Source organism: Pseudomonas sp. 1912-s (assembly GCF_029269205.1).
Classification (GTDB): Bacteria; Pseudomonadota; Gammaproteobacteria; order Pseudomonadales; family Pseudomonadaceae; genus Aquipseudomonas.
Genome location: NZ_JARIXR010000031.1, coordinates 1 through 57,671 on the forward strand (window position 1 = coordinate 1; position 57,671 = coordinate 57,671).

50 protein-coding genes are annotated in these 57,671 nt (G+C 61.9%); 22 read left to right on the plus strand and 28 right to left on the minus strand.

The genetic code is table 11. The features are described from left to right. Positions 1-313: 313 nt before the first annotated feature. Entirely contained in the window at positions 314-856 is a 543-nt protein-coding gene (locus tag P3C29_RS27395) for an XRE family transcriptional regulator (protein ID WP_010176635.1), read from the minus strand. A 104-nt stretch (positions 857-960) separates the two neighbouring features. Between P3C29_RS27395 and P3C29_RS27400 the strand changes: the two genes are divergently transcribed. The 5 genes from P3C29_RS27400 to P3C29_RS27420 all read left to right on the plus strand — a co-directional run bounded on the left by P3C29_RS27400 (position 961) and on the right by P3C29_RS27420 (position 7,034). Then, positions 961-1,743 carry an aldolase gene (locus P3C29_RS27400; protein ID WP_275965917.1) on the plus strand — a complete coding sequence of 261 codons (783 nt, stop codon included), beginning with the start codon at positions 961-963 and terminating at the stop codon, positions 1,741-1,743. 27 nt (positions 1,744-1,770) lie between these two features. After that, positions 1,771-2,658: a dihydrodipicolinate synthase family protein gene (locus P3C29_RS27405; protein WP_275965918.1), complete on the plus strand. Its 888-nt coding sequence runs from the start codon at positions 1,771-1,773 to the stop codon at positions 2,656-2,658. A 184-nt stretch (positions 2,659-2,842) separates the two neighbouring features. After that, a complete protein-coding gene (locus tag P3C29_RS27410; RefSeq protein WP_275965919.1) occupies positions 2,843-3,382 on the plus strand; it encodes an RNA polymerase sigma factor in 540 nt (179 codons plus the stop codon). After that, positions 3,379-4,347 carry a FecR domain-containing protein gene (locus P3C29_RS27415; RefSeq protein WP_275965920.1) on the plus strand — a complete coding sequence of 323 codons (969 nt, stop codon included), beginning with the start codon at positions 3,379-3,381 and terminating at the stop codon, positions 4,345-4,347. Before P3C29_RS27410 ends, P3C29_RS27415 begins: the two co-directional genes overlap by 4 nt. 128 nt (positions 4,348-4,475) lie before the next feature. Then, positions 4,476-7,034 carry a TonB-dependent receptor gene (locus P3C29_RS27420; protein ID WP_201121506.1) on the plus strand — a complete coding sequence of 853 codons (2,559 nt, stop codon included), beginning with the start codon at positions 4,476-4,478 and terminating at the stop codon, positions 7,032-7,034. 159 nt (positions 7,035-7,193) lie between these two features. Here P3C29_RS27420 and P3C29_RS27425 read toward each other — a convergent pair whose 3' ends face one another. Both P3C29_RS27425 and P3C29_RS27430 read right to left on the minus strand, forming a co-directional pair. After that, positions 7,194-7,511 carry a ribbon-helix-helix domain-containing protein gene (locus P3C29_RS27425; RefSeq protein WP_169387283.1) on the minus strand — a complete coding sequence of 106 codons (318 nt, stop codon included), beginning with the start codon at positions 7,509-7,511 and terminating at the stop codon, positions 7,194-7,196. 16 nt (positions 7,512-7,527) lie between these two features. Next, positions 7,528-8,109, minus strand: a complete 582-nt coding sequence (locus P3C29_RS27430; RefSeq protein ID WP_201121507.1) for a DJ-1/PfpI family protein — start codon at positions 8,107-8,109, stop codon at positions 7,528-7,530. A gap of 188 nt (positions 8,110-8,297) precedes the next feature. Here P3C29_RS27430 and P3C29_RS27435 point away from each other — a divergent pair, with 188 nt between their 5' ends. Further along, positions 8,298-9,197: a DMT family transporter gene (locus P3C29_RS27435; protein WP_010176643.1), complete on the plus strand. Its 900-nt coding sequence runs from the start codon at positions 8,298-8,300 to the stop codon at positions 9,195-9,197. Positions 9,198-9,303: 106 nt separating this feature from the next. Here the strand turns inward: P3C29_RS27435 and P3C29_RS27440 are convergent, their stop codons facing one another. From P3C29_RS27440 to P3C29_RS27455, 4 genes are read right to left on the minus strand one after another with little or no spacing between them, the layout of a single operon-like run. Next, positions 9,304-10,521, minus strand: coding sequence for an SAM-dependent methyltransferase (locus P3C29_RS27440; RefSeq protein WP_201121508.1), 1,218 nt, complete (start codon positions 10,519-10,521; stop codon positions 9,304-9,306). 41 nt (positions 10,522-10,562) lie between these two features. Then, a complete protein-coding gene (locus tag P3C29_RS27445; RefSeq protein ID WP_010176645.1) occupies positions 10,563-11,180 on the minus strand; it encodes a TPM domain-containing protein in 618 nt (205 codons plus the stop codon). Between the two features lie 28 nt (positions 11,181-11,208). Then, positions 11,209-11,940, minus strand: coding sequence for a TPM domain-containing protein (locus P3C29_RS27450; protein WP_201121509.1), 732 nt, complete (start codon positions 11,938-11,940; stop codon positions 11,209-11,211). Beyond that, complete coding sequence (locus P3C29_RS27455; RefSeq protein ID WP_010176647.1) at positions 11,940-12,548, minus strand: LemA family protein; 609 nt, start codon at positions 12,546-12,548, stop codon at positions 11,940-11,942. Before P3C29_RS27455 ends, P3C29_RS27450 begins: the two co-directional genes overlap by 1 nt. Before the next feature lie 214 nt (positions 12,549-12,762). On the opposite strand from P3C29_RS27455, the gene bglX reads away from it, so the two are divergent. Continuing rightward, a complete protein-coding gene (bglX, locus tag P3C29_RS27460; RefSeq protein WP_275965921.1) occupies positions 12,763-15,054 on the plus strand; it encodes a beta-glucosidase BglX in 2,292 nt (763 codons plus the stop codon). 162 nt (positions 15,055-15,216) lie between these two features. On the opposite strand, the gene P3C29_RS27465 is transcribed toward bglX, so the two are convergent. The 8 genes from P3C29_RS27465 to P3C29_RS27500 form a co-directional block, all read right to left on the minus strand. Then, positions 15,217-16,374, minus strand: coding sequence for a phosphatidylserine/phosphatidylglycerophosphate/cardiolipin synthase family protein (locus tag P3C29_RS27465; protein ID WP_275965922.1), 1,158 nt, complete (start codon positions 16,372-16,374; stop codon positions 15,217-15,219). 1 nt (position 16,375) lies between these two features. Then, a complete protein-coding gene (locus P3C29_RS27470) occupies positions 16,376-16,957 on the minus strand; it encodes a YceI family protein (RefSeq protein WP_010176650.1) in 582 nt (193 codons plus the stop codon). A gap of 97 nt (positions 16,958-17,054) precedes the next feature. Then, positions 17,055-17,825 carry a helix-turn-helix domain-containing protein gene (locus tag P3C29_RS27475; protein ID WP_275965923.1) on the minus strand — a complete coding sequence of 257 codons (771 nt, stop codon included), beginning with the start codon at positions 17,823-17,825 and terminating at the stop codon, positions 17,055-17,057. Between the two features lie 64 nt (positions 17,826-17,889). Next, a complete protein-coding gene (locus P3C29_RS27480) occupies positions 17,890-19,332 on the minus strand; it encodes an amidase (RefSeq protein ID WP_275965924.1) in 1,443 nt (480 codons plus the stop codon). Beyond that, the gene (locus tag P3C29_RS27485) at positions 19,329-20,639 is read right to left on the minus strand and encodes a citrate-proton symporter (protein WP_169387278.1); all 1,311 of its coding nucleotides are present in this window, start codon (positions 20,637-20,639) and stop codon (positions 19,329-19,331) included. Before P3C29_RS27485 ends, P3C29_RS27480 begins: the two co-directional genes overlap by 4 nt. 56 nt (positions 20,640-20,695) lie before the next feature. Then, positions 20,696-21,871 carry a M20 aminoacylase family protein gene (locus P3C29_RS27490; RefSeq protein ID WP_201121514.1) on the minus strand — a complete coding sequence of 392 codons (1,176 nt, stop codon included), beginning with the start codon at positions 21,869-21,871 and terminating at the stop codon, positions 20,696-20,698. A 108-nt stretch (positions 21,872-21,979) separates the two neighbouring features. Beyond that, a complete protein-coding gene (locus P3C29_RS27495; RefSeq protein WP_275965925.1) occupies positions 21,980-22,294 on the minus strand; it encodes an amidase in 315 nt (104 codons plus the stop codon). After that, the gene (locus tag P3C29_RS27500) at positions 22,291-23,370 is read right to left on the minus strand and encodes a serine hydrolase (RefSeq protein WP_275965926.1); all 1,080 of its coding nucleotides are present in this window, start codon (positions 23,368-23,370) and stop codon (positions 22,291-22,293) included. The genes P3C29_RS27495 and P3C29_RS27500 overlap by 4 nt, the downstream gene beginning before the upstream one ends. A 1,055-nt stretch (positions 23,371-24,425) precedes the next feature. Between P3C29_RS27500 and olsB the strand changes: the two genes are divergently transcribed. Then, positions 24,426-25,181 carry an L-ornithine N(alpha)-acyltransferase gene (olsB, locus tag P3C29_RS27505; protein WP_010176659.1) on the plus strand — a complete coding sequence of 252 codons (756 nt, stop codon included), beginning with the start codon at positions 24,426-24,428 and terminating at the stop codon, positions 25,179-25,181. Beyond that, positions 25,181-25,975, plus strand: a complete 795-nt coding sequence (locus P3C29_RS27510) for a lysophospholipid acyltransferase family protein (RefSeq protein WP_275965927.1) — start codon at positions 25,181-25,183, stop codon at positions 25,973-25,975. Before olsB ends, P3C29_RS27510 begins: the two co-directional genes overlap by 1 nt. On the opposite strand, the gene P3C29_RS27515 is transcribed toward P3C29_RS27510, so the two are convergent. Next, positions 25,972-26,544 carry an ACP phosphodiesterase gene (locus P3C29_RS27515; protein ID WP_010176661.1) on the minus strand — a complete coding sequence of 191 codons (573 nt, stop codon included), beginning with the start codon at positions 26,542-26,544 and terminating at the stop codon, positions 25,972-25,974. The two genes, P3C29_RS27510 and P3C29_RS27515, sit on opposite strands and share 4 nt — an antisense overlap. Positions 26,545-26,700: 156 nt before the next feature. Here P3C29_RS27515 and P3C29_RS27520 point away from each other — a divergent pair, with 156 nt between their 5' ends. The 3 genes from P3C29_RS27520 to P3C29_RS27530 are packed head-to-tail and all read left to right on the plus strand — an operon-like array spanning position 26,701 to position 29,277. Further along, complete coding sequence (locus tag P3C29_RS27520) at positions 26,701-27,015, plus strand: helix-turn-helix transcriptional regulator (protein ID WP_010176662.1); 315 nt, start codon at positions 26,701-26,703, stop codon at positions 27,013-27,015. 13 nt (positions 27,016-27,028) lie between these two features. Next, the gene (locus P3C29_RS27525; protein WP_010176663.1) at positions 27,029-28,195 is read left to right on the plus strand and encodes an MFS transporter; all 1,167 of its coding nucleotides are present in this window, start codon (positions 27,029-27,031) and stop codon (positions 28,193-28,195) included. 26 nt (positions 28,196-28,221) lie between these two features. Further along, the gene (locus tag P3C29_RS27530; protein ID WP_010176664.1) at positions 28,222-29,277 is read left to right on the plus strand and encodes an alkene reductase; all 1,056 of its coding nucleotides are present in this window, start codon (positions 28,222-28,224) and stop codon (positions 29,275-29,277) included. A 231-nt stretch (positions 29,278-29,508) separates the two neighbouring features. On the opposite strand, the gene P3C29_RS27535 is transcribed toward P3C29_RS27530, so the two are convergent. Then, the gene (locus P3C29_RS27535; RefSeq protein ID WP_003219798.1) at positions 29,509-30,141 is read right to left on the minus strand and encodes a TetR family transcriptional regulator; all 633 of its coding nucleotides are present in this window, start codon (positions 30,139-30,141) and stop codon (positions 29,509-29,511) included. 265 nt (positions 30,142-30,406) lie between these two features. On the opposite strand from P3C29_RS27535, the gene P3C29_RS27540 reads away from it, so the two are divergent. The 8 genes from P3C29_RS27540 to P3C29_RS27575 all read left to right on the plus strand — a co-directional run bounded on the left by P3C29_RS27540 (position 30,407) and on the right by P3C29_RS27575 (position 43,533). Further along, complete coding sequence (locus P3C29_RS27540) at positions 30,407-31,555, plus strand: efflux RND transporter periplasmic adaptor subunit (protein WP_010176665.1); 1,149 nt, start codon at positions 30,407-30,409, stop codon at positions 31,553-31,555. A gap of 3 nt (positions 31,556-31,558) precedes the next feature. After that, the gene (locus P3C29_RS27545; protein ID WP_010176666.1) at positions 31,559-34,720 is read left to right on the plus strand and encodes an efflux RND transporter permease subunit; all 3,162 of its coding nucleotides are present in this window, start codon (positions 31,559-31,561) and stop codon (positions 34,718-34,720) included. Then, the gene (gene adeC, locus P3C29_RS27550; RefSeq protein ID WP_275965928.1) at positions 34,717-36,174 is read left to right on the plus strand and encodes an AdeC/AdeK/OprM family multidrug efflux complex outer membrane factor; all 1,458 of its coding nucleotides are present in this window, start codon (positions 34,717-34,719) and stop codon (positions 36,172-36,174) included. The genes P3C29_RS27545 and adeC overlap by 4 nt, the downstream gene beginning before the upstream one ends. A gap of 284 nt (positions 36,175-36,458) precedes the next feature. Continuing rightward, a complete protein-coding gene (locus P3C29_RS27555; protein ID WP_275965929.1) occupies positions 36,459-38,156 on the plus strand; it encodes a molecular chaperone HscC in 1,698 nt (565 codons plus the stop codon). Positions 38,157-38,168: 12 nt separating this feature from the next. After that, positions 38,169-39,788: a J domain-containing protein gene (locus P3C29_RS27560; RefSeq protein ID WP_275965930.1), complete on the plus strand. Its 1,620-nt coding sequence runs from the start codon at positions 38,169-38,171 to the stop codon at positions 39,786-39,788. A gap of 156 nt (positions 39,789-39,944) precedes the next feature. Then, on the plus strand, positions 39,945-41,195 hold the full coding sequence (locus tag P3C29_RS27565) for an OprD family porin (protein ID WP_275965931.1): 1,251 nt from the start codon (positions 39,945-39,947) through the stop codon (positions 41,193-41,195). Between the two features lie 176 nt (positions 41,196-41,371). Then, positions 41,372-42,502 (plus strand): hypothetical protein, encoded by a 1,131-nt coding sequence (locus P3C29_RS27570; protein WP_201121531.1) that lies wholly within the window; start codon positions 41,372-41,374, stop codon positions 42,500-42,502. Positions 42,503-42,633: 131 nt separating this feature from the next. Continuing rightward, positions 42,634-43,533, plus strand: a complete 900-nt coding sequence (locus tag P3C29_RS27575; protein ID WP_201121948.1) for a polysaccharide deacetylase family protein — start codon at positions 42,634-42,636, stop codon at positions 43,531-43,533. Here the strand turns inward: P3C29_RS27575 and pcaC are convergent. The 11 genes from pcaC to pcaR all read right to left on the minus strand — a co-directional run bounded on the left by pcaC (position 43,530) and on the right by pcaR (position 54,426). Beyond that, positions 43,530-43,922: a 4-carboxymuconolactone decarboxylase gene (pcaC, locus tag P3C29_RS27580; protein ID WP_275965932.1), complete on the minus strand. Its 393-nt coding sequence runs from the start codon at positions 43,920-43,922 to the stop codon at positions 43,530-43,532. The genes P3C29_RS27575 and pcaC overlap by 4 nt on opposite strands. A 187-nt stretch (positions 43,923-44,109) precedes the next feature. Then, entirely contained in the window at positions 44,110-44,901 is a 792-nt protein-coding gene (pcaD, locus tag P3C29_RS27585; RefSeq protein WP_201121532.1) for a 3-oxoadipate enol-lactonase, read from the minus strand. Between the two features lie 10 nt (positions 44,902-44,911). Further along, the gene (locus P3C29_RS27590) at positions 44,912-46,276 is read right to left on the minus strand and encodes a 3-carboxy-cis,cis-muconate cycloisomerase (RefSeq protein WP_275965933.1); all 1,365 of its coding nucleotides are present in this window, start codon (positions 46,274-46,276) and stop codon (positions 44,912-44,914) included. 49 nt (positions 46,277-46,325) lie between these two features. Continuing rightward, positions 46,326-47,621, minus strand: coding sequence for an MFS family transporter (locus P3C29_RS27595; RefSeq protein ID WP_010176673.1), 1,296 nt, complete (start codon positions 47,619-47,621; stop codon positions 46,326-46,328). A 180-nt stretch (positions 47,622-47,801) separates the two neighbouring features. Then, positions 47,802-48,368, minus strand: coding sequence for a protocatechuate 3,4-dioxygenase subunit alpha (gene pcaG, locus P3C29_RS27600; protein WP_010176674.1), 567 nt, complete (start codon positions 48,366-48,368; stop codon positions 47,802-47,804). A gap of 1 nt (position 48,369) precedes the next feature. Then, a complete protein-coding gene (gene pcaH / locus P3C29_RS27605) occupies positions 48,370-49,074 on the minus strand; it encodes a protocatechuate 3,4-dioxygenase subunit beta (protein ID WP_201121536.1) in 705 nt (234 codons plus the stop codon). Positions 49,075-49,102: 28 nt separating this feature from the next. Further along, positions 49,103-50,308, minus strand: a complete 1,206-nt coding sequence (pcaF, locus tag P3C29_RS27610; RefSeq protein WP_275965938.1) for a 3-oxoadipyl-CoA thiolase — start codon at positions 50,306-50,308, stop codon at positions 49,103-49,105. Then, positions 50,305-51,087, minus strand: coding sequence for a CoA-transferase subunit beta (locus P3C29_RS27615; RefSeq protein WP_201121953.1), 783 nt, complete (start codon positions 51,085-51,087; stop codon positions 50,305-50,307). The genes pcaF and P3C29_RS27615 overlap by 4 nt, the downstream gene beginning before the upstream one ends. Then, the gene (locus P3C29_RS27620; protein WP_003219830.1) at positions 51,084-51,941 is read right to left on the minus strand and encodes a CoA transferase subunit A; all 858 of its coding nucleotides are present in this window, start codon (positions 51,939-51,941) and stop codon (positions 51,084-51,086) included. The genes P3C29_RS27615 and P3C29_RS27620 overlap by 4 nt, the downstream gene beginning before the upstream one ends. A gap of 147 nt (positions 51,942-52,088) precedes the next feature. Continuing rightward, a complete protein-coding gene (locus P3C29_RS27625; protein ID WP_010176678.1) occupies positions 52,089-53,435 on the minus strand; it encodes an MFS transporter in 1,347 nt (448 codons plus the stop codon). A 148-nt stretch (positions 53,436-53,583) separates the two neighbouring features. Further along, the gene (pcaR, locus tag P3C29_RS27630; protein ID WP_003219833.1) at positions 53,584-54,426 is read right to left on the minus strand and encodes a pca regulon transcriptional regulator PcaR; all 843 of its coding nucleotides are present in this window, start codon (positions 54,424-54,426) and stop codon (positions 53,584-53,586) included. Between the two features lie 622 nt (positions 54,427-55,048). On the opposite strand from pcaR, the gene P3C29_RS27635 reads away from it, so the two are divergent. Beyond that, the gene (locus tag P3C29_RS27635; RefSeq protein WP_201121955.1) at positions 55,049-55,249 is read left to right on the plus strand and encodes a hypothetical protein; all 201 of its coding nucleotides are present in this window, start codon (positions 55,049-55,051) and stop codon (positions 55,247-55,249) included. A 311-nt stretch (positions 55,250-55,560) separates the two neighbouring features. After that, on the plus strand, positions 55,561-57,036 hold the full coding sequence (locus tag P3C29_RS27640) for an inorganic phosphate transporter (protein ID WP_003219836.1): 1,476 nt from the start codon (positions 55,561-55,563) through the stop codon (positions 57,034-57,036). The last annotated feature ends 635 nt before the right edge of the window (positions 57,037-57,671 follow it).

The window sequence follows — 57,671 nt, forward strand, 5'->3', positions numbered from 1 at the left end:
GATCTGCTTTTGATCTTGATCTTAGGCGCCCCGTTAAACCACGCTGGCCGAACGCAGGTAGTACGGAGCGGGTAAACCGGCAGGACGCCGGTTTAGCCGCGACGGGGCAGGGACGCCCCGTCGCGGCGGCCCGCGGAGTAATGCCGGAGTGAGGGCACACCGAGCCTAGGCGAGGTGCCGAGTGGTGGGGCAAGAGCCTTTTGGTTACTTTTGGCTGGGCCGGCATTCCGGCTCCTTTCAAAAGTGACCCGCTGTAAGAGCGGAACCCATCGAAGCCATCACCCAAATAACGGATATGTACCCAAACCCAAAATCACTCGTCGCTGCTGTGCACCACCACCAAAAGCTGCGCCTGAACCTCCCCCACCGACCGAATCCGGTGAGGTTTCTGCGCATTGAAATGCAGCGCATCCCCACGGTTCAACACCACCCGCTCGCTCATGAAATCCACCTCCACCTGGCCTTCATGCACAAACAAAAACTCTTCCCCCAAATGCTCCTTGAAGGTCTTGTCAGTGAACTCCGCCGGCGGATAAATGATGAACGGCAGCAGGCTGCGCTCACTGACCTGATGGGCCAGCACCGCATACCCCGGTGACGCATCGGTGCCCGACAAGGCCTGCCGCTCATGGCTGCGCACCAGGCTGTAGCTGTCCAGGCTGACGTTGTCTTCGCTGAACAGCTCTTCGACCTTCACGTTCAACGCCTTGGCCAGTTTCAGCGCCGCCGCAATCGACGGCGTATTCAGCCCGCGCTCGACTTTCGACAGGTAACTCTTGGTCATCCCGGATTTTTCCGCGAGCGACTCCAGGGTCACGCCAAGTTTTTTTCTCAGTATTTTCAAACGGATAGACATGTGCAGCGGTTAATCCATTAAAGAGGCGATGATGAATGCTTGCCAATGACACTTTGTGTCATATAGTCTCTTTCGTGTCATTTGCGACGAACAAGGACACTGATATGGCCAAGACATTAGCACTCCCGAAAGACCAACTGGTCAAGCAAGCACTGACCCAGATGCAAAGCACCCTGGCGGATAATACGTGGACCGACCGGCAAAAGCTGGCGCTCACCTGCCGGATCCTGTTCGAAAACGGCCACGACTCCGGCCTCGCCGGGCAGATCACCGCACGCGGCCCGACACCGGGCACTTATTACACCCAGCAACTGGGCCTGGGTTTCGATGAAATCACCGCCAGCAACCTGTTGCTGGTCAACGAAGACCTGGAGGTGTTGGAAGGCCATGGCATGCCCAACCCGGCGAACCGTTTTCACAGCTGGGTGTACCGCGGTCGCCCGGACGTGAACTGCATCATCCACACTCACCCGACTCACATCGCGGCGTTGTCGATGCTCGAAGTGCCGCTGCAGGTGTCCCACATGGACCTGTGCCCGCTGTACGAAGACTGCGCCTTCCTGGAAGCCTGGCCCGGTGTGCCAGTGGGCAACGAAGAAGGCGAAATCATCACCGCCGCCCTGGACGACAAGCGCGCCATCCTGCTGTCCCACCACGGTCAATTGTCCACCGGGGCGAGCATCGAGGAAGCCTGTGTCATCGCGCAGTTGATTGAGCGCGCGGCGAAATTGCAGCTGCTGGCGATGGCCGCCGGCACGATCAAGCCGATCCTGCCGGAGCTGGGACGCGAAGCCCATGACTGGATTTCCAAGCCAAAGCGCCATGGCGCCGCGTTCAACTACTACGCTCGGCAGAACCTGCGTCAACACGCCGATTGCCTGAACTGAACCCCTTTTTCGACCGGAGACTTTTCCATGTCCAGCCCTTCTATTCACGGCATTATCGGCTACACCATCACCCCGTTCAGTGCAGACGGCCAGCACCTTGACCTGGACGCCCTCGGGCGCTCCATCGACCGCTTGATCGACAGCGGCGTGCACGCCATCGCACCGTTGGGCAGCACCGGCGAAGGCGCCTACCTCAGCGATGCGGAGTGGGACGACGTCGCCGTCTACAGCCTCCAGAAGGTCGGCAAGCGCGTGCCGACCATCGTCAGCGTCTCCGACCTGACCACCGCCAAGGCCGTGCGCCGCGCGCGGTTTGCCGAAAGCCACGGTGCGGACGTGGTGATGGTATTGCCAGCCTCGTACTGGAAACTCAGCGAGGCGGAAATCCTCGCCCACTATGCGGCCATCGGTGACAGCATCAGCGTGCCGATCATGCTCTACAACAACCCGGCCACCAGCGGTACAGACCTGTCGGTGGACTTGATCCTGCGCATCGTCGAAAGCGTCGACAACGTGACCATGGTCAAGGAAAGCACCGGGGATATTCAGCGCATGCACCAGCTGTATCGGCGCAGCGAGGGCCAGTTGCCGTTCTACAACGGTTGCAATCCGCTGGCACTGGAAGCGTTTGCGGCGGGCGCGAAGGGTTGGTGCACGGCAGCGCCAAACCTGATTCCACAGCTCAATCTGGATCTGTATGGAGCCGTTTTGGCCAATGACCTGGAGAAAGCGCGGGAGCTGTTTTATCGCCAGTTGCCGTTGCTGGACTTCATCCTCAAAGGCGGCTTGCCGGCGACGATCAAGGCCGGTTTGCGGCTCACTGGGCTGGAGTGCGGGGACCCACGCTTGCCGGTGTTCCCGCTGGGTGAGGCTGGCCGGGTTCAGCTTCAAGAGCTACTGACCACATTGCGGTGAACCCCCTGTAGGAGCTGGCTTGCCTGCGATGGCATCACCTCGGTATTTCTGACAAACCGAGGTGCCTGCATCGCAGGCAAGCCTGCTCCCACACTGATGCGTGTATTTCGATAGAGACAAATGACAATAATTCTCGATATCATTCGCGACTTTTCTACGTCGTGCTTCGTCAAGAAGGATATCCATGTCTCGTCCCAAGCCCGACCCGTTGTCGGCCGATGCCTTTCGCGGGTTTTATGCAGATATCCTGCATTTCCTGCGCAAACGCACGGACAACGCCAGCGACGCGGCAGACATGACCCAGGATGTCTTCACCCAATGGCTGGACTACCGCGACCGGGCTGAGGTCGAGCAGCCACGGGCGTTTCTGTTCCAGATGGCGCGCAACCTGCTGCGCGATCACTGGCGCAAACAGAAGGTGCGGCACACCGTCCACCAGCAACAGGCCGAACTGGATGCCGAGTCTGTCAGCGACCCGCGAGACGATCCCATGGCCGCCGCGCAACGCCTGCAACGCCTGGAACAGTTGAAAGAAGTCCTCGCTGAACTCTCGCCCAGAAGGCGAGAAGCCCTTATGCTGCACCGCTTCGAAGGCCTGAGCCAGGCCCAGATCGCCGAGCGCATGGGAGTTTCGGTCAGCATGGTGGAAAAGCACATCGCCTTTGCCCTGCTGCATTGCAAGCAGCGACTTCAACAAGAACACGGCAAGGAGCAGCCAGAATGAACCGCCTGAGCGACATCGACACCTGTGACATCGAGGCCAGCGACTCGATCGATGCCCAGGCCGCCAGCTGGTTTGCGCGCAACCGCAATGACACGGCGCGCGCCGACCGCAAGGCGTTTGCCGCCTGGCAGTCCGAGCCGGCCCATGCCCGCGCCTATGCCGAGTTCGAACAGCTGTGGGCTGACCTTGCCCAGTTGCAGCAACTGAACAAACCGACACCGCCGCCCGTACGCAAGACACCCGTGTGGCGCCCCGCCCTGGCGGTGGCTGCCGCGTTGGTGTGTGCCGTACTGGCAAGCAACATCGGCGCCCCGCGTGAGCTGTTCCACACCCAGGTCGCGGCCCATGCCAAAGGCATGCGCACCCTGCATCTGCCCGACGGCAGCACGCTGTACGTCAACGCCAACACGCGCTTGCGGGTCGACTTCAACAGTCACCAGCGCATCGTGCACCTGGATCAGGGCCAGTTGTATATCGAGGTGGCCGCCGACAAGGAACGGCCGCTGTTCGTGCAGGCCGGCGAAGCCAATGTGCGGGTGGTAGGCACCGGCTTCGACGTGCGGCGCAGCAAGCAGCAGCTGGTGGTCAGTGTGGCCCACGGCCAAGTGGCGTTCGACGCCGATGCCAAGGTGCCCGCCCTGTTGCTCGGCGCCCAGCAGCGCGCCACGTTCAGCTATGCCAAGGGCACCTTGCAGCAGCAAACCCTCACCGCCGGCGAGGTCGCCGATTGGCGCGGCGGGCATGTGTCGTTTCGTAATCGCGAGCTGGCCAGTTTGATGGACGAGTTGAGCCTGTACCGGCCCCAGGCGCCGTTGCTGGTGGACAGCGCGGTGGCGCAGTTGAAGGTCTCGGGCAACCTGGATGTGAATGATCCAGACGCTCTGCTCAACGCGCTGCCGGCCCTGTTGCCGGTGAAAACCGTGGCGTTGGCAGACGGCAATATCCGGATCGAACCGCGCAAATAACCTCGCGAAATTCTTGTTTGAGAATATTTTGCATTCGCATGTGAGGATTATTTTTCCTGCCGCGTCTTCCTCGGGTCTGCGTTTGATACGCACACCTTTTTGGCCATTTGGCTACTCCGGGGGATTTCATGTTTCGCGCGCCTTGCCACGTTCAGCACCTGTTTATTCGACCCACCGCCATTGCCGCCTGCCTGGCCTTCAGCCTGAGTGCCCAGGCCGAGTCGTTCAAGCTGCAACTGCCGGCCCAGTCCCTGGCCACGTCCCTGAGCCAGGTGGCGCAGCAAGCGAAAATCCAGCTGCTGTTCGATGAAACGCTGCTGAAAAATGTCCAGGCGCCGGCCCTCAACGGCGACTTCACACCGGAAGTGGCGATTCGCACCCTGCTCAAGGACGGCGAGTTCGTGTTGCTCAAGGTCGGCAGCACCTACGTGGTACGGCCCGAAGAAGGCAAGACCACCAACAGCAGCGCGATTCAGCTGGAAGCCCTGAGCGTGATCGGCACCGGCAACGAGGTCGACTCCACCACCGTCGGCCGCTCCACCCTGAGCCAGGCCGACATCGACCGTTACCAGTCCAATAACATCCCCAGCCTGCTGCAAACCTTGCCCGGCATCAGCCAGGGCGGCTCGCTGAAGCCCGGCGGCCAGACCATCAATATCCGCGGTTTCGGCGATGCCGAAGACGTGCCGCTGACCGTCGATGGCGCCACCAAAAGCGGGTTTGAGCGTTACCAGCAAGGCACCGTGTTTATCGAGCCCGAACTGATCAAGAGCATCGAAGTGGAGAAAGGCCCCAACTCGCCCTTCAGCGGCAACGGCGGCTTTGGCGGTACGGTCAACATGACCACCAAGGATGCCCCGGACCTGCTCAAGGACGGGCGCAACAGCGGCGCCATGCTCAAGTACGGCTACTCCAGCAACGACCATGAGCAGGTCTACAGCAGCGCAGTTTACGGGCGTACCGACGACGGGCGCTTCGACGCCCTCGCCTACCTGACCCAGCGCGACGGCGGCGACATGAAGCTGGCCGCCACCCTGCCCAACGACAACAACCAGTACCCGATCAACCCCAAGCGCCTGCCCAACAGCGCGCAGAATGTGGACGGCAAACTGTTCAAGGTGAACGCCCACTTCACCGACGAGCACAGCCTGGGCCTGTCGTATTCACGCTCCAACAGCCAGCGCTGGACGCCCTTCTCCGCCGCCAGCTACCCGACGCCGCCCACCCAGGCCAACATCGACCGCTATGGCTACGAAGCCGCGCTGAAGCGCTTCCTGGCCAACCGCAACACCGTCGACACCACCTGGAGCAGCAAGTACGAATACCAGCCGATGAATAACCCGCTGGTGGACTTGACCATCAAGTATTCCGAGTCCAACACCGACCAGACCGACGAGCGTGACGCCACAGCGTTTTTCCAACTGGCCACCGGCGGGCGCAAGATGGACACCTCCTACAACGACAAGAACCTCGACGTACGCAACGTCAGCCTGTTTTCAACCGGCCAGTTGCAGCACGCGGTGACCACCGGGGTGCAGATCCGCAAGCACACCCGGGAAACCGAAATGTGGATGCCCGGCGCCACCTACAACACCCCCAAATACAACTACGGGCACTTCCAGCCGGGCTTCATGCCCCATGGCAAGGTCGACACCAACAGTTTCTTTATCCAGGACGCGGTGACGCTGGGCGATGTCACCATTACCCCGTCGATGCGCTATGACCATGTGCGCAACCGCGGCGAAGCCAACGACGCGCCGTACTACAGCAGTCCGGACCCGGCCATCGGCCACGACTACAGCGACCGTACCTACACCGGTTGGTCGCCCCGCCTCGCGGCGTACTGGACCATCACCCCGAACGTGGCGATGTTTGCCAACTGGAGCCGCACCTGGCGCGCCCCGGTAATCGACGAGCAGTATGAAGTGCAGGGCCTGGGCAGCCGCACCGCCACCAGCCTCGACCTGGACCCGGAGCGCATCACCTCGATCACCCTGGGCAACGTCACGAGCTTCGCCGACGTGTTCACCCACGGCGACAACCTGCAACTGCGTACCACGTTGTTCCACAACAAGGTCGAGGACGAGATCTTCAAGAACACGGGTGTGGGCTGCCAGAATCAGGCGGTCAACGGCGGGACGATTTCCAGCGCCTGCCCGCCGGGGGCGATGTCCAACTACCGCAACATCGGCGGCATGACCATCAAGGGTTTCGAGGCCGAGAGTTTCTATGACTCCACCTACGTGTTCGGCTCTGTGTCCTTCGCCTACACCACCGGCAAACACGAAGGTGCCTACACCAACCCATGGGGGCCGGACGTCTGGGCGCGGGATATTCCGCCGACCAAATGGGTGATCGTGCTCGGCACCAAGATCCCGAGCCTGGATGCGCAGGTGGGCTGGCAAGGGCAGTTCATCGGCGCCACCAGCCGTTTGCCGAGCGACAAGTACTCCGGCGGCCCGGGCACCAGCATCGGCGACCTGTTCTACGATCAGTACGGCAACAAGCGCTACAACACCCAGGGCCTGTTCGCCAGCTGGAAGCCGCAACAGGCTTATCTGAAGGGCACCGAGGTGAACTTCACCGTAGACAACCTGTTCAACAACAACTTCCGCCCGGCCCTGAGCGGCGACCGCGCCTATACCAAGGGCCGCGATGCCAAGATCAGCGTGACGCGGTTCTTCTGACCCTTCACCAGCATTCGGCTTGGAAACCCGATCAGTGTGGGAGCTGGCTTGCTGTGGCGAGCGGGCTTGCCCCGCGTTGGGCTGCGAAGCAGCCCCATCAATCTGTGGTGAACCCGACGGGGGACAAGCCCCCTCACCACAGCAAGCCCGCTCCCACATTTAGATCTTCTGCGCGCCACCTCGTGTATTAACAAGGCTGAGCTCTGGCGCATGAACCCGCTGCCGGCTCAAATACCGCGTGCAACTCACCCGCAAGAACGAAGCGAAATTCACCACTTCGCCGCGATAATCCATCACCTCCTCATACAACTTGGCGATCAGTTGATTGGTGGTCATGCCATCCACCTCGGCGATTTCACTGAGGATGTCCCAGAACTGGTTTTCCAGGCGCACGGTGGTCACCACGCCACAGATGCGCAGGGAGCGCGAGCGGGACTCGTACAGAATCGGGTCGGCCTTGACGTACAGCTCGCACATGGCGATGACCTCCGGGTTACAGGGTAATTCTGGTGCCCAGCAGGCCGAGGAAACCCGCCAGCCAGCTTGGGTGCGCCGGCCACGCCGGGGCAGTTACCAGATTGCCTTGAACGTGGCTGTCGGTCACCGGGATATCGATGAACGTACCACCCGCCAATCGCACTTCAGGCCCGCACGCAGGATAGGCACTGCACTCACGGCCTTCCAGGATGCCGGCGGCCGCCAGCAGTTGCGCGCCGTGGCACACCGCAGCGATGGGCTTGCCAGCCCGGTCGAATGCCTTCACCAGTTGCAGGACTTTTTCGTTCAGGCGCAAGTACTCGGGGGCACGGCCACCGGGCACCAGCAGCGCGTCGTAGTCGGCGGCGTCGACCTTGGCGAAGTCGGCATTCAAGGCGAACAGGTGCCCGGGCTTTTCGCTGTAGGTCTGGTCGCCTTCGAAGTCGTGGATCGCCGTGCGCACGGTCTGGCCGGCGGTCTTGTCCGGGCACACGGCGTGCACGGTATGCCCCACCATCAACAGCGCCTGGAACGGCACCATCACTTCATAGTCTTCGACGTAATCGCCGACCAGCATCAGGATTTTTTTCGCGGCCATGGGACATTCCTCCGGTTGAACGGTTGGGCAGACAAGAGTAGCCAAGATAGACCTGTGCCGCCGGGCCGGGTAATGGCCCGCTACTACAACTGTACGGATAAATCCGCACCCAGCTGTAGGCCCGCGTTTTTCGGGCTTTGTGGCTAGATGAACGTCCACTTCCGGCCCATTCGACCCTGGTTCCTTCCATGAGCTCCCGCGAAAATACCGGCATGGCCCTCGGCCTGCTGGGCGTCATCATCTTCAGCCTTACCCTGCCCTTCACCCGTATCGTGGTGCAGGAAATCCATCCGCTGCTCAATGGCCTGGGCCGGGCGTTGTTTGCGGCGGTGCCGGCGGCGGCGTTGTTGCTGTGGCGCCGTGAGCGCTGGCCCACCTGGCGCCAGGTGCGCGGGCTGACGCTGGTGATTGCCGGGGTGATCCTGGGTTTCCCGGTGCTGTCGGCCTGGGCCATGCAAACCTTGCCGGCGTCCCATGGTGCACTGGTCAACGGCTTGCAGCCGCTGTGCGTGGCGCTGTATGCGGCGTGGCTGTCCCATGAGCGGCCGTCAAAAGCCTTCTGGGCCTGTGCGGCGCTGGGCAGCGCGCTGGTGCTGAGTTATGCGTTGATCACCGGGGCCGGCAGTATCCAGGCGGGCGACCTGTTGATGCTCGGCGCGATTGCCGTGGGCGGGCTGGGTTATGCCGAAGGCGGCCGGTTGGCCAAGGAGATGGGCGGCTGGCAGGTGATCTGCTGGGCGCTGGTGCTGTCGACGCCAGTGTTGATCGGGCCGGTGGCGTACCTGGCACTGCAACACCAAGGGCCGATTTCCATGCACACCTGGTGGGCGTTTGGTTATGTCTCGCTGTTTTCGCAGTTCCTGGGATTCTTTGCGTGGTACGCCGGGCTGGCCATGGGTGGCATCGCCCGGGTCAGCCAGATTCAGCTGCTGCAGATCTTTTTCACCATCGCGTTTTCGGCGCTGTTTTTTGGTGAGCACATCGAGCCGATTACCTGGCTGTTTGCCTGTGGGGTGATTGTGACGGTGATGTTGGGGCGCAAGACCAGTGTGAAACCTGCGCCAGCTCCCAAGGCCAGTACAGTCTAACTGTAGGAGCTGGCTTGCCTGCGATAGCATCACCCCGCTTTACCTGATACACCGAGGTGCCTGCATCGCAGGCAAGCCAGCTCCCACATTTTGGTCAGCGTCGTTCTCAGGCCAGGTAACCGTCCGCCCGCAGCAGGGTTTCCAGGCAGTGCTCGGTGATGGTGTAGAACGCCTTCAGCTCCTGGATTTTCACCAGCAACTGCGCCGGGTCTACCGGTTCGGCACGTTTCACCGCGAGGATCATCTTGTTCTTGTTGGTGTGTTCCAACGAGATGAACTCAAACACCTTGGTCTCGTAGCCACAGGCTTCGAGGAACAATGCCCGCAAGCTGTCGGTGACCATTTCCGCCTGCTGGCCCAGGTGCAGGCCGTATTGCAGCATCGGCTTGAGCAACGCCGGGCTCTGGATCTGCAGGCGAATCTGCTTATGGCAGCACGGCGAGCACATGATGATCGACGCGCCGGAGCGGATGCCGGTGTGAATCGCGTAGTCGGTGGCGATGTCGCAGGCATGCAGGGCAATCATCACGTCCAGTTCGCTGGGCGCGACGCTGCGCACATCACCGCACTTGAACACCAGCCCCGGGTGGTCCAGGCGGGCGGCGGCGTTGTTGCACAGGGTCACCATGTCTTCGCGCAATTCCACGCCGGTCACTTCGCCCTCGGCATTGAGGGTGTTGCGCAGGTAATCGTGGATGGCGAAGGTCAGGTAGCCCTTGCCCGAGCCAAAGTCCGCGACCCGCACCGGCTGGTCCAGCTTCAACGGTGACGTGGTCAGCGCATGGCTGAACACTTCGATGAACTTGTTGATCTGCTTCCACTTGCGCGACATCGCCGGGATCAGCTCATGCTTGGCGTTGGTCACGCCAAGGTCAGCAAGAAAGGGCCGCGTAAGGTCCAGGAAGCGATTCTTCTCGCGGTTGTGCTCCGCAGACGGCGCTTCCCGCAGTTGTTGCGGCTTGCTCTTGAACAGCGAGCTTTTGTTCTTCTTGCTGTATTCCAGCTGGGCTTCGTCGGTCACCGAGAGCAGGTGCGCGTTCTTGAACGACGCGGGCAACAGCTCGGCGATCGCCGCCACGCCGTCAGCCAGGGAGAAGTTCTTGGTGATGTCGCGGGTCTTGTAGCGGTAGACGAAGGACAGGCAAGGCTGATCCTTGACCGTCAGTTGCTTGATGATCAGCTTCTGCAGGTCAGGCTCGGTGCCGACGTACTTGGCCAGCACCAGCTTGATAAAGGCGTTTTGCTCAAGGCTCGCACTCAGCAGTTCGAGGAACTGCGCGTGATGATCCGGCGCGGGGCTGGCAGGTTTAGCGGTGGCAGACATGAACAAAAACGCCTCGGGCAGGGAATGCCGGGAATTTTACACTACTCCAACACCACCAACCGGTTCGGCAACTCATTCCGTGCGTGGGTCACCGGTACGTGCTCCTTGAGCAGCGCCCCACAGGCTTCAATGCAGCTGATAAACCCGGCCAACGTCTGGCCTTGCTTCACCTGGCGGGTGAAGTCCTTGACGATCACATCCCAACTGCTGTCATCCAGGCGACTGGAAATGCCCTTGTCCACCAGGATTTCCACATACCGCTCCGCCTCGCTGACAAAGATCAGCACTCCGGTACTGCCCAGCGTGTGGTGCAGGTGCTGCTCCAGGAACTGCCGGCGCGCCAGGTTGGACGCACGCCAATGCCGCACAGAACGCGGGATCAGCCGCGTGGTGACCCTGGGCAACCGGAACACCAGGCACAGCACGACAAACGTGCCCCATTGCGCCAGCAGCAAGGTGTACATGCTCAACCAGCCCGACACATAGTGAATGATCCCCGGCACCACCAGCGCCAGCAGGCTGGCCCACAACAGCGGGATGTAGGCGTAGTCGTCGGCGCGGGCCGCAAGCACGGTCACCAGTTCGGCGTCGGTCTGTTGCTCGACCCGGGCGATCGCCTCGGCGACCTGGCGTTGCTCGTGTTGACTCAGTAATGCCATGGTTGTTGATGCTCTCTAGTTATTGTCATTACCAGCCGCCCGAGGCGCCACCGCCGCCAAAACCACCGCCGCCGCCCCTGAAACCACCACCGCCACCGCCGCCTCCCCCGCCGCCACGGCCACTGCTGCTGAGAATCGCCAGCAGGATAGCGCCAACGGGCAGGCCCATGCGATTGCACAGCCACAACACCGCCAGCAGCAGGATAAACAGGCCGAAGGAAATACCGGGGTTTTGCGTGGCGAAGTTGGCCTCGGACACATGCGCCGGCACCGCCAGCGGATCGCCGCCCACCACCTGCAGCATCGCCGCCACACCGTCGCTGATGCCCTTGCTGTAGTTGCCCGCCTTGAACGCCGGGGCAATCACCTGGTTGATGATCACCCAGGACTGCGCGTCGGTGAGTACGCCTTCGAGGCCGTAACCCACTTCGATACGGATCTTGCGCTCATCCCGGGCGACGATCAGCAGGGCGCCGTTGTCCTTGCCCTTCTGGCCGATGCCCCAGGCGCGGCCCAGTTGATAACCGAAGTCTTCAATGGGCACGCCTTGCAGGTCCGGCACGGTGACCACCACGAGCTGGTCGCCGCTGGTCTGCTCCAACGCCTGCAATTGCTGGGTCAGCTGCGCGCGCACGGCCGGGTCGATCATCTGGGCGTTGTCGACCACCCGTCCGGTCAGGGCCGGGAAATTCAGGGCGGCCTGGGCAGTCAGGCTGAAGGCCAGCAGCACCGCCGCCAGCAGCCAAGCGCGCTTGCCCATCAGAATTTCACTTGCGGCGCTTTATCGGCATCGGCACTGGTGGCCTCGAAGTTGGCGCGGATCGGCAAGTCGCTGTACATCACGCTGTGCCACAGGCGGCCTGGGAAGGTGCGAATCTCGGTGTTGTAGGCCTGCACCGCCTGGATAAAGTCGCGGCGGGCCACGCTGATGCGGTTTTCGGTGCCTTCAAGCTGGGACTGCAGGGCCAGGAAGTTCTGGTTGGCCTTCAGGTCCGGGTAGCGCTCGGACACCACCATCAAGCGGCTGAGTGCACCGCTCAAGCCGTCCTGGGCTTGCTGGAACTGCTTGAGTTTTTCCGGGTTGTCGAGGGTGCTGGCGTCCACCTGGATCGAGGTGGCCTTGGCCCGCGCTTCGATCACGGCGGTCAGGGTGTCCTGTTCATGGGCGGCGTAGCCCTTCACCACTTCCACCAGGTTGGGGATCAGGTCGGCGCGCCGCTGGTACTGGTTCTGCACCTGGGCCCAGGCGGCCTTGGCCTGTTCGTCCAGGGTCGGGATCTTGTTGATGCCGCAACCGCTCAGCACGGTGCTCACCAGTATCAATGCCACGGCCTTCCAGCCCCAGCGGTAACCTTGTGCTGCTTGCATGGTGTTTCTCCTGCCAAACCTATGAAATATACCGACTGACGCGTTAGCTACGGGCTTAGGGCATAATCCGCCACCACCCACTGGATTGCATCGAGCCAATCAGCTAAAAGATGCCCAGCGCCAATAAGAGTTCAGAAGTGTGCTGCATTTATCTGAACAACACCCGAACAACAATAGACGCTCTCCGGTCCCGAGGCTGCGAGAAAGGATTTTCATGAAGAAGCTGTGTTTGCTGGGCCTTGTTGTCAGTTTGGCCACTCACTCCGTATTTGCCGAAACAAAGCCCGCAGTACTCAAGGACAAAGACGCCTTCGTCAGCGATCTGCTCAAGCAGATGACCCTCGATGAAAAGATCGGCCAATTGCGCCTGATCAGCATCGGCCCCGAAATGCCCCGTGAGCTGATCCGCAAGGAAATCGCCGCCGGTCGCATCGGCGGTACCTTCAACTCGATCACCCGCCCGGAAAACCGTCCGATGCAGGACGCGGCCATGCGCAGCCGGCTGAAGATCCCGATGTTCTTCGCCTATGACGTGATCCACGGCCACCGCACGATTTTCCCGATCAGCCTGGCCCTGGCCTCCAGCTGGGACATGGACGCCATTGGCCGCTCCGGGCGCATCGCTGCCCAGGAAGCCGCCGCCGACAGCCTCGACATTACCTTTGCACCGATGGTCGACATCTCCCGCGACCCGCGCTGGGGCCGTACCTCCGAAGGGTTTGGCGAAGACACCTACCTGACTTCGCGCATTGCCGAGGTGATGGTCAAGGCGTTCCAGGGCAGCAGCCCCGCCAAGGCCGACAGCATCATGGCCAGCGTCAAGCACTTCGCCCTGTATGGCGCGGTGGAAGGCGGTCGCGACTACAACGTCGTCGACATGAGCCCGGTCAAGATGTACCAGGACTACCTGCCGCCCTACCACGCGGCGATCAAGGCCGGTGCCGGCGGCGTGATGGTTGCGCTGAACTCGATCAACGGCGTGCCCGCCACGGCCAACACCTGGCTGATGAACGACCTGCTGCGCAAGGACTGGGGCTTCAAGGGCCTGGCCGTCAGCGACCATGGCGCGATCTTCGAGCTGATCAAGCACGGCGTGGCCAAGGACGGGCGTGAAGCCGCCAAGCTGGCGATCAAGGCCGGCATCGACATGAGCATGAACGACTCGCTCTACGGCAAGGAGTTGCCCGGCCTGCTGAAGTCCGGCGAGATCGAACAGAGCGACATCGACAACGCCGTGCGCGAAGTGCTCGGCGCCAAGTACGACATGGGCCTGTTCGCCGACCCGTACCTGCGCATCGGCAAGGCCGAGGATGACCCGGCCGACACTTACGCCGAAAGCCGCCTGCACCGCAGCGATGCCCGTGACGTAGCGCGCCGCAGCCTGGTGCTGCTGAAAAACCAGAACAACACCCTGCCACTGAAAAAGACCGCGACCATCGCCCTGGTCGGCCCGCTGGCCAAGGCGCCGATCGACATGATGGGCAGTTGGGCCGCTGCCGGCAAACCCGCGCAATCGGTGACCCTGCTGGACGGCCTGAACGCCGTGATCGGTGAAAAAGGCAAAGTGATCTACGCCCGTGGCGCCAACATCACCAACGACAAGAAAGTGGTCGATTACCTCAATTTCCTGAACTTCGATGCCCCGGAAGTGGTGGATGACACGCGCTCGTCCCAGGCGATGATCGATGAAGCGGTGAAAGCCGCCAAAGACGCCGACGTGGTCGTGGCGGCCGTGGGCGAGTCCCGTGGCATGTCCCACGAATCATCGAGCCGTACCGACCTGAACATCCCGCAAAGCCAGCGCGACCTGATCAAGGCGCTGAAAGCCACCGGCAAACCGCTGGTGCTGATCTTGATGAACGGTCGTCCGCTGTCGATTGTCGACGAGAACGAACAAGCTGACGCGATCCTGGAAACCTGGTTCGCCGGTACCGAAGGCGGCAACGCAATCGCAGACGTGCTGTTCGGCGACTACAACCCGTCGGGCAAGCTGCCCATCACCTTCCCGCGTTCGGTGGGGCAGATTCCGACCTACTACAACCACCTGAGCATTGGCCGGCCGTTCACCCCGGGCAAGCCGGGCAACTACACCTCGCAGTACTTCGATGACACCACCGGGCCGTTGTTTCCGTTTGGTTATGGCTTGAGTTACACCAGCTTCAGCCTGTCGGACATGGCGCTGTCGTCCACCACCCTGAACAAGACCGGCAAGCTCGACGCCACCGTGGTGGTGAAAAACACCGGCAAGGTCGATGGCGAGACCGTGGTGCAGCTGTACATCCAGGACGTGGCCGGCTCGATGATCCGCCCGGTGAAGGAATTGAAGAACTTCCAGAAGATCATGCTCAAGGCGGGCGAAGAGCGCGCGGTGCACTTCACCATCACCGAGGAAGACTTGAAGTTCTACAACACCCAGCTGAAATTCGCGGCTGAGCCGGGCGAGTTCAATGTGCAGATTGGGTTGGATTCCCAGGATGTGAAGCAGCAGAGCTTCGAACTGCTCTGATCTAAAGCTGTAAACGCGGTCAGTGTGGGAGCTGGCTTGTGTGGGAGCCGGGCTTGCCCGCGATTGCATCACCTCGGTGCATCTGAAGTACCGAGGTGTCTGCATCGCAGGCAAGCCAGCTCCCACACAAGCCAGCTCCCACATTTGTATTGGATGGTCTGGCTATCCGCGGCGGTCCAGCAGGTTGACCACCAACCGGTCAATCCACCCCCACACCCGCTGTTTCACCCGCCGCCACAAGGGCCGCGATTGCCACGCCTCCAGGCTCACCGCCTGGCTTTGGGCAAAGTCCCGCTCGAAACTCCCCGCCACCGCCAGCGTCAGCTCCGGGTCCAACGCTTCCAGATTTGCCTCCAGGTTGAAGCGCAAATTCCAGTGGTCGAAGTTGCACGAGCCGATGCTCACCCAATCGTCCACCAACACCATCTTCAGGTGCAGGAAGCACGGCTGATACTCGAAAATCTGCACCCCCGACTTGAGCAGGCGCGGGTAGTAACGGTGCCCGGCATACCGCACCGACGGGTGATCGGTGCGCGGCCCGGTCAGCAGCAAGCGCACATCCACCCCGCGCCCCGCCGCCCGGCGCAGGGCCCGGCGAACGCTCCAGGTCGGCAGGAAATACGGCGTGGCCAGCCAGATACGCCGGTGGCCGCTGTTCAGCGCGCGGATCAGCGATTGCAAAATATCCCGGTGCTGGCGGGCATCGGCGTAGGCCACACGCCCCAACCCCGGCCCGGTGGCCGGCACCTTGGGCAAGCGCGGCAGGCCAAAATGCGTGGCCGGTTTCCACGCCCGACGATCGTCGTTGGCCAGCCATTGGCGATCAAACAACGCCTGCCAATCCAGCACCAGCGGGCCGCGGATTTGCACCATCACTTCGTGCCAGTCGGCAGTGTCTTCCCCGGGCGTCCAGAATTCATCCGTCACACCCGTGCCGCCGACCACGGCGATGGTCTGGTCGATCAGCAACAGCTTGCGGTGGTCCCGATAGAGGTTGCGCATCCAGCGACGCCAGCTCAGGCGGTTGTAGAAACGCAGGTCCACCCCGGCCTCGACCAACCGCCGACGCAGGCCCAGGGTAAAGGCCAGACTGCCGTAGTCATCGAACAGGCAACGCACTCGCACGCCCCGCTCGGCGGCAGCGACCAACGCCTGAACCATCGCCTCGGCACACGCCCCTGCTTCCACCAGATACAGCTCCAGCGCAACCTGTTGCTCGGCCTGGGCGATGCCTTCCAGCATGCGCGGAAAGAAACTCGGACCGTCGATCATCAACTCGAAACGGTTGGCGCTGCGCCACGGGAACACTGCGCCGCTCATGTCAGCGCGCCGTGAAAATCAGTACCGCACCCACCGGTACCGACAGGCTGATCTGCGACAGCCCGGCGGCCTTGCGCAAAGCGGCTACGCCCGGCAGCAAATCGAAATCCTCGGCGTGCACCACCAACGGCTCCAGGGTCACCACTTGAAAGCGCCGGTCATCCAGGCGCGTGGCCAACAACTCGGCGCTATAGGTTTGGGTCTTGCCGTGCAACGTCACCGACAGCGGCAGGCGCAGCTCGTATTGCGCGCCGGGGGCCAGGTCGTTGATGGGTTGCAGGTTGATCTGCGCGTTGATCACGGCGTCGGGGAAGGACTTGATCTCGAACAGGTCATTGCGCATGCGCTCATCCCGCAGCGGGATGCCGCTGTTGATCGACTCCAGTTCGACTTCCAGCTGCGCCGCGCCCTTGCTGTCGACCTTGCCATGCAGCACCAGGAAGCGCTGCACTTCGGCGATATCAGTGTTTTTGGTGGTGACGAACGACAGGCGCGAGGACTCGTTGTCCAGGTACCAGTCGGCGTGGGCAGGCACGGTGGCAGCGGCCAGCAGCAGGAAGGCCATGGGTTTGAACAGGGGCATAAAGACTCGTGGGGCGAAAAACCTGCACGAACCTTAAGCGCAATGTAACGAGCGGCGCAAATCCAATGTGGGAGCTGGCTTGTGTGGGAGCTGTATTTCAGGCCAACGCCTGCTGCACATCGCGAATGGTCGACTCCAGGCTGGCCAGGTGCAGGCTCAGCACCCGCTCCACCGGCGCCTGATCCATCGGCCAATGCAGCGCCATGCTGCCCACCAATCGCCCGCTGGCCCGCACCGGCAAGGCCACGGCGCGAATCAGGAACGGCAGGCGCACCGGGTATTCCCAGTAGCCCTCGGTGCGCTGGCCAAACCCTTGGTGCTGGGACTGTTCACACGCCCGGTATTGGTCGTCTTCTGCCACCCGCTCACGACCGGCCAGGCGCTGCACTTCATCCGCCGACAATTGCGACAGGCACGCCTTGCCCATGGCCGAGTGAAACAGGCTAGCGTGCTGGCCGACGATCTGGCAGTTGTTCGGGTAGAGCTTGCGCAGCACCGTGGGGATCGCGCTTTCCATCACCTCCAGGCGTTCACCGTCGAAGCTCGACAGGTCCACCACCAGGCCGGTGCGCTCGCTGAGGTCCAGCAACCACGGCGCGGCGCTTTCCACCAGTTGACGCTTGAAACGTTGCTGGGTGTCGCCGAACAGCCGCCGGGCTCGCAGGCGGTAACGCCGGTCGCTCAGGCCGCGATAGATCCAGCCCTGCTCCTGCAAGGTCAGCAGCATCCGCGAGACGGTGGCCTTGGGCAGGCGGGTCAGGTAATGCAACTCTTCCAGCCCCAGCGCCTGGTGCTCGCCGAGCAATTCGATGATCGCCAGTGCCCGCCCCACTGAGCGTACGGTTCCCGTCTCGGCGTCGCTGCCCATGTGTCGATCTCCTTGAGGCCAATGGATGATCTGATTTCACAGCAAGATACAGGCCCGTCCCGGCTCAGCCGGTCGGGGCGAGGCACGCGGGCGGCCGTCGCTGCACCCAGCGGGTCAGTTGTTCGTGGGCGTACGCCAGCTGCAACACCGCCCTGTCCGCCTGGGCCGGGCCGATGATTTGCAGGCCCATGGGCAAGCCCTGGGGGTTGAAACCCACCGGCACACTCATGCTCGGCAGGCCGGCCAGTGTGGGACCGATCACCACCTCCATCCAGCGGTGATAGGTGTCCATCTCGCGCCCTGCGACAATGCGCGGCCAGGGTTGTTGTGCATCGAAAGGGAACACTTGGGCGGTGGGCAGCAACAGGAAATCGTAACGTTCGAACAGTTTGCCGAGGGCGCGGTACCAGTCACTGCGGTTGACCGAAGCCTGGTAGACATCGGCCGCGCTCAGTTGCAGACCGCCCTGCACTTCCCATTGCGCTTCGGGCTTGAGCAGCGCACGTTTTTGCGGGTCGGCGTAGGCTGCGCCGAGGGAGCCCTGGATCAGCCAATGGCGGTGCGTCAGCCAGGTCTGCCACAGACGTTCCAGGGAGAATTCCGGCTGGCAGTTTTCCACCTCGCAGCCCAGCGCCGCAAAGTCCTTGAGGGCCGACTCACACAGGCTCATCACGCCGTCTTCCATCGGCAGATAACCGTTGTAGTCCCCCAACCAGCCAAGCCGTGCGCCCTTGAAATCGCGCTGCAACGGCTCACCGAACACCGCCGGATCGTCCTTGAGCGACAGCGGCACCCGAGGGTCGTAGCCGGCCTGCACACTCAGCAGCCGCGCCACGTCCGCCACACTGCGGCCCATCGGGCCTTCGGTGCCCAGTTGCTGGATAAACAGTTCCGGCGCCGGCCCATAAGGCACACGGCCCAGGGAAGGGCGCAGGCCAAACACGTTATTGAACGCCGCCGGGTTACGCAGCGAGCCCATCATGTCGCTGCCATCGGCCACCGGCAGCATGCGCAGGGCCAACGCGACTGCCGCCCCGCCGCTGCTGCCACCGGCCACCAGGCGTGGGTCGTAGGCGTTGCCGGTGGTGCCGAACACGCTGTTGTAGGTCTGCGAACCCAGGCCGAACTCCGGCACGTTGCTCTTGCCGATGATGATCGCGCCGCTGTCCCGAACCCGCGCCACACTGATCGCATCGTATTGAGGCATGTGCTCGGCAAACAACGGCGAACCGAGGGTGGTGCGCAACCCCTTGGTGGCCGCCAGGTCCTTGATCGCCTGGGGCATGCCGTGCATCCAGCCACGGGATTGGCCCTGGTCCAGCTCCCGGTCGCGCTGCACCGCTTCGGCCAGCACCTCCTCATCGGAGCGCAGCGAGACCAGCGCATTCACCGCCGGGTTGAAGCGCTCGACCTGGGCCAGATACGCCTGCATCACTTCATGGCAGGACACCTGCCGCGCATGGATCGCCCGAGACAGTTCGATGGCATCCAGTTCAACAATACTCAAGGTTTCACCTCGCTGGAGAACGGCGCCGGTCGTTTCGCCCGTGGCGCCTCATGCATGCAGTAAGTGCCCAGCAGCGTCAGGACGCAAGCGAACAGCACATAAAACGCCGGAGCTACCGGTGTGCCCAGCACCTTGCTGAGCCAGGTGACGATCAGCGGCGCAAAACCGCCGAACACCATCACCGCCACGTTGTAGGCCACCGACACCCCGGTGGAGCGTACTTCGATGGGAAACTGCTCGGCCAGGGCCGTCGGCGCCGGGCCGAAAAACCCGCCGATGGCGGTGCACAGCATCACCTGCATCACCAGCAAACGCTCGATGGACGGTGCCGCCGCGACCCACACATACAGCGGGTACACCATCACGAAAAACGCCAAGGTGAACGCCATCAACACCGGGCGCCGCCCCAGCCGATCCGACAGCAGGCCGGACAGCGGAATCACCACGGTCATCAGCGCCACCGCGAACATCTGCACCATCAACACCTGGTCCAGCGGCAGGCCAAGATTCTTGTGGGCGAAGGTCGGCATGTTCACCAGCACCACGTAGAACGACACCGTCGCCCCGCAGGCCAGGCCCATCGACACGAGGATGCTGCGGCGGTGATCGCGGATCACCTCCATCAAGCTCGGCGCCGCACCTTTGGCCTGTTTGCGCGCCTCGATAAACTCCTCGGGATCTTCCATGTGCCGACGGATCCACAAGCCCACCGGGCCGATCAGCAAGCCGAAGATGAACGGCAGGCGCCAGCCCCACACTTCAAGGGTTTGCGGTTCGAAGAAGTGCGTCACCAACGCCACCATCGCCGCGCCGCCAAACACCGCCAGGCACTGCCCCACCAACTGCCAGGAACCGTACAGGCCCTTACGATGGGCCGGCGCGCTTTCCACCAGGAACGCCGTGGCGCTGGCATATTCGCCGCCCGTGGCAAAGCCCTGAAGCATGCGCGCAACCACGATCAGCATCGGCGCGCCCATGCCGATGGCGGCGTAGCTGGGAGCAAACGCGATCAGCGCGATGGAAATGGTCATCAGCCGGATGATCAACTGCATCGCGGCCTTGCGACCTTTGCGGTCCGAATACATGCCCAGCAGAATCCCGCCCACCGGGCGCATGAAGAAGCCGACGCCAAAGGTCGCCAAGGCCATCAGCAGCGAGGCGTATTCGTCCTCCGAGGGGAAAAACTGCCGGGCGATGATGCTGGCGAGAAAGCCGTAGACGATAAAGTCATACCATTCGAGCGCATTGCCGATCACGGCCGCCACCACCTGGCGGGTGCGCGATACACCTTGTTTTGTAGCCTGCATGGGAACACTCCATTCAACCTGTTGGGAAAGGGTCCAGCGGCAGAAAAAAGAGGTCGTCAGGCGGGCTTGAGCCAGCTCTCGGCCAGCGCGCCCCAGTAGGCGGCGCCGGTCAGCAGGATGTCGTCGTTGAAATCATAGGCGGGGTTGTGGACCATCGGCCGCGAAACGCCGTTGCCGATAAACAGGTAACTGCCGGGGCAGCGTTGCAGCATCCAGGCGAAGTCTTCGCTGCCCATCAGCTTGTGGGTGTTGCCGTCGACGGCATCTTCACCGAGCAAGGCGACACCGACCTGGCGGGCGAATTCGGTTTCTTCGGGATGATTGACCAGCACCGGATACGCCGGCCGATGTTCGATCTGCGCGGTGCACCCGAAACTCGCGGCCTGGGTCAGGATGATCGCCTTGACCCGCTCCAGCATCAGTTCACGCACACTTGCGTCCAGGGCGCGCAGGCTCAGGCGCAACAGCGCCTGCTGGGGAATCACGTTGGCCGCCTGGCCCGCTTGCAGGGCACCGACGGTGACTACGGCGGCTTCCTGGGCATTGATATTGCGCGCCACCACGGTCTGCAACGCCATGACCATACTGGCGGCAGCCACCAGCGGGTCCACCGTCAGGTGCGGCATGGAACCATGGCCGCCGACGCCTTCGAGGGTCACGGTGAGCAGGTCCTGGGAGGCCATCATCGGCCCCACCCGCAGCCCCAGATGGCCGGCAGGCAAGCCCGGCATGTTGTGCATGCCGAACAATGCATCGCAGGGAAAACGCTCCAGCAGGCCGTCGGCAAGCATGGCCTCGGCGCCGCCCTGGCCTTCTTCGGCAGGCTGGAAAATCAGGTTCAGGGTGCCGTCGAACTGACGGGTCGCGGCCAGGTAACGGGCGGCGCCCAGCAGCATGGTGGTGTGACCGTCGTGACCGCAGGCGTGCATGCAGCCGGCGTGTTGGCTGCTGTAGCTGGCGCCGGTGTTTTCGATGATCGGCAACGCGTCCATGTCGGCGCGGATGCCCAGCTTGCGTGAACTGCTGCCATTGCGCAGCACACCGACCACGCCGGTCTGGCCGATGCCGGTGTGCACTTCATAGCCCCAGTTTCGCAGGGAGTGCGCCACGAGGGCGGAGGTGCGGTTTTCTTCGAAGCCCAGTTCGGGGTGGGCGTGAATGTCCTGACGCACGGCGTGCAGGTCGCTGGCGACATCGCTCAGCCAATCCAGGATGTGCTGGTGTGGGCTCATGGTGATTCTCCTCGCAGGCGGGTGTTCCCGTTCTTTTTCGTTGCACACCGCCAGATAACCGCGATGCGCGCAGGAGGACAATCAAAGGTGGTTCCACCCTGTGGAACCTCAGGGCGTGAGGCGGCAGCCCTCGCGTTGGCCCAGCCACTGGGCACTGTGGGTGCGGCCCAGGCCGCTGGCGGTCACCGAGTGTTTTTCCGGGTTATCGGCGAAGGCGCTGATGGGCACGTATTGCTTCACATACCCCACGCAATAATCAGCGGGGTTGCCTTCCACGTACCGGCACGAGCAGTACTCCTTGGCGGTGTAGGCCGCGATGATGTCGGGGAAGGCTTGCAGGTTGACCCGCTCGTGCCAGGCCCAGCCGAGCAACGCGAGCAGCAGCAGAACCAACAGGCTGCTGAAGGGACGACGGCGGATCATGGTTGCACCGCCGCGAGGACGCGCTTGAGGAGTTCATTGTGCCGATAGCTGCCGTCGCGATCATCGCCGTAGCGCACGATCACCAGCTGTTTCTCAGGCATCACGTAGAGCGCCTGGCCCCAGTGACCCAGGGCCGCGAAGGTGTCGGCGGGCGCATCCGGCCAGGGTCTGGCGGCGCCTTGCACCTCGCGGTTGAGCCACCATTGGCCGCCCGGAACGGCTTCGTCCTGGCCCGGCTTGTACTTATCGAACGGCTGGCGGTTGAACGCGACCCACTCCTTGGGCAGCACCTGTTGATCGCCCCAGCGACCGTCGCGCTGCATCAACAGGCCGACGCGCGCCAGGTCGCGGGCGGTGAGGTAGGCGTATGAGGAGGCAACGAAGGTTTCGTCGGCGTCGCTTTCCCAGGTGGCGTTGCGGATGCCCAACGGCTGGAACAGTGCCGTCCACGGGTAGTCGACGTAGGCCTTGTGGCCGAGCATGCCCTTTAGGGTAGCGGACAGCAGGTTGCTGTCGCCGCTGGAATAACGGAACGCCTGGCCGGGGGCGCTGAAGGTGCCGATGTCGGCGGTGAACTCGGCCATGTCGTGGCGGCCGCGGGTGTAGAGCATGGCCACCACCGAGGATTTCAGCGGGGCGTATTCGTAGTCTTCCTGCCAGTCGAGGCCCGAGGCCCAGTGCAACAGGTCGGCCATTGTTACGCTGGGGTGTTGCTTCATCGGCGGGTAAAAGCGCGCGGCGGGGTCGGTGAGTTTGAAGCGGTTTTCGCCGAAGGCCACGCCGAGCACAGTGGCCATCAGGCTCTTGCTGATGGACCAGGTCAGGTGCGGGGTGCTCGCGGTGGTGGGCGCGGCGTAGCGTTCGTAGATGATTTGGCCGTCGCGGATGACCAGCAAGGCGTCGGTGCGGATGCCTTTGCGGGTGGTGTCGTCGCGGGGCGGGAAAGCGTAGTCATCCAGGGCCTGAGCGGCGGGACCGGTGAGTTGCTCGCCTTGGGTCCAGTCTTTGGACGGCCAGGTTTCGGCGTGGGCCGTCAGGGTGAACAGCAGCGCGGCGTAGAGCAGGCCTTTGAACATGGGCTTGGGACTCGGGCATTCAAGCCCGCGAGGCTAGCGGAGGGAAATGACGGTTTTGTTACGGGGCCTTGGGGGTGAGTACATATCCGTTTTTTTGGGCGTTGCTGACATGGGTTCCGCCCTTACGGCGGCTCACTTTTGAACAGCGCAAAAGTAAGCAAAACGCTCTTGCCCCACCACTCGGCACCTCGCTAAGGCTCGGTGTGCCCTCTCTCCGGTACTACTGCGCGGGCCGCCGCGACGGGGCGTCCCTGCCCCGTCGCGGCTAAACCGGCGTCCTGCCGGTTTACCCGCTCCGTACTACCTGCGTTCGGCCGGCGTGGTTTAACGGGGCGCCTAAGATCAAGATCAAAAGCAGATCAACAGCACAGCGGCCTACAGGCCGGCTTGAGTGGTGTGAAGCAAAGGCAACATCAAGATCAAAAGCTACAGCGGGCACGGTCAAATGTGGGAGCTGGCTTGCCTGCGATGGCATCGCCTCAGTGCATCTGAAAAACCGAGGTGCCTGCATCGCAGGCAAGCCAGCTCCCACAGAAAAGCAGCGCTGCATCAGTTTCAGATTTGGTTTTCGCTCTGGCTTTTGATCTGGCTTCTACCACTCAAGCCGGCCTGTAGGCCGCTGTGCTCTTGCTTTTGATCTCGATCTGACTGCCCCAATAAGCCCGAGGCCGAACGCAGGTGGTGCGGAGCGGGTAAACCGGCAGGACGCCGGTTTAGCCGCGCTGGGCCAAGGATGGCCCATCGCGGCGGCCCGCGGAGCAGCGCCGGAGTGAGGGAACACCGAGCCACAGCGAGGTGCCGACAGGCGGGGCAGAGCCCTTTGCTTACTTTGGGCTGGGCCGGCATTCCGGCTTTTCCAAAGTGAGTCGCTGTAAGAGCGAAACCATAAGCCGCCGTTACCTAAATAACGGATATGTACCCCGCGATCCCCAACCGAAACGCCTGTCATCTAAGCGTCACCGTAACTTCATGGAGATGACACCGGCCGTACATAGCCTGAGTTGGCACAAACAAGTCGACCGGCCGCAACCCTGGCCGGCACTCGGAGACTCGCCATGACTCAGATCGCCCGCATCAGCGACACCGGCAATGAACGCCGCCTGCAAGCCGAACGCCTGATCGGCGCCCAGGCTTTGCAGGAAGCCCAAGCCCTGCGGTTCAACGTGTTCAGCGGCGAATTCAACGCCAAGCTGAAAGGCGCGGAACTGGGCCTGGACATGGATGACTATGATGTTCACTGCAGCCACATCGGCGTGCGGGATTTGAACAGCGGTCGACTCGTCGCCACCACCCGTTTGCTCGACCACCAGGCCGCCAGCACCCTGGGCCGCTTCTACAGCGAAGAAGAATTCAGCCTCCACGGCCTGCTGCACCTCAAAGGCCCGATCCTGGAGATCGGCCGCACCTGCGTCGACCCGGCCTACCGCAACGGCGGCACCATCGCGGTGTTGTGGGGCGAATTGGCCGAAGTGCTCAACCAGGGCGGCTACAGCTACCTGATGGGCTGCGCGAGCATCCCGATGCACGACGGCGGCATCCAGGCCCATGCGATCATGCAGCGCCTGCGCGAACGCTACCTGTGCAACGAACACCTGCGGGCCGAGCCGAAGAAGCCGCTGCCGGCATTGGACCTGCCGTCCAACGTGATCGCAGAAATGCCGCCCCTGCTCAAGGCCTATATGCGCCTGGGGGCGAAGATTTGCGGCGAGCCGTGCTGGGACGAGGACTTCCAGGTGGCCGACGTGTTTATCCTGCTCAAACGCGACGAGCTGTGCCCGCGTTATGCCCGCCACTTCAAGGCAGCCATGTGATGAGCCGCCTTCGGGTGTACGGGCGGATCGCCCGCGTGCTGGTGGTGGTGGCCCTGGGTTTGAGCATGGCCAGTGTGTTTGGGGTGTTTGAGCGACTGGGCGTGGCCAACTCGATGGTGCGCCGGCAGCGCTGGTCGCGGTTTTTCATGGCACGGCTGACCAACGCCCTGCCCTTTCGCGTGACCGTTCACGGTGAGTTGCCACAGCAGTCGATGCTGTGGGTCAGCAACCACGTGTCATGGACCGATATCCCGTTGCTGGGGATGGTGGCGCCGATGTCGTTCCTGTCCAAGGCCGAGGTGCGTACCTGGCCCGTGGCGGGGTGGTTGGCAGCCAAGGCCGGCAGCCTGTTTATCCGCCGTGGTTCGGGTGACAGCCAGTTGATCCGCAAGCAGATGACCCGCCACCTGGAACAAAAACACCCGCTGTTGATGTTCCCCGAAGGCACCACCACCGATGGCCGAACGTTGCGTACATTCCACGGGCGGTTATTGGCCAGTGCGATTGATGCCGATGTGTCGCTGCAACCGGTGGCGATTCGTTACCTGCGCGATGGCAACATCGACCCGCTGGCTCCGTTTGTGGGCGACGATGATTTGCTCTCGCACCTGATGCGGTTGTTTGGCAATGACCAGGGCGATGTGGAAATCCATCTGCTCAAGCCGATTGCCTGCGCCGGGCAGGAACGTGCGGCGCTGGCGTTCCAGGCGCAGCAGGCGGTGCAGAAAGCGTTGTTCGGTGAAGTGGTGCAGCCGGCAGAACCGCGGCGTGCCGGAACTCCGGCCGCAGCCTAGATGTGCTGCGCGGCAAACACCTGCAACTGCGGGTAAAACACCCGGAAATCCTCGCTCAACGGCTCATACAGCGCGCGCAATTCCTGCATGGCATGGCCCAGTTCTTCGGGCCGTGTCAGGCGCCGGCCGATGCCCGTCAACACCTGCTCCATCACCGCGAACTCGCGGTATGAACCCAGCCAGTCATCCGCCGCCATATACGGCGCAATCTGCGCCAGCCGCCCCGGCAACGCCGGTTCTTCGGCGAGCACTCGATAAACCCGGGAGGTAAAACGCTCCAGCGGTTGATCGGCATACAACGCCCAATCCCGCGCCAGGCAGTGGTCGAAAAACACATCGAGGACGATCCCGGCGTAGCGGCGTCGGGTGAGGGTGAAGCGCGACAGGGCCTCCCCTATCAGCGGGTGGCTGTCGGTGTAGCGATCGATTGAGCGGTGCAACTGAATCGCCGACTCGATTTGCGGGCTGAACTGGCCTTGCAGGCGACCTTTAACGAAGTCGCCATACAGGCTGCCGAGCAATTGAGCAGGAAGTTGGCCGCCCAGGTGCAGATGTGCGAGATAATTCATGGCGCGCAGTCTAGCACTGCCGCCAACGTATCGTTATAACCCGATATACCGATTTAATCTGGTTTAAGACCAAAATCATATTGGTATATCGGGATATAACGATTTAAGGTTCGCCTCATCGCGATATAACGTTTTACAAACCCGAGCATCACTGCCATGTCCATCGACCTCGACGAAATAATAAAAGCCCTGGCGCACCCAGTACGGCGAGACATCCTCAACTGGCTGAAAGACCCGAAAGTGCAATTCCCCGAGCAGATCCACAACCACGAGCACGGTATTTGCGCCGGGCAGATCGACCAGCGCTGCGGCCTGTCGCAGTCCACCGTGTCGGCGCACTTGGCGAACCTGCAACGGGCAGGGCTGATCAGCAGCCAGAAGGCGGGCCAGTGGCACTTTTTCAAACGCAATGAGGAGGTGATCCAAGCCTTCCTCAAAGCGCTCACCGAAGAACTCAGCACACCGCTGTAACAAGGACCCGACAATGCCTCTCTCGCTACTCATCCTGGCCTTAAGCGCCTTCGCCATCGGTACGACCGAGTTCGTCATCATGGGGCTGTTGCCCGATGTGGCGACCGACCTCGGTGTATCGATTCCCGGCGCCGGCTGGCTGGTGACCGGCTACGCCCTGGGCGTGGCCATCGGTGCGCCGTTCATGGCACTGGCCACCGCCAAGCTGCCACGCAAGGCCGCCCTGGTAGCGTTGATGGGCATCTTCATCATCGGCAACCTGCTCTGCGCACTGGCCAGTGACTACAACGTGCTGATGTTTGCCCGTGTGGTCACGGCGCTCTGCCACGGTGCCTTCTTCGGTATCGGTTCGGTGGTTGCGGCCAACCTGGTGCCGGCCAACAAGCGCGCTTCAGCCGTGGCATTGATGTTCACCGGTTTGACCCTGGCCAACGTGCTGGGCGTGCCGTTGGGTACTGCGCTGGGCCAGGAAGCCGGCTGGCGCTCGACCTTCTGGGCAGTGACGGTGATTGGGGTGATCGCATTGATCGGCCTGATCCGCTTCCTGCCGGCCAAGCGTGACGAGGAGAAACTCGACATGCGCGCCGAACTGGCCGCCCTCAAGGGTGCCGGGATCTGGTTGTCGCTGAGCATGACCGCGCTGTTCGCCGCCTCGATGTTCACCCTCTTTACCTACGTCGCGCCGCTGCTGGGGGATGTCACCGGTGTTTCGCCCAAAGGCGTGACCTGGACCCTGCTGCTGATCGGCCTGGGCCTGACCGTCGGCAACATCATCGGCGGCAAGCTGGCCGACAAACGCCTGGCCGCCACCCTGATCGGCGTATTTATCAGCATGGCGGTGGTGTCCACGGTACTGACCTGGACCAGCGTCGCCGTGATCCCGACTGAAATCACCCTGTTCCTCTGGGCCACCGCCTCGTTTGCCGCCGTACCGGCGCTGCAAATCAACGTGGTGACCTTCGGCAAGGCGGCGCCCAACCTCGTGTCCACCTTGAACATCGGCGCCTTCAACATCGGCAACGCCCTCGGCGCCTGGGTAGGCGGCAGCGTGATTGCCCATGGTTTCGGCCTGACCAGCGTGCCCCTGGCCGCTGCGGCTCTGGCGGTGCTCGCCCTGCTGGTGACCCTGATTACTTTCCGTCAGACCGGCGATGCCGACCTGGCCCCCGCGACCAACTGATCAACTAAAGAGAAGGGTGTTATCCCATGACGACTATTTTCGATCCCATCAAGCTGGGCGACCTGGAACTGTCGAACCGCATCATCATGGCGCCGCTGACCCGCTGCCGTGCCGACGCCGGCCGTGTGCCGAATGCGCTGATGGCCGAGTACTACGTACAACGTGCCTCCGCCGGGCTGATCCTCAGCGAAGCCACCTCCGTGACGCCAATGGGCGTGGGTTACCCGGATACCCCGGGCATCTGGTCAAACGACCAGGTGCGCGGCTGGGCCAACGTGACCAAGGCCGTACACGGCGCGGGCGGCAAGATCTTCCTGCAACTGTGGCACGTGGGCCGTATTTCCCATGAGTCCTACCTTGATGGTGAAACCCCGGTCGCGCCAAGCGCCATCCAGCCTAAAGGCCACGTCAGCCTGGTGCGCCCACTGGCCGACTACCCTACCCCGCGCGCCCTGGAAATCGCTGAAATCGCCGACATCGTCGACGCTTATCGCGTGGGCGCCGAGAACGCCAAGGCTGCCGGTTTTGACGGCGTGGAAGTTCACGGCGCAAACGGCTACCTGCTTGACCAGTTCCTGCAAAGCAGCACCAACCAGCGCACTGACAACTACGGCGGTTCCCTGGAAAACCGCGCACGCCTGATGCTCGAAGTGACTGACGCGGTGATTGAAGTGTGGGGCGCCGGCCGTGTAGGTGTGCACCTGGCACCGCGCGCCGACTCCCACGACATGGGCGACGCCAACCTGTCGGAAACCTTCACCTACATCGCCAAGGAGCTGGGCAAGCGTGGCATCGCGTTCATCTGCTCCCGTGAAAAGGAAGCGGGCGACAGCCTCGGCCCACAACTGAAAGCAGCCTTCGGCGGTCCTTACATCGCCAACGAACGCTTCACCAAGGACAGCGCCAACGCCTGGCTGGCCTCGGGCAAGGCAGACGCCGTCGCGTTCGGCGTGCCGTTCATCGCCAACCCGGACCTGCCGGCTCGTCTGAAGGCCGATGCTCCGCTGAACGAAGCTCATCCAGAGACGTTCTACGGCAAAGGCCCGGTCGGCTACATCGACTATCCGACCCTGGCCCTGTAATCGGCTGAAACGAAAAAGCCCCGGCTTGCGAGAGCCGGGGCTTTTTTTATGGGCCGCAGGAAACATTCCTTCACAGCCTTGCAACAATATTGCTACAAAATACTTAGCCAACTACCTATCAACCACCCGCCAGCCCGTATATAACGTCACCCCATAAATTCAGGGAAAAGGCTGATTGCCCTGCCCTGGCCTTTATTGTTGACACAACTGGTCGCAATTACGCATTTTGTCTTAATTGCGCAGGCCAGGGCTCAAGCGCAGCATGTCCAACGCGATATCGACCCATCGCTCTGCGTCCTGGGCCAACTGAAAACTATCGGGCACCAGCAGCCATTGGCCGAGAATTCCGTCGATATAGGCGTGCATGCACACAGCGGCACGCACGGTGTCGAGATTCTCCGGAAGCTGCCCGCGATGGACCGCGTTACGCAGGGTCAGCCCGATGCGCAGGTTGCATTCAAGGCTGGCGGTCTGGCGCTGACGGCGCAGATCACACATTTCATCGGTGAATTCGCACTTATGAAACAAAATCTCATTGATGCGCCGGGTCTTCGGGTCCAGGGCCACTTGATGGAACAGATGAATCAGCAGCTTGCGCATGCAACCCAGCGGATCGACCTCGTCCTCGCTCTCACTGGCCCTGGCCAACTCATCCAGCGGCTCGTGCAGCGTATCGAGCATCGCCTGCACCAGGTCGGCCTTGTTGCTGAAATGCCAGTAGATGGCACCGCGCGTCACGCCGGCCAGCGCGGCGATATCCGCCAGCGTGGTACGCGCAACCCCGCGCTCGTAAAAGGCTTGCTCGGCCGCTTCAAGAATCTGGCTGCGCGTTTCCTGAGCTTCCTCTTTGGTACGACGAACCATGGCAGTAAAACCTCAATCAGGACACTTGGGGTGGCCGGAAACGACCATCTGAATAATTGTGGGACGACGCCTTCATGGGCGCCGAACGTACTAGAATCGAGGCTTTGGACGGTGCTTTGTCAACATTCCGCGAAGCCTGTCAAGAGTTTACAAACAACCATGAACGTAAGTATATTGCGTAGCAAGCTACTTATCCACTCAGTGCCTGTTTTTTACCCTTCCACACTTCTTGTGCGCACTCTGCGCGCCTGACCCGAGGATCTTCATGCAACTTAAGCCAGCTGTTACCGCCCTGGTTACTGCCGTCGCCCTGGCATCGCTGCTCAGCGGATGTAAAAAGGAAGAAGCGGCTCCGCCCGCTCAAACCCCTCAGGTCGGCGTGGTCACTATTCAACCTCAAGCCTTTACCCTGACATCCGAGCTGCCAGGCCGCACCACGGCCTACCGCATTGCCGAGGTTCGCCCTCAGGTCAACGGCATCATTCTCAAGCGCCTGTTCAAGGAAGGCGGCGACGTTAAAGAAGGCCAGCAGCTCTATCAGATCGATCCGTCGGTGTATGACGCGTCCCTGAAAAGCGCCCAGGCCAACCTGGCCCAGACCAAATCGATTGCCGATCGCTACAAGCAATTGGTCGATGAGCAAGCGGTCAGCCGTCAGGAATACGACACTGCCGTGTCCAACCGCATGACCTCTGAAGCCAACCTGCAAACGGCCCAGATCAACGTGCGCTACACCAAGGTCTTCGCCCCGATCTCCGGGCGTATCGGCCGTTCTTCGGTGACCGAAGGCGCGCTGGTCAGCAATGGCCAGACCGACGCCATGGCAGTGATCCAGCAACTGGACCCGATCTACGTTGACGTCACGCAGTCCTCCGCCGAGATGCTGAAACTGCGTCGCGACCTGGAAAGCGGCCAACTGGAAAAAGCCGGCGACAATGCGGCCAAGGTCAAGCTGACCCTGGAAGACGGCAGCGACTACGGCGTGGAAGGCAAGCTGGAATTCTCCGAAGTCTCGGTCGACGAAACCACCGGTTCCGTGACCCTGCGCGCCGTGTTCCCGAACCCTGACCACACCCTGCTGCCGGGCATGTTTGTGCACGCGCAATTGCAAGCCGGTGTGAACAGCAAGGCCATCCTGGCACCACAGCAAGGCGTGACCCGCGACCTGAAGGGCATCCCGACCGCGCTGGTGGTGAACAAGGACAACAAGGTCGAGCAGCGTGTACTGGTCGCCAACCGGACTACCGGCGCCTACTGGCTGGTGGAAAAAGGCCTGAACGCCGGTGACCGCGTGATCACCGAAGGCCTGCAATTCATCAAGCCGGGCATCGAAGTCAAGGTCAAGGACGCGGATAACGCCAAGCCCGCCGGTTCCGCTGCTGCTCCTGCTGCCGCTGCTGGTCAAGGGGAGTAATTCATGTCGAAATTTTTTATCGACCGTCCCATTTTCGCCTGGGTAATTGCCCTGGTGATCATGCTGGTCGGGGCACTGTCGATCCTGAAGTTGCCCATCAACCAGTACCCGGCCATTGCGCCAACCGCCATTGATATCCAGGTGACCTACCCGGGCGCGTCTGCACAAACCGTGCAGGACACCGTGGTGCAGGTTATCGAGCAACAGCTCAACGGTATCGACAACCTGCGTTATGTCGCCTCGGACAGCAACTCCGACGGCAGCATGACCATCACCGCGACGTTCAACCAGGGTACCAACCCGGACATCGCCCAGGTTCAGGTACAGAACAAGCTCAACCTGGCGACCCCGCTGCTGCCACAAGAAGTACAGCAGCAAGGTATCCGCGTTACCAAGTCGGTGAAGAACTTCCTGATGGTGATCGGTCTGGTGTCGGAAGACGGCAGCATGACCAAGGATGACCTGTCCAACTACATCGTTTCCAACATCCAGGACCCGATTTCCCGGACCGCCGGTGTGGGTGACTTCCAGGTGTTCGGTTCCCAGTACGCCATGCGTATCTGGCTCGACCCGGCCAAGTTGAACAACTACCAGCTGACGCCAGTGGATGTCAGCAACGCCATCCAGGCGCAGAACGTCCAGGTGGCTACCGGCCAATTGGGCGGCCTGCCTGCCCTGCCCGGCACTCAGTTGAACGCCACCATCATCGGCAAGACGCGTCTGCAAACCACTGAAGCGTTCGGCAATATCCTGATGAAGGTCAACTCCGACGGCTCCCAGGTTCGCCTGGGTGACGTTGCGCGTATCGAACTGGGCGGCCAGAACTACAGCATCAGTGCACAGTTCAACGGCAAGCCGGCATCCGGTATGGCGATCAAGCTGGCAGCCGGTGCCAACGCACTGGACACCGCCAAGGCGATTCGCGAAACGGTTGCGTCCCTCGAACCGTTCTTCCCGCCTGGCATGAAGGCTGTGGTGCCGTATGACACCACCCCGGTGGTGACCGAATCGATCTCCGGTGTGGTTCACACCCTGGTCGAAGCGATCGTACTGGTGTTCCTGGTGATGTTCCTGTTCCTGCAGAACTTCCGCGCCACCATCATCACCACGATGACGGTACCAGTGGTATTGCTGGGTACCTTCGGGATCCTCGCGGCGTTCGGCTTCACCATCAACACCCTGACCATGTTCGGCATGATCCTGGCCATCGGCTTGCTGGTGGACGATGCGATCGTTGTGGTGGAGAACGTCGAGCGGGTAATGGCCGAGGAGCACTTGTCGCCCAAGGAGGCGACGATCAAGTCCATGGGCCAGATCCAGGGTGCCCTGGTGGGTATCGCCCTGGTACTGTCGGCGGTACTGCTGCCAATGGCGTTCTTCGGGGGTTCCACCGGTGTGATCTACCGGCAGTTCTCCATCACCATTGTTTCGGCGATGGCGTTGTCGGTACTGGTTGCGCTGATCTTCACCCCGGCCTTGTGCGCCACCATGCTCAAGCCGATTGACCCGGAAAAACACGGCCAACCCAAGCGCGGCTTCTTTGGCTGGTTCAACCGTACCTTCGACCGTGGCGTTCTGAGCTACGAGCGCGGCGTCGGTAACATGATCAAGCACAAGTTCCCGGCGTTCCTGGTCTATGTACTGATCCTCGCCGGCATGATCTGGATGTTCACCCGCATTCCAAGCGCGTTCCTCCCAGAGGAAGACCAGGGCGTGATCTTTGCCCAGGTACAAACGCCAGTGGGTTCTTCGGCTGAACGTACGCAGAAAGTCATCGACGATATGCGCGCCTACCTGTTGAACGACAAGGAAGGCGAGCCAGGCGAAGGCAAAGCGGTTAAATCGGTGTTTACCGTAAACGGCTTCAACTTCGCCGGTCGTGGCCAGAGCTCGGGCCTCGCGTTCGTGATGCTCAAGCCGTGGGATGAGCGTGATTCGACCCAGTCGGTATTTGAGGTTGCCAAGCGCGCCCAGGGTTACTTCTTCGGGGCCTTCAAGGACGCCATGGTATTTGCCGTGGTGCCACCGTCGGTACTCGAACTGGGTAACGCCACCGGCTTCGACGTGTTCCTGCAAGACCAGGGCGGCGTCGGCCACCAGAAGTTGATGGACGCGCGTAACCAGTTCCTCGGTGCCGCAGCACAAAGCAAGATCCTGGCGGGCGTGCGCCCCAACGGCGTGAACGATGAGCCGCAGTACGAGCTGACCGTTGACGACGAGAAGGCCAGCGCCCAGGGCATCAGCCTGGCAGACATCCAGCAGACCCTGGCAATTGCCCTGGGTGGCAGCTACATCAACGACTTCATCGACCGTGGTCGTGTGAAGAAGGTGTATGTACAGGGTGACGCCGCCAGCCGGATGTCTCCGGAAGACCTGAGCAAATGGTACGTGCGCAGCACGTCCGGGAAGATGGTGCCCCTGTCGGCCATTTCTTCGGGCAAGTGGATCTTCGGTTCGCCGAAACTCTCGCGCTATAACGGTGTAGCGGCGATGGAAATCCTCGGTACCCCGGCGCCTGGCTACAGTACCGGTGATGCGATGGCGGAAGTCGAACGCATTGCCAAGGACCTGCCAGCCGGTGTCGGCTACTCGTGGACCGGCCTGTCGTACGAAGAACGCCTGTCCGGTTCCCAGGCGCCTGCGCTGTACGCCCTGTCGCTGCTGGTAGTGTTCCTCTGCCTGGCGGCACTGTACGAAAGCTGGTCGATCCCGATCGCGGTGATTCTGGTTGTGCCGCTGGGTGTGATCGGTGCCCTGATCGCCACCAGCCTGCGGGGACTGTCCAACGACGTGTTCTTCCAGGTGGGCCTGTTGGTGACGGTGGGTCTGGCGGCGAAAAACGCCATCCTGATCGTGGAGTTCGCAAAAGAGCTCCACGAACAGGGCAAAGGTATCGTCGAGTCGGCCATCGAGGCATCCCGCATGCGTCTGCGACCGATCATCATGACGTCCATGGCGTTCATGCTCGGCGTACTGCCCCTGGCGATTTCCACCGGTGCCGGCTCAGGTAGCCAGCACGCCATCGGTACGGGCGTAATTGGCGGTATGATCACCGCCACGGTCCTCGCGATCTTCTGGGTACCGCTGTTCTTCGCAACCGTGTCCTCCGCTGGCGAACGTAAAAAGACTGAACCCAAGCAAACTCCTAAAGAGGCTGGCCAATGAGCAAGTCGCTACTTTCCTTAGCTGTCACGGCATTCGTGCTCAGTGGCTGCTCGCTGATCCCGGACTACCAGCGCCCTGAAGCGCCGGTAGCCGCGCAGTTCCCGCAGGGGCCGGCGTATTCGTCGGCCCAGGCGCCGAGCCAGGCCGCTGCCGAGCAAGGCTGGAAGCAGTTTTTCCATGACCCTGCCCTGCAACAGCTGATCCAGACCGCGCTGGTGAACAACCGCGACCTGCGTGTCGCGGCCCTGAACATCGACGCGTATGCCGCGCAGTACCAGATCCAGCGTGCCGACCTGTTCCCGGCGGTTTCGGCCACCGGCAGCGGCAGCCGTTCGCGTACCCCGGCCAAACTGTCGCAGACCGGCGAAGCAGGCATCACCAGCCAATATTCGGCGGGCCTGGGGATCAGCTCTTATGAGCTGGACCTGTTCGGCCGCGTGCGCAGCCTGAGCGAGCAAGCGCTGCAACAATACTTCGCGACCGAAGAAGCCCGTCGCACCACCCAGATCAGCCTGGTGGCCAGCGTGGCCAATGCCTACCTGACCTGGCAGGCCGACAAGGAACTGCTCAAGCTCACCCAGGACACCCTGGGCGCGTACGAGCAGAGCTTCAAGCTCACCTCCCGCAGCAACGAAGTCGGCGTGGCGTCGGCCCTGGACCTGAGCCAGGCCCGTACCTCGGTGGAAAACGCCCGGGTTGCACTGGCGCGTTACACCCGCCAGGTGGCCCAGGACGAAAACAGCCTGACCCTGCTGCTGGGCACCGGCCTGCCGGCGAATATCGTCAGCCGGCCATTGGCTGACGACCTCTTGAGCGAAGTACCGGCCGGCCTGCCGTCGGACCTGCTGCAACGTCGTCCCGACATCCTGCAGGCCGAGTACAACCTCAAGGCGGCCAACGCCAACATCGGCGCGGCACGGGCGGCGTTCTTCCCGAGCATCAGCCTGACCGCCAGCGCCGGTACCGCAAGCCCGACGCTGGGCGGCCTGTTCAAGGGCGGTTCGGGTACCTGGTCGTTCGCACCGCAGATCAACATCCCGATCTTCAACGCCGGCAGCCTGCGCGCCAGCCTGGATTACTCGAAAATCCAGAAAGAGATCAACGTCGCGAACTACGAGAAAGCGATCCAGACCGGCTTCCAGGAAGTCTCCGACGGCCTCGCCGCCCGCGAGACCTACAAGCAGCAACTGGACGCCCAACGTGGCTTCGTCGCGGCCAACCAGGATTACTACCGCCTGGCCGAGCGTCGCTACCGCATTGGTGTCGACAGCAACCTGACGTTCCTCGACGCCCAGCGCCAACTGTTCAGTGCCCAGCAATCGCTGATCACCGACCGCCTGGCGCAGCTCAACAGCGAGGTCAACCTGTACAAGGCCCTCGGTGGTGGCTGGAACGAGCAAACCGCGAAGAATGAACCGTTGAAAGAAGAAGCACCGGCGCTGAAGTTGTTCTGATAGCCCCGTAACTCAGAAAAACCGCTTCCCTCGGGAAGCGGTTTTTTTATGCCTGCAACACCGATTAACTGTGGGAGCTGGCGAGCCCTGGCGAGGCTGCGATGGGATCGCTGCGGTGTTTCTGGCAGACCGCGTCGTCTGCATCGCGGGCAAGCCCGGCTCCCATAGGGGAGTGCATTACAGATCCGGAAGCGGCACTGCTCTGATGCGGGTTGCGTTTCGCGCCGGACATCAGGGTAAAATTGGTAACAGATTCTTACAGACCACAGAGGGAGCTTGTCGTAATGATCGTAGGAATCGACTTGGGGACCACCAACAGCCTTGCCGCCGTCTGGCGCGGCGACACCACCGAGTTGGTGCCCAACGCCCTTGGCCAGTTCCTGACCCCAAGCGTGGTCGGGCTGGATGACCAGGGCCGCATCCTGGTAGGCCAGGCCGCACGCGAGCGGCTGCACACTCACCCGCAGCTGACCACCTCGTTGTTCAAGCGCTACATGGGCAGCGCCACTGAAGTGCGCCTGGGCGACCGGCTGTTACGCCCGGAAGAACTCTCGGCGCTGGTGCTCAAAAGCCTGAAAGAAGACATCGAGCGCACGTACGGCCACACCGTCACGGAAGCCGTGATCAGCGTGCCCGCCTATTTCAGCGACGGCCAACGCAAGGCCACCCGCATCGCCGGTGAGCTGGCGGGGCTGAACATCGAAAAACTGATCAACGAACCCACTGCGGCCGCCCTCGCCTATGGCCTGCACCAGCGGGACAAGGAAACCTCGTTCCTGGTGTTCGACCTCGGCGGCGGCACCTTTGACGTGTCGATCATCGAGCTGTTCGACGGGGTCATGGAAGTGCGCGCCAGCGCCGGTGACAACTTCCTCGGCGGCGAAGACTTCGACACCCTGCTGCTCGACCATTTCATCGACAGCCAGCGCAACGTCCAGGGCTTCCCGCCACGTGCGTCGGTGCTGCAACCCCTGCGGCGCGAAGCCGAACGCGTGCGCAAGGCCCTCGGCCAGGACGACAGCGCCGAATTCACGTTGCGGGTGGACGGCCAGCAATGGACCCACACCATCACCCAGCAGGAACTGGCCAAGCTCTTCACGCCGCTGCTGGAGCGCCTGCGCACCCCGATCGAACGGGCGCTGCGGGACGCGCGCATCCGGGTCGGCGACCTGGACGAAATCCTGCTGGTGGGCGGCACCACGCGCATGCCGCTGGTGCGCAAACTGGCGGCCGGGCTGTTCGGGCGCTTCCCGTCCATCAGCCTCGACCCTGACCAGGTCGTCGCCCACGGTGCTGCAATTCAGGCCGCGCTCAAGGCACGTTCGGCGGCGCTGGAAGAAGTGGTGCTGACCGACGTCTGCCCCTACAGCCTGGGCATCGAAACCTCGACCCAGTATGGCAACCAGATCGAAAGCGGCCATTACCTGCCGCTGATCGAGCGCAACAGCAGCGTGCCGGTGAGCCGCGTCAAAACCGTGCACACGATGCACGACAACCAGACCCAGGTACTGCTGAAAATCTTCCAGGGTGAAAGCCGCCTGGTGAAAGACAACATCAAGCTCGGCGAACTGGAGATTGATGTGCCCAAGCGCAAGGCCGGCGAAGTCTCGCTGGATGTGCGCTTCACCTACGACAACAACGGCCTGCTGGAAGCCCAGGTGAGTATTCCGCTGACGGGCGAGCAACACTCGCTGGTCATCGAGAACAACCCCGGCGTACTGACCGCCCACGAAATCCAGCAACGCCTGCAAGCCCTGGCGCTGCTGAAGATTCACCCCAGGGACCAACAGGTCAACACCGTGCTGACCGCCCGCCTGGAGCGGCTGTACCAGGAAAACCTCGGGGAGTTGCGCGAACAACTGGGCCATTGGGCGGCGCAGTTTCAGCAAGTGCTCAATACCCAGGACGAACGCCGCATCCGTGAAGCGCGCGCTGAACTCACCCGGCAACTGGAACAACTGGACAGTGGCATCTGGCGCTAGGGAGCCTGCGACATGGAATGTTGGACAGTGTTGCAACTGCCGGAAGACGCCGACGAACGCAGCATCAAGCGCAGCTATGCGCGCCTGCTCAAAAGCTGCCGCCCGGATGACGACGCCGAAGGCTTCCAGCGCCTGCGGGAGGCTTACGAACAGGCGCTGAACATCGCACGCTGGCGGGCCGAGCATGAAGAGGACGAAGCCGACGTCATTGAAGCCCCGGTGGCCGAACTGGCCCACGGCGACCTGAATGAGTACTCGGACTTTATCGACGCACGCCCCGTCAGCCCTGCCCCGTTCGAGCCACCGCCCGAGCAGAGCCGCGCACACGCCCTGATCAAAGGGCTGACCGCAACCAACCTCAACGAACGCTGGGAGCAGGCGCAGCAGCAACTGCGCGCGGATGCCTTCCAGGCGGCCCTGCTGCGCCATTGCTTCGACACCCCTGGCGAACGCGGTGCGATTGCCGCCTGGGCCGTGCACCATCTGGAGTGGCTGACGCCGTGGCAGAGCGTGGTGATGACGCCCTGGCAGCACGAAGCACTCACCAACGAGCTACTCCAGGAATACCGCCAGGCGCTCCACGAACGGCTGGAACAAAAGGCCGAGCGCGAGTTCGTCAACCAACTCAAGGCCTACAACCAACAACCCTGGCTGCGGGTGTTCGACCTGCAGCAACAGTGGCAACGCATCGTCCTGCAATTGCTCCACGACACCCAGTGGAGCGTGCCGCTGTTCGAGCGGGTGTCCCAGGCCTTTGGCTGGGACGACCAGAAAGGTGTGCACCCGGAGCCCGAATGGATGTGGACCGGCCTGTTGGAGCGCTGCCAGCAGGAAAGCTTCTACGACAACCTGCTGGCCAAAGCCAAGGAGGGTCCGCGCAATTCACCCGATGTCCTGGCGGCGCGGTTGTTGCTGACGCCCATGTCCGCCACGCAGCAGCATCGCTTCACGGACCCGTTTGGCGGCAACGAATGGAACGCCTGCCAGCATCTGTCTGAAACCCTGGCCTGGCGCTACCCGCAATTGCTGGAGCGGCTGCCCCAGCCCGAGGTGTTTTTCTGGCGCAAGTTCCTGCCGCGTCCCGTCTCTTATCAGAGCTGGGCCCGGGTGTGGGGCGGCTTGGCCATCGCCAGTGGCCTGGCGTTTTATCAGCAGAAAAAAACCACGCTGGTCGCCGAAATGGTCATGTTCATGTTGCTGACCTTCATCCCGGCCATGATCGCCATTCGTGGCACCCAGTTATGGGCCGCCTTCACGTCCCGGCTGATCGTCCCGGACCTGTGGCTGAGCGAACGCCTGTTGCCCAAACGCTTCAACCCTCACCAATACTGGCTGGTGCTGCGCCACGGCATCCCGCAAGTGGGCATGCTGTTGATGTTCGGCTTCGTGCTGGGGCTGATGGGGATGCTGGGCTACCTGGGCATGATTCTGATCAGCCTGTTTCACCGCCGGCGCATAGGTGAAGTGAGCGAAAGCTTCAATGAGAAATGGCCGTGGATCTGCGGCCTGCACTGGGGCTACTGGAGCCCGCTGCAAGTGGGGTTCCTGATCGTGATGGTGGCGGCAACCCTCGCCTGCCAGAAATACCTGCCCGCCTTTCCCTGGACCAGCCTCACCGCTTCCCGCCTGTAATCCCCCGAAACGCCGGCCGGCCCTTCCCCGGGGCCGGCCCCGCAACTTGCGTTCGATCATCGCCCAGAACCCGCTTCCCCCCAATTGAAACGCCCCCGCACCGCCCCGCACCATGGCCCGCACCTGCATAACCCCAATAACAACAGGTCTAACGCCATGAGCATTCTTCACCCGCGCCAGCTATTGCTGGCGACCGCTGTTGCCAGTCTCGCCCTTCCCGTGCTCGCCGAAGAACACGGCTTTCTCGAAGACGCCAGCGCCAACCTCAACCTGCGCAATTTCTTCTTCAACCGTAACTTCACCAACCCGACCAAGGCCCAGGGCGGCGCCCAGGAGTGGACCCAGAGCTTCATTCTCGACGCCAGGTCCGGCTTCACCCAGGGCACCGTCGGGTTCGGCATGGACGTACTGGGCCTGTACTCGGAAAAGCTCGACGGCGGGCGCGGCACCGGCGGCACCCAACTGCTGCCGCTGGACCACGACGGACGGCCCGCCGATAACTTCGGTCGCCTGGGCGTCGCGTTCAAGGCCCGGATCTCGAAGACCGAAGTGAAGGTCGGCGAGTGGATGCCGGTGCTGCCGATCCTGCGCTCCGATGACGGCCGCTCACTCCCGCAAACCCTGCGCGGCGGCCAGATCACCTCCAAAGAGATCGACGGCCTGACCCTCTACGGTGGCCAGTTCCGCGCCAACAGCCCGCGGGACGACAGCAGCATGACCGAGATGTCGATGTTCGGAAAAACCGCCTTCACCTCCGACCGTTTCAACTTCCAGGGCGGCGAATATGCCTTCAACGACAAGCGCACCCAGATCGGCGTGTGGAACGCCCAACTCAAGGACATCTACCGCCAGCAATACCTCAACCTGATCCACAGCCAGCCCGTGGGCGACTGGACCCTGGGCGCCAACCTCGGGTTCTTCTACGGCAAGGACGACGGCAGCGCCCGCGCCGGCGACCTCGACAACAAGACCTGGTCCGGACTGTTCTCGGCCCGATACGGTGGCAACACCTTCTACATCGGCCTGCAAAAACTCACCGGCAACAGCGCCTGGATGCGGGTCAACGGCACCAGCGGCGGCACCCTGGCCAACGACAGCTACAACGCCAGCTATGACAACGCCCAGGAAAAATCCTGGCAGGTGCGCCACGACTACAACTTTGTCGCCCTGGGCATTCCAGGCCTGACGGTGATGAACCGCTATATCAGCGGCAGCAACGTACACAGCGGCACGGTGACCGACGGCCGGGAATGGGGCCGGGAAAGTGAAGTGGGCTACACGGTGCAGAGCGGAACATTGAAGGACCTCAATGTGCGCTGGCGCAATTCCAGCATGCGCCGGGACTACAACAACAATGAGTTTGATGAAAACCGGTTGATCGTCAGTTACCCGATCTCGCTGCTCTAATGCTGGAAGTCCCATGGTTGTGACTGCACTGGGAAAACGCTCACCTATTTGAAAATTTTTCCCCTACGGTCGGTAGGGAAATGACACAACCCCAAATGAACCAACTCCATCGTTGCACCAATAACAACCTGTTCCGACCAACACTTCACTTAATGTTTGCAAGATGGAGCAACACCATGACGACAGTAACTTCAGGCAACCCAAGTCCATTCTCCTGGAATGACTGGCGACAAAAACTGGACGAAAAACATACGGCAAGCACCTCACACCACCAGAGCGCCCATCAGGAGCCGCCCCACAACAAGGAAGCTGGCCAGCGCCAACGGCACCGATCTCACTCTTCCGGTCACTTCACTCAACACAAGTACGACGCGACCCCACCACCCGCAAAACCCGCTGTCACACCACCCGGTAACGAGTACCGCGCCAACGAATTCGTTTGGACCGATCTTGTCAACGTGCCCAGGTCTGCGAGTGGAGCTCCCGTGACCCACGAATTTGACAATGGCAATGTCAAAATAACCTCGTCGCCCATGCACCAGGGAAGCTTCAACGGCACGGCTACCCCGCGAAACAAGGTCACCATCGAAACGGGTAATCAGGACGATCACGTTGAGATAAAGACCCTACAGTCCGGGGGCATCGTGGCCGAAATCAATGGAAAAGCCTACGAGCTCCCCATCGAAAACGTGGGTGCAATGGCTGGGCTGCTTGAAATAAAAACCAACGGTGGGAAAGATCAAGTAAACGTCGCCAAAAATATCTGGTTCGAAACGCAGATCAGCCTCAACGATGATCATCGTGTATCAGGCCGAAATGGCTACACGTCCGCACCTGAATCCTCTGACAAAAAAACGTTTTCGGAGGCAGACGCTATCCCGGTGGCTTCCCAAATGAAGCAAGAGGGTGATAGCCGGGTCTTCAAGAAGGGCGATGTAACCATTTCATATGATCAAAACAAGCACTCCGACCGGCCCGGGGATGGTGTCACACAAATTAAGACAGGCAACGGTGATGACAAGGTTCGCATCAGTGCCGCCGCCGATGGTTCATTAATGGCCAATATCAATGGGGAGTCATTTTTGCTACCCGTCAAAAATGACCCCACCGGACAATCGCGACTGTTTCTCCAAACCCAGGAAGGTAGCGATAACGTCACCATCGACTCGAACGTTAAAAACTTCTCTTATATCAACTTGGGCGCGGACAAGTCGGGGACGGTTTATACCGGCGGTGGATTTGTCTCCGGCCCGGAAGAAACGAAGCAGGACCAACAATATAGAAACCAGAACTACACCCCGGTTTAAAACCGCCTGAGTGACCAGGCTGTGCGCGCTCGTCAGCCTGGCAAAAAACTGCGACGAACTTGCTGTATGGTGCGCGCGTGTCATGGATGACCGAAACCCGCAGCCAACGTCTTTCGAGTCCGCCGTACACCATGAAACCCTTCGCCGCCGTATCGGCCCTATTGGTCCTGGCCCTGAGCCTCAGCGGCTGCATCAGTCCGCCCCTGGCCCTGACACCGCAGACCGAACAACGCCTGAAAACCGAGGCGCCGATTCGTTTTTTACTGACCTTCGATGACGGCCCCAGCGCCTCGGGTTTTATGAACCCGAGCCGTTCGGTGATGGCTGACCTGGCGAATAACCCGATACAGCCGGGCATCAAGGCGGTGTTCTTTTTGCAGACCGAGGCGCCCCGCTCCGGCGGCAACCCTCGGGGTCGCAAGACCATGGAGCGTGAGTACGCGGCCGGCCATATCCTGGCCTTCCACACCGCGACCCCGTGGCACAGCAATCATCGCTCGCAGAATCCGGTTGAACTGGAACACTACCTCAGCCTGGGTTCATCGACCCTTGAATCCATCACCGGCCAGCCGCCCACACTGGTGCGCCCGCCGTTCTGGAATTACGACAAACGCACCTTCGCCGCGTACCAGCAGCATGGCCTGCACGTATTGCTCACAGACTTGAGTGCAAACGACGGGGTGATCTGGGTCTTCAATGGCAGCCCCCGGCGCCGGGAAAACCTGATCCGCCAGTTGTCGGTACTGCGCGAGCGCATTGCCAAGGGTGAGTTACCGACCGTGGACGGTGTGATCCCGGTGGTGGTGACCTTTCACGACATCAACCGCTACACCGCCTGGCACCTGAAGGAATACCTGCAAATCCTGATGGACAGTGCGCGCATTAATGGCGTGCCAGTCGCCCCGCAGCCGTTCTACACCGACCGGGCCGCCTTGCAGCGCGCCGCCATGGCGCGCACGGTGAAGGACGCCGACGAAGTGGTGCACCTGCCGGGCGTATGGAATTGGGTGTGGGACGCTGACTCGCATTAACTGCGCGACTCAACCCCCAGCTCATCCCACACCGACTCGGCCAGATGAAACGTCGCATTGGCCGCCGGAATCCCGCAGTAGATCGCGCTCTGCATCAGCACTTCCTTGATCTCGGCGCGGGTCACGCCGTTACTCGCGGCGGCGCGCAGGTGCAGCTTCAACTCTTCGCTGCGGTTCATGCCGATGAGCATGGCGATGGTGATCAGGCTACGGGTATGCCGCGCCAGGCCTGGGCGGGTCCAGATATCACCCCAGGCGTGGCGGGTGATCATTTCCTGAAACTCGCTGTTGAACTCGGTCAGGGCATTGAGGCTGCGGTCGACATGGGCGTCGCCCAGCACTTCGCGGCGCACTTGCAGGCCCTCGGCATAACGTTGTTTCTCGTCCACAAAACGCTCCTCATACAACGGTGACGACAGGCACATACCTGTGGCGAGGGAGCTTGCTCCCGTTGGGTCGCGCAGCGGCCCCAGTGAGGCCGCTGCAGGGTTATACAAATAGTTGAGTTGCGGCTGCTTAGGGGCTGCTACGCAGCCCAACGGGAGCAAGCTCCCTCGCCACAGGGTTCAGCGAAACTCAGCGGGCTAACAGAAATTCCAGTACGCGGTCGCTGAACGCGGCCCCGGCCTGTACGTTGGACAGGTGCGCGGCGTAGAACTCGGCGTACTCGGCGCCCTTCACGTGTTCCTGGATAAAGTGCCCACCGGCCGGCGGCGTAACCGCATCTTCACTGCCCGCAATCACCAGGGTCGGCACCTTGATCGACACCAGTTGCTCACGGAAATCCGCATCGCGCACCGCCGCGCAATTGGCGGCATACCCCTGGGGATTGGTCGCCGCCAGCATGTCGGTGATCAGCGTGGCTTGATCAGGGTGGGCCTCGGCGAAGTCGGCGGTGAACCAGCGTGCGATCGACGCATCACGCAGGGCAACCATCGCTGCCGCGCCGTCCCGCAGGACCATCTCGATGCGCGGGTTCCAGATCTCCGGCGTGCCGATTTTCGCGGCGGTGTTGCACACCACCAGCCGACGCAAACGCTCGCCCGCATGAATACCCAGCCACTGGCCGATCAGGCCGCCCATGGACAACCCGCAAAAATGCGCGCGTTCGATCTGCAATGCATCCAGCAACGCCAACACGTCACGGCCCAACTGCTCGATGCTGTAGGGGCCTTCGGTCACCAGGGATTTGCCGTGGCCACGGGTATCGAAGCGCAGCACCCGGAAGTACTTCGTGAACGCCTCGATCTGGATGTCCCACATGTGCAGGTCGGTGCCCAGGGAGTTGGACAGCACCAGCACCGGTGCGTCTTCGGGGCCATCGAGTTGGTAGTTCAGTTCGCCATCGGCGAGTTGTACAAATCCCACAGCAGCCTCCTCAGGCAGTCAATGCAAAATGTTCGGCAACGGCCCGGGTAACCCAGGTGTGTGCCTGGCCCAGGTAGTGCGCCGGGTCCAGCAGGCGATCGAGTTCGGCGGCCGAGAGCTCGGCCGTCACTTGCGGTTCATCACCCAGCACCGCCCGCAGGTGGCGCCCGTCGGCGACGGCGCGTTTGCAACATTGTTCCAGCAGATGGTGCGCGGTTTCGCGGCCCAGCCGTTGGGCGAGGACGATGCTGACCGCTTCAGCCAGGACCAGGCCCTGGGTCAGGTCGAGATTCTGTGCCATGCGCTCGGGGTCGACTTCCAGGCCTGCGCTGACCAACAGCGCCTGATGCAATGCACCGGACACCAGCCGGCAAATCTCCGGCAGGGTTTCCCATTCGGCGTGCCACAGGCCCAGGCTGCGCTCGTGCTCCTGAGGCATGGCGCTGAACATCGTCGCCACCAGGCCCGGCACGCGGGTCGCGGCGCTGATCAGCACGGCGGCGCCCACCGGGTTGCGCTTGTGGGGCATGGTCGAAGAACCGCCTTTGCCGGGCGCCGACGGCTCGAACACTTCCGCCGCTTCGGTCTGCATCAACAGGCTGATGTCGCGGCCCAGTTTGCCGAGGCTGCCGGCGATCAGGCCAAGCACCGAGGCAAACTCCACCAGGCGGTCGCGCTGTGTGTGCCAGGGTTGTTCCGGCAGGCCCAGTTGCAACTCGGCGGCCAGGGCTTGCGCCACCGGCATCGCCTGTTCGCCGAGGGCCGCCAGGGTTCCGGAAGCACCGCCAAATTGCAGCACCAGCAGGCGCGGCTTGAGTTCGCTGAGGCGTTGCCGACTGCGGCTGACTGCACCGAGCCAGCCGGCGATTTTCATGCCCAGCGTGACCGGCGTTGCGTGCTGCAGCCAGGTCCGACCCGCCAAGGGGGTTGCTGCATAACGTTGAGCCTGCGCGGCAAGGATGTCACCCAGCCGCGCCAGGTCATGCTCGATCAGCTCGACCGCGCTGCGCAGTTGCAGCACCAGCCCAGTGTCCATCACATCCTGGCTGGTAGCGCCCAGATGCACATAACGTTCGGCGCCGGCGTCTTCGCTGGCGATCAACTTGCCGAGGGCCTTGACCAACGGAATCGCGGAGTTGCCCGCGGTGGCGATCGCCTCACCAAGGGCATCAACGTCGTAGAGAGAAGCCAGGCAGGCCTGGGCAATCGGCGCGACGGCGGCTTGCGGGATCAACCCCACCTGAGCCTCGGCCCGCGCCAGGGCCGCTTCGAAGTCCAGCATGCCCTGCAAGCGCCCCTGGTCGCAGAACACTTCGGCCATGCGGTTGGCGGTGAAATAGGCGTCGAACAGTTGGTTGCTCGTGCGCATCGTCATAGAACATCCCTAGGTGGCGCATACCCGGCAACGGGCATGCGCCAGCCGGTTACAGATCGTGGTGCAAGTACGCCGCCTCTTTGGGCAGGCGCAAGCTGAACAGGAACGCCACCGCCATCATCGCCGTGACGTACCAGTAGAAGGTGTTTTCCATGCCCAAAGACTTAAGGCCCAGGGCCACGTACTCCGCCGAACCACCGAAGATCGCGTTCGCCACCGCATACGCCAGGCCCACGCCCAGCGCACGCACTTGCGGCGGGAACATTTCAGCTTTCACCAGGCCGCTGATGGAGGTGTAGAAACTCACGATGGCCAGGGCCAGGGTGATCAGCACAAAGGCCAGGAACGGGCTGCTGACGGTTTTAAGGGTCAGCAGGATCGGCACGGTGAACAGCGTGCCCAGGGCGCCGAACCACAGCATCGAATTACGCCGGCCGATCTTGTCCGCCAGCATGCCGAATACCGGCTGCATGCACATGTAGAAGAACAGCGCGCCGGTCATGATGTAGCTGGCCGTCTTGGCGTGCATCCCGGCGGTGTTCACCAGGTACTTCTGCATGTAGGTGGTGAACGTGTAGAAAATCAGCGAACCGCCGGCGGTGTAGCCAAGCACGGTGATAAACGCCGCCTTGTGATCGCGGAACAACGCGGCAATGCTGCCGGCGTCCTTGTCTTCACGCATTTCCTTGCTGGTGGTTTCTTTCAGGGTGCGACGCAGCAACAGCGAGATCACCGCGGCAATGGCGCCGATTACAAACGGAATCCGCCAGCCCCAGGCCCGCAGTTCTTCTTCGGTGAGGATCTGTTGCAGGATCACCACCACCAACACCGCCAGCAGTTGCCCGCCAATCAGCGTCACGTACTGGAACGAGGCGAAGAACCCGCGCTGGCCCTTGAGGGCGACTTCACTCATGTAGGTGGCGGTGGTGCCGTATTCGCCGCCTACCGACAGGCCCTGGAACAGCCGGGCGACCAGCAGCAAGGCCGGGGCCCAGGCGCCGATGTCTTTGTAGGTGGGCAAAAAGGCGATGACCAGGGAACCGGCGCACATCATCAGCACCGAGATCATCATGGAATTCTTGCGACCGTGTTTATCCGCCACCCGGCCGAACAGCCAGCCGCCGATGGGGCGCATCAGGAAGCCGGCAGCGAACACGCCTGCGGTGTTGAGCAATTGCACGGTGGGGTCGTCCGACGGGAAAAACGCCGGGGCGAAATAGATGGCGCAGAAGGCATAGACGTAGAAGTCGAACCATTCGACGAGGTTGCCGGAGGAGGCACCGACAATCGCAAAAATCCTTTTGCTGCGTTCTTCTCCGGTGTAGTGACTCGTTTTTGTTGTCATGTTTTTTTCACTCAGTGGGAACGGTTATAGCCTAGACATACTTTGCAACAACCATGTTCCGCAAGCAGACTTTTGGATATTTGTTGCCTGTGCCGGCCTCATCGCGAGCAAGCCCGCTCCCACATTTGGAATGCATCCCCCTGTGGGAGCTGGCTTGCCTGCGATAGATCCCCAGCCAACTCAGTAATCGAAGAACACCGTCTCTTCGTCTGTGCCCTGCAAAATCACATTCCACTGATACACACCCGCTGCATCCGCCTTGGCGATCAACGTGCGCCGCCGCTCCTGCGGCACACACGCCAGCAGCGCGTCATCCTCATTCAGCGCCTCACCGTCAAAGTAAATCCGCGTCAGCAGGTGCTTCACCAACCCACGGGCAAACACCAGCACCACCAGGTGCGGCGCCTGGGTCGTGCCCTTCAACCCCGGCACGCTGCCCGGCTTGATGGTGGTAAAGCGAAACCGCCCTTCCGCATCCACCGGCACCCGGCCGAAGCCTTCGAAGTTGGGGTCCACCGGTTTGTCCTGCTCATCCTCGGGATGGTCGTACTTGCCGGCCGCATTGGCCTGCCAGACTTCCAGCATGGCGTCGTTGACCACATCGCCGTTGCCATCCACCACCTGCCCGGTGATCGCCACGCGCTCACCGAGGGTCTCGGCTACGGTCAGGTCTTCGCGGTTCAGCCAGGTCAGGCCGATGTGGTAATACGGCCCGACGGTGTGGGAAGTAGTCGCGTTGAGGCTCATCTCATTTCTCCATCGGCGTGGCGTCGCGGCCGCGCAGGACGATGTCCCAGCGGTAGCCGAGGGCATAGTGCGGAATGGTTTTTTCCAGATCGAACGAGGCGATCAGGCGTTCCTTGGCGGACGTGTCCGGGACGCAGTTATAGATCGGGTCGTAGGCCAGCAACGGGTCGCCGGGGAAATACATCTGCGTCACCAACCGCGTCAGCACACTCGGGCCAAACAGCGAGAAGTGAATGTGCGCCGGGCGCCAGGCGTTGTGGTGGTTGCCCCACGGGTAGGCGCCGGGCTTGATGGTCTGGAACTGGTACCAGCCATCGGCGTCGGTGACGGTGCGCCCGGTACCGGTGAAGTTCGGGTCCAGCGGTGCGTCGTGCTGGTCGCGCTTGTGGTTGTAGCGGCCGGCGGCATTGGCCTGCCAGATTTCCACGAGGATGCCGGGCACGGGCAAGCCGTTTTCATCCAGCACGCGCCCGTGAATGATGATGCGCTCGCCCTGGGGCTCGCCTTCGTGCTGGGCAGTCAGGTCGCTGTCCTTCTCGTTGATCCGCTCGGCGCCGATGGTCGGGCCGGTGATTTCCGACAGGGAATGGGGCAGGAACACCAACGGCCTGGACGGCGAACGCAGGTTCGTCGACTGGTAGGCCGGGTGCAGGTAATCAGGCTGAGTACCCGCTTGCGGGCGCCGGTATCCGGGCTTGTCACTCATGGAGCAATCCTCTTTATTCTCGTGGGGCTCAAACGCGTTCGATCGCCAGGGCCAAACCCTGGCCAACACCAACACACATGGTCGCCAGGCCTTTGCTGCCGCCGGTTTTTTCCAGTTGATGCAGGGCGGTCAGTACCAGGCGCGCGCCGCTCATGCCCAGCGGATGGCCGAGGGCAATCGCGCCGCCGTTCGGGTTGACCTGAGGTGCATCGTCGGCAATCCCCAGTTCGCGCAGCACGGCCAGGCCCTGGCTGGCGAAGGCTTCGTTGAGTTCGATCACATCAAAATCGGTCACCGCCAGGGCCAGGCGCTCCACCAGTTTGCGCACGGCCGGCACCGGGCCGATGCCCATCACACGCGGCGCCACACCCGCGCTGGCCATGCCCAGCACACGAGCGCGAGCGGTCAGGCCGTGTTTTTTGACGGCTTCAGCGGAGGCCAGGATCAGCGCTGCGGCACCGTCGTTGACGCCCGAGGCGTTGCCTGCGGTGACGGTCTTGTCCGGACCGTTAACCGGCTTGAGTTTGGCCAGGGCTTCCAGGGTGGTGTCGGCCCGAGGATGCTCGTCGTGCTCGACCACGGTCTCGCCTTTTTTGTGGGCGACGCGCACCGGCACGATTTCTTCAGCGAAGAAGCCGGCGGCCTGTGCTGCGGCAGTACGTTGCTGGCTGCGCAGGGCGAAGGCGTCCTGGTCGGCGCGGGAGACTTTATAGTCGTCGGCCACGTTGTCAGCGGTTTGCGGCATCGGGTCGACGCCGTACTGGGCCTTCATCAACGGGTTGATGAAGCGCCAGCCGATGGTGGTGTCTTCCAGCTTCATGTTGCGCGAGAACGCCGCATCCGCCTTGCCCATGACGAACGGCGCACGGGACATCGACTCGACGCCACCGGCAATTGCCAGTTCCATCTCGCCACTGGCGATGGCGCGGAAGGCCGTGCCGATGGCGTCCATGCCCGAAGCGCACAGGCGGTTCAGGGTGACGCCGGGAATGCTCTCCGGCAGGCCGGCCAGCAGCGCCGCCATGCGCGCCACGTTGCGGTTGTCTTCGCCGGCCTGGTTGGCGCAGCCGAGGAACACTTCGTCCACCGCGTTCCAGTCCACCGACGGGTTGCGTTCCATCAAAGCCTTGATCGGCAATGCCGCCAGGTCATCGGCGCGGACGGTGGACAAGCCACCGCCAAAACGGCCGATGGGGGTACGAATGGCGTCACAGATAAATACGTCGCGCATCAGGCTTCTCCGGGGGCTTGGCCGTGGGCGGCAGCGGTGCGTGCTTCAAGGTCGCGCAGGGCGGTCAGTTCAATGTCGGTCGGTGCGGCGCTGGTGGTGACCTGGTCGGCAAAACGAATCGCCCAACCGGTGGCGGCCACCACTTGCTCACGGGTCACGCCGGGGTGCAGGGCGGTGACGACAAACTCGTGGCTGCCCTCCTCCGGTTCCATGATGCACAGGTCGGTAATAATCCCTACGGGACCGGCGCCTGGCAGACCCAGGCGTTTGCGCGAGTCGCCGCCTTCGCCGTGGCCCACCGAAGTGATGAAATCCAGCTTGTCGACAAACGAACGGGCCGACTGCTTGAGGATGATCAGCACGCTCTTGGCAGAACCGGCGATCTCCGGCGCGCCACCGGCACCCGGCAGGCGCACTTTGGGCTGGTGATAATCACCGACCACGGTGGTGTTGATGTTGCCGAAACGGTCGACCTGGGCCGCACCGAGGAAGCCGACGTCAATGCGCCCGCCCTGCAGCCAGTAGCGAAAAATCTCACCGGTCGGCACCACGGTGTCGGCGGTTTCCGCCAGTTCGCCGTCACCGATGGACAGCGGCAGCACCGACGGTTTGGCGCCAATCGGGCCGGACTCGTAGATCAGCACCACATCAGGCGACGACGTCAGGCGTGCCAGGTTGGCAGCCTTGGAGGGCAGGCCGATGCCGACAAAGCACACCGAGCCGTTCTTCAGGCGGCGCGCGGCGGCGACGGTCATCATTTCGTTGGTGGAGTAAGCCATTATTTGGCCTCCTGCGCGGTGGCCAGCTTGGCCTGGAATTCACTGAAATTGGCGGTGCCGTGGATGTATTCGTTGATCCACGCGGTAAACGTCTCACGGTCCCGGGCGATCGGGTCCCAGGCCTGATAGAAACGGTTGTCCCGCTCTGTGTAACCGTGGGCGTAGGACGGATGCGCGCCGCCGGGCACGTGGCACACGGCAGTCAGGGCCCAGGTTGGCAGAACACAAGCGTTCATCGGTGCATTCAGGTCATCGACAATTTCTTCGACGGTGACGATGCAGCGCTTGGCCGCCAGGGCCGCTTCCTTCTGCACCCCGAGGATGCCCCACAGCAGCACGTTGCCCTTGCGGTCAGCCTTTTGGGCGTGGATCACGGTGATGTCCGGGCGCACCGACGGCACGGCTGCCAGCACTTCACCGGTGAACGGGCACGTCACGGTCTTGATCAGCGGGTTGACCTTGGGCAGGTCGGAGCCGGCGTAGGCGCGCAGCACCGCGAACGGCAGGCCGGAGGCGCCGGCGACGTAGGCATTGGCCAGGTCGGCGTGGCTGTGCTCTTCGATCTCCAGCGGTTGCGGCCATTGTTTTTCAACGGCGTCCCGCAGGCGATGCAGGGAGCCCACACCCGGGTTGCCGCCCCACGAGAAAATCAATTTGCGTGCACAGCCGGCGCCGATCAACTGGTCGTAGATCAGGTCGGGGGTCATGCGCACCAGCGTCAGGTCTTTCTTGCCCTGACGAATGATTTCATGACCTGCCGCCGTAGGGATCAGGTGAGTAAAGCCTTCGAGTGCAACGGTGTCGCCGTCATTCACGAACTGCTTTACCGCATCAGCCAGCGAAAGAATTTCAGCCATGGGGTGGGCTCCCGGTATCGATCGAAAAAGGCGCTGGAGGCAGCGCCGAAGTGTTTGAAGATTAAGCCGGGGGTTGTGGCCAAACAATCCGATAATCGACTGAGTGTTCGATTATCGAACGGATTGTTGTCTTGCTATCGGTCGGTTTCAGGTGGCATCCGCGTGGCTGACCATGCCCTTGATGACCACCGCCGTGGTGGCCAGAGCCGCTGGAATCACCAGAGCCGTCAGCACCTGTTCGAAGTTCCAGCCCAGGCCCAGCAAGGTCGCGCCCATCCATGCGCCGAGGATCGCGCCAAAGCGGCCGATGCCGAGCATCCACGACACGCCGGTGGCGCGGCCCTGGGTCGGGTAGAAACGTGCGGCCAACGACGGCATCGCCGACTGTGCACCGTTGACGCACATCCCGGCGATCAGCACCAGGGTCGCCAGCAGCGTGATATTGCCCAGGCTCTGCCCCACCGCGTAGGCAAACACCCCGGCCAGCAGGTAGAACGTGCCGATGACCTTGTGGGGATTGAACCGGTCCATCGCCCAGCCCACGCCGACCGCGCTCAATACGCCGCCAAACTGGAACAGCGCACCGATAAACGCGGCCTGTTCCATGCTGGCGCCGCTGTCGCGCATCAGGGTCGGCAGCCAACTGGTCAACAGGTAAACAATCACCAGGCCCATGAAGTAAGTCAGCCACAGCAGCAAGGTGCCGGCGCTGTAGGTGCCGGAGAAGATCACTGCGAATACGTTGCGCGCCTTGACGGTTTTTTGTTCCGGGACGCTGAAGCTTGAGGCCTGGGCGACAATGCCCGGCTCGATCGGCGCAAGGGTCTTGCGCACCTTGTCGGTGCCCCGATTGCGCACCACCAGGTAACGCGCCGACTCCGGCAGCCACACCAGCAACACCACCGCGAGGATCAACGGCAAAATCCCGCCGATCATCAGCAAGCTGTGCCAGCCAAACGCAGGGATCAACTTGGCCGAGATAAACCCGCCACCGGCCATGCCCAGGTTGAAGCCGCAGAACATGCTGGTCACCAACAACGACTTATGGCGTTCCGGTGTGTATTCGGAGAGCAGCGTCGTGGCGTTTGGCATGCCGGCGCCCAGGCCCAGGCCGGTGAGGAAGCGCAGGATCAGCAGTTGATCGACGTTACTGCTGTAGGCCGACGCCAGGCTGAAGGCACCAAACACCAGCACCGCCCCCACCAGCACCACTTTGCGCCCGAAACGGTCGGCCAGCGGGCCGGAGCCGAGGGCGCCAAACACCATGCCGATCAGGGCAGCGCTCATCACCGGGCCGAGGCTGGCGCGGTCGATGCCCCAGTCCTGGGACAGCGCCGGGGCGATAAAGCCCATGGCGGCGGTGTCGAGGCCGTCGAGGAAAACGATGAGAAAACACAGGATCACCACCCGCCATTGATACCGCGACAGCGGCTGGGCGTTGATGAAGGACTGAACGTCCAGGCAAGTACCGACAGCAGGTGAAGGCTGATTCATTATTTTTATTTCCACACCGATGGGCGGGCGAACGACGTTGGGTCGTCATTATTATTGGGGCGGCGCCATGAAGCGCTGCCGCACATTAATAAGCCTTGGGAAACACCGTCAATTCATCCCGCCGGGATCTGTGCGGTCACCGAACACCTTAGGCAAACAGCTGGGCACTCAGCTCCTGGCTGGCGCTGAGCATGCTCGGCAGGAAACGCTGCTCCAGCTCACTGCGGCTGACCCTTCCGGCATGGGTGCTGACGTTCAGCGCGGCCAGCACCTGGCCGGAAGCGTCGTACACCGGCACGGCGATGGAACGCAGGCCCTGTTCCAGTTCCTGGTCGACAATGCACCAGCCTTGCTGCCGCACTTCCTGCAAACATTCGAGCAACGCTTGCGGCGTGGTGAGGGTGCGGCTGGTCTTGGTTTGCAGGTCGGCGTGGTCGAGGTAATCTTGCAGCGAGGCGTCATCCAGCGCCGCCAGCAGGATACGACCCATCGAAGTGCAATAGGCCGGCAGGCGGCCGCCCACCGACAGGTCAACGGAAATCAGGCGCTGGGTGGTAGCCGAGCGGGCGATGTAGAGGATGTCATCGCCTTCCAGGGTCGCCATGTTGCAGGCTTCGTGGAGCTGCTCGCTCATGCGGTCCAGGTACGGCTGGGCCGACACCGCCAGGGGCGTGGATGACAGGTACGCATGGCCGAGGGTCAGCACCTTGGGCAGCAGCGAATAGGTGCGCCCGTCGGTGGTGGCGTAGCCGAGTTTGATCAGGGTATGCAGGCAACGTCGCACGGCGGCGCGGGGTATTTCCGTACGATGGCTGATCTGGGCGATGGTCAGGTGGCGCTTGCGCTCCTGGAATGCCTGCACCACGGCCAGCCCGCGGGCCAGGGAGGTCATGAAGTCCGGATCGCCGGTAAACGCCTGGATACGCTTGGCGGGTGACGCAACGATCGGCGGCGCCACTGATGCGAAGGAGTTGCGCAATTGATCGTTCATTTGGGGGTCCTTTCTCTTATTTTTAACCGCTGCGGGAGGATGACCGCTATTACAAGCCCCCCTGCAATTGATACACAAGGCAGGGCTGCCAACATTGGGCGATTATCGGACGGTCATTCGATAATCGCAATTTGTCACCGCTGACCGGTACACACCCTACAGCGGCGCCCCACTTGACCGACTTTCGGAATCGACTGATGTACGAGCGAAGTTGCGGGTTATTTACCGCCGGTAGAACGCCGCACAATTTATGGCGCCAATAGTTCAGCAAGTACCCCACATGCACGCGTAACAAAACCCTCACACAAAGTTGACGATTTTTAACTTGATGACGATAGTGTTATTCAAACGCATCGCTATAATGCATCCTGTGTAGAGGCCAGCCTCGTCTAGCCCCCGAGGACGAACCTCACCCAGCCGTGCGCTGGCTTTGTGCAAGCTGCGCCGCAAGTACCTGACACTCATTTCAAATGCCTGCCAACTGCTTGTGGCTGTGAAAAGAAAACTGTTGCTACGACAGCTGTTCTTCTCCGGTATCGTGGCCGCGTGCAATAAAGAAGTGTTTTTTCCTTTCTGGCATCGCGCTTCACCGGAATTAAACTCAACTCAATTAGGTAACAATGTGACGAAAGACGAACTGCGCGCGGAACTTGAGCGCCAGGAACAACGTTACAAGGATGTTTACGGCGGGGAAGTCACCACCTACGCCGCCCAGCCAGAACCTGAACGCAAGCCATGGCGAAAACGAGCCAGTCTGCTCGACCAGGCCTTTGCCCAGGAAATCCAAAAGATTGAACAGGACCTCAAAGCCGGAGAGCCATAAGCGATTCGGGTTGAGCTTCCCAAGGTGCCATCTCTCTGCCAGTACCGCACTGGCGGAGGGAAGCCTCTTCATGCCGTCTTAGCGAAATTTCATACAATTGTTTCAGATATTCCCTTTCGGCGGTTTAACCCGTCTATTTTCGCTATCTCCCTTATAAATCAAACACTTGCCAAAGCCCCGAAAACACCGGGATGCGCCCCTGCCCCCCTTTTTTTTTCGTTGAAGAATGTTACCGATGAGCAGCTAGTGCATTGATTACCGATGTTTTCTGGCATAATCGCGCCCCCTTACGACCGGGTCAGAAAACCTTCATGATCGATTTATTCAGCGGACTGGATGCTTGGGTTCTCGTGAGCCTGTTGCTCGCCCTGGCCTTTGTCCTCGCCTTCGAGTTCATCAATGGCTTTCATGACACCGCTAACGCGGTTGCCACAGTCATCTATACCAAAGCCATGCCTCCGCATCTGGCCGTGTTCTTCTCCGGGGTGTTCAACTTCCTCGGCGTGTTGCTCGGTGGTGTCGGTGTTGCGTATGCCATCGTGCACTTGCTGCCGGTGGAGCTGCTGATCAATGTGAACACCGGCCACGGTCTGGCCATGGTCTTCTCATTATTGGCAGCGGCGATCACCTGGAACCTCGGCACCTGGTATTTCGGGATCCCGGCGTCCAGCTCCCACACCCTGATCGGTTCGATCCTCGGTGTCGGCCTGGCCAACGCCCTGATCAACGACATTCCCCTGGCTGACGGCGTGAACTGGCAGAAAGCGATCGATATCGGCGCCTCGCTGGTGTTCTCGCCCATGGCCGGTTTCGTGGTGGCAGCCCTGGTGCTGCTGGGCCTGAAATGGTGGCGCCCGCTGTCGAAAATGCACAAGACGCCGGACCAGCGCCGCAAGCTCGACGACAAAAAGCACCCACCGTTCTGGAACCGCCTGGTACTGGTGATTTCGGCCATGGCCGTGAGCTTTGTGCACGGCTCCAACGACGGGCAGAAAGGCATCGGCCTGATCATGCTGGTGTTGATTGGTATTGTGCCGGCGCAGTTCGTGCTGGACCTGGGCAGCACCACTTACCAGATCGAGCGTACCCGCGACGCCACGCTGCACCTGAATCAGTTCTACCAGCGCAATCAAGAAACCCTCGGTGAGTTCCTCGCCTTGGGCAAAAGCGTGAAAGACGACCTGCCGGGCAAGTTCCAGTGCAATCCGCAGCAGACTGAACCGACCATCAACGCCCTGCTGGGTACATTGAAAGGTGTCTCTGACTACCATTCACTGACCGCCGAGCACCGGATTGAAGTGCGCCGCTACCTGTTGTGCCTGGATGACACCGCAAAGAAAGTCGGCAAGTTGCCTGGCCTGGATGCGCGTGAGAAGTCCGACCTGGACAAGTTACGCAAGGACCTGACGGCGACTACTGAATACGCACCGTTCTGGGTGATCCTGGCCGTAGCGTTGGCCTTGGGCCTGGGCACTATGGTGGGCTGGAAGCGTGTGGTGTTGACCATTGGCGAGAAGATCGGCAAGCAAGGCATGACCTATGCCCAGGGCATGTCGGCGCAGATCACCACGGCCAGCATGATTGGCCTGGCTAACATCTTCAGCCTGCCGGTTTCCACGACCCATGTGTTGTCTTCGGGTGTGGCGGGGACCATGGTGGCGAACAAGAGCGGGCTGCAAGGTGGCACCGTCAAGACCATTCTGATGGCTTGGGTGTTGACGTTGCCGGCGACTGTGGGCCTTTCGGCCGGGTTGTTCTGGTTGGCGTCCAAGGCTTTGGGCAGCTGACAGTTCTGATGCTTGTGAAGAAGGTGCGGCCTGTGAGGGTTGCGCCTTTTTTTATGGCTGGGGTTTGGGTGTATATCCGTTTTTTGGGTGATGGCTGATATGGGTTCCGCTCTTACAGCGGCTCACTTTTGAACAGCGCAAAAGTAAGCAAAACGCTCTTGCCCCACCACTCGGCACCTCGCCTAGGCTCGGTGTGCCCTCAGCTCCGGCAGTACTCCGCGGGCCGCCGCGACGGGGCGTCCCTGCCCCGTCGCGGCTAAACCGGCGTCCTGCCGGTTTACCCGCTCCGTACTACCTGCGTTCGGCCAGCGTGGTTTAACGGGGCGCCTAAGATCAAGATCAAAAGCAGATCAATAGCACAGCGGCCTACAGGCCGGCTTGAGTGTGGTGAAGCAAAGGCAAGATCAAAATCTAAAGCGGGCACGATCCCCTGTAGGAGCTGGCTTGCCGGCGATGGTCGTTAACGATGACGCTGGCGTCCTGAATGAACGCGGCGACCTCACGTTTTTCGCCGGCAAGCCGGCTCCTACAGAAAAGCAGCTCTGTTTTCGCTTTGGCTTTTGCTCTGGCTTCTACCACTCAAGCCGGCCTGTAGGCCGCTGTGCTCTTGCTTTTGATCTTGATCTGACTGCCCC

Coding starts and splice junctions, on each gene's coding strand:
- P3C29_RS27395 (WP_010176635.1), bottom strand. CDS start 856: ATGTCTATCCGTTTGAAAATACTGAGAAAAAAACTTGGCGTGACCCTG.
- P3C29_RS27400 (WP_275965917.1), top strand. CDS start 961: ATGGCCAAGACATTAGCACTCCCGAAAGACCAACTGGTCAAGCAAGCA.
- P3C29_RS27405 (WP_275965918.1), top strand. CDS start 1,771: ATGTCCAGCCCTTCTATTCACGGCATTATCGGCTACACCATCACCCCG.
- P3C29_RS27410 (WP_275965919.1), top strand. CDS start 2,843: ATGTCTCGTCCCAAGCCCGACCCGTTGTCGGCCGATGCCTTTCGCGGG.
- P3C29_RS27415 (WP_275965920.1), top strand. CDS start 3,379: ATGAACCGCCTGAGCGACATCGACACCTGTGACATCGAGGCCAGCGAC.
- P3C29_RS27420 (WP_201121506.1), top strand. CDS start 4,476: ATGTTTCGCGCGCCTTGCCACGTTCAGCACCTGTTTATTCGACCCACC.
- P3C29_RS27425 (WP_169387283.1), bottom strand. CDS start 7,511: ATGTGCGAGCTGTACGTCAAGGCCGACCCGATTCTGTACGAGTCCCGC.
- P3C29_RS27430 (WP_201121507.1), bottom strand. CDS start 8,109: ATGGCCGCGAAAAAAATCCTGATGCTGGTCGGCGATTACGTCGAAGAC.
- P3C29_RS27435 (WP_010176643.1), top strand. CDS start 8,298: ATGAGCTCCCGCGAAAATACCGGCATGGCCCTCGGCCTGCTGGGCGTC.
- P3C29_RS27440 (WP_201121508.1), bottom strand. CDS start 10,521: ATGTCTGCCACCGCTAAACCTGCCAGCCCCGCGCCGGATCATCACGCG.
- P3C29_RS27445 (WP_010176645.1), bottom strand. CDS start 11,180: ATGGCATTACTGAGTCAACACGAGCAACGCCAGGTCGCCGAGGCGATC.
- P3C29_RS27450 (WP_201121509.1), bottom strand. CDS start 11,940: ATGGGCAAGCGCGCTTGGCTGCTGGCGGCGGTGCTGCTGGCCTTCAGC.
- P3C29_RS27455 (WP_010176647.1), bottom strand. CDS start 12,548: ATGCAAGCAGCACAAGGTTACCGCTGGGGCTGGAAGGCCGTGGCATTG.
- bglX (WP_275965921.1), top strand. CDS start 12,763: ATGAAGAAGCTGTGTTTGCTGGGCCTTGTTGTCAGTTTGGCCACTCAC.
- P3C29_RS27465 (WP_275965922.1), bottom strand. CDS start 16,374: ATGAGCGGCGCAGTGTTCCCGTGGCGCAGCGCCAACCGTTTCGAGTTG.
- P3C29_RS27470 (WP_010176650.1), bottom strand. CDS start 16,957: ATGCCCCTGTTCAAACCCATGGCCTTCCTGCTGCTGGCCGCTGCCACC.
- P3C29_RS27475 (WP_275965923.1), bottom strand. CDS start 17,825: ATGGGCAGCGACGCCGAGACGGGAACCGTACGCTCAGTGGGGCGGGCA.
- P3C29_RS27485 (WP_169387278.1), bottom strand. CDS start 20,639: ATGCAGGCTACAAAACAAGGTGTATCGCGCACCCGCCAGGTGGTGGCG.
- P3C29_RS27490 (WP_201121514.1), bottom strand. CDS start 21,871: ATGAGCCCACACCAGCACATCCTGGATTGGCTGAGCGATGTCGCCAGC.
- P3C29_RS27495 (WP_275965925.1), bottom strand. CDS start 22,294: ATGATCCGCCGTCGTCCCTTCAGCAGCCTGTTGGTTCTGCTGCTGCTC.
- P3C29_RS27500 (WP_275965926.1), bottom strand. CDS start 23,370: ATGTTCAAAGGCCTGCTCTACGCCGCGCTGCTGTTCACCCTGACGGCC.
- olsB (WP_010176659.1), top strand. CDS start 24,426: ATGACTCAGATCGCCCGCATCAGCGACACCGGCAATGAACGCCGCCTG.
- P3C29_RS27510 (WP_275965927.1), top strand. CDS start 25,181: ATGAGCCGCCTTCGGGTGTACGGGCGGATCGCCCGCGTGCTGGTGGTG.
- P3C29_RS27515 (WP_010176661.1), bottom strand. CDS start 26,544: ATGAATTATCTCGCACATCTGCACCTGGGCGGCCAACTTCCTGCTCAA.
- P3C29_RS27520 (WP_010176662.1), top strand. CDS start 26,701: ATGTCCATCGACCTCGACGAAATAATAAAAGCCCTGGCGCACCCAGTA.
- P3C29_RS27525 (WP_010176663.1), top strand. CDS start 27,029: ATGCCTCTCTCGCTACTCATCCTGGCCTTAAGCGCCTTCGCCATCGGT.
- P3C29_RS27530 (WP_010176664.1), top strand. CDS start 28,222: ATGACGACTATTTTCGATCCCATCAAGCTGGGCGACCTGGAACTGTCG.
- P3C29_RS27535 (WP_003219798.1), bottom strand. CDS start 30,141: ATGGTTCGTCGTACCAAAGAGGAAGCTCAGGAAACGCGCAGCCAGATT.
- P3C29_RS27540 (WP_010176665.1), top strand. CDS start 30,407: ATGCAACTTAAGCCAGCTGTTACCGCCCTGGTTACTGCCGTCGCCCTG.
- P3C29_RS27545 (WP_010176666.1), top strand. CDS start 31,559: ATGTCGAAATTTTTTATCGACCGTCCCATTTTCGCCTGGGTAATTGCC.
- adeC (WP_275965928.1), top strand. CDS start 34,717: ATGAGCAAGTCGCTACTTTCCTTAGCTGTCACGGCATTCGTGCTCAGT.
- P3C29_RS27555 (WP_275965929.1), top strand. CDS start 36,459: ATGATCGTAGGAATCGACTTGGGGACCACCAACAGCCTTGCCGCCGTC.
- P3C29_RS27560 (WP_275965930.1), top strand. CDS start 38,169: ATGGAATGTTGGACAGTGTTGCAACTGCCGGAAGACGCCGACGAACGC.
- P3C29_RS27565 (WP_275965931.1), top strand. CDS start 39,945: ATGAGCATTCTTCACCCGCGCCAGCTATTGCTGGCGACCGCTGTTGCC.
- P3C29_RS27570 (WP_201121531.1), top strand. CDS start 41,372: ATGACGACAGTAACTTCAGGCAACCCAAGTCCATTCTCCTGGAATGAC.
- P3C29_RS27575 (WP_201121948.1), top strand. CDS start 42,634: ATGAAACCCTTCGCCGCCGTATCGGCCCTATTGGTCCTGGCCCTGAGC.
- P3C29_RS27590 (WP_275965933.1), bottom strand. CDS start 46,276: ATGACGATGCGCACGAGCAACCAACTGTTCGACGCCTATTTCACCGCC.
- P3C29_RS27595 (WP_010176673.1), bottom strand. CDS start 47,621: ATGACAACAAAAACGAGTCACTACACCGGAGAAGAACGCAGCAAAAGG.
- pcaG (WP_010176674.1), bottom strand. CDS start 48,368: ATGAGCCTCAACGCGACTACTTCCCACACCGTCGGGCCGTATTACCAC.
- pcaH (WP_201121536.1), bottom strand. CDS start 49,074: ATGAGTGACAAGCCCGGATACCGGCGCCCGCAAGCGGGTACTCAGCCT.
- P3C29_RS27620 (WP_003219830.1), bottom strand. CDS start 51,941: ATGGCTGAAATTCTTTCGCTGGCTGATGCGGTAAAGCAGTTCGTGAAT.
- P3C29_RS27625 (WP_010176678.1), bottom strand. CDS start 53,435: ATGAATCAGCCTTCACCTGCTGTCGGTACTTGCCTGGACGTTCAGTCC.
- pcaR (WP_003219833.1), bottom strand. CDS start 54,426: ATGAACGATCAATTGCGCAACTCCTTCGCATCAGTGGCGCCGCCGATC.
- P3C29_RS27640 (WP_003219836.1), top strand. CDS start 55,561: ATGATCGATTTATTCAGCGGACTGGATGCTTGGGTTCTCGTGAGCCTG.